This window comes from Kitasatospora hibisci (assembly GCF_043950205.1).
Taxonomy (GTDB): Bacteria; Actinomycetota; Actinomycetes; order Streptomycetales; family Streptomycetaceae; genus Kitasatospora; species Kitasatospora hibisci.
Genome location: NZ_CP171642.1, coordinates 5,412,501 through 5,470,171 on the forward strand (window position 1 = coordinate 5,412,501; position 57,671 = coordinate 5,470,171).

Consider the following 57,671-nt stretch of genomic DNA (forward strand, 5'->3'; position numbering starts at 1 on the left):
AGCCTGAGACCTGATGCCGAGCCGATTGTGGTGAAGTGGATGATCCTATGCTGTCGAGAAAAGCCTCTAGCGAGTTTCATGGCGGCCCGTACCCCAAACCGACTCAGGTGGTCAGGTAGAGAATACCGAGGCGTTCGGGTGAACTATGGTTAAGGAACTCGGCAAAATGCCCCCGTAACTTCGGGAGAAGGGGGGCCATTCCTGGTGATGACACGTGCTGTCTGAGCTGGGGGTGGCCGCAGAGACCAGCGAGAAGCGACTGTTTACTAAAAACACAGGTCCGTGCGAAGCCGTAAGGCGATGTATACGGACTGACGCCTGCCCGGTGCTGGAACGTTAAGGGGACCGGTTAGCTAGAGTTCGCTCTGGCGAAGCTGAGAACTTAAGCGCCAGTAAACGGCGGTGGTAACTATAACCATCCTAAGGTAGCGAAATTCCTTGTCGGGTAAGTTCCGACCTGCACGAATGGCGTAACGACTTCTCGACTGTCTCAACCATAGGCCCGGTGAAATTGCATTACGAGTAAAGATGCTCGTTTCGCGCAGCAGGACGGAAAGACCCCGGGACCTTTACTATAGCTTGATATTGGTGTTCGGTTCGGCTTGTGTAGGATAGGTGGGAGACTTTGAAGCGGCAACGCCAGTTGTTGTGGAGTCGTCGTTGAAATACCACTCTGGTCGTGCTGGATGTCTAACCTGGGTCCGTGATCCGGATCAGGGACAGTGTCTGGTGGGTAGTTTAACTGGGGCGGTTGCCTCCTAAAGGGTAACGGAGGCGCCCAAAGGTTCCCTCAGCCTGGTTGGCAATCAGGTGTTGAGTGTAAGTGCACAAGGGAGCTTGACTGTGAGACTGACGGGTCGAGCAGGTACGAAAGTAGGGACTAGTGATCCGGCGGTGGCTTGTGGAAGCGCCGTCGCTCAACGGATAAAAGGTACCCCGGGGATAACAGGCTGATCTTCCCCAAGAGTCCATATCGACGGGATGGTTTGGCACCTCGATGTCGGCTCGTCGCATCCTGGGGCTGGAGTAGGTCCCAAGGGTTGGGCTGTTCGCCCATTAAAGCGGTACGCGAGCTGGGTTTAGAACGTCGTGAGACAGTTCGGTCCCTATCCGCTGTGCGCGTAGGAGTGTTGAGAAGGGCTGTCCCTAGTACGAGAGGACCGGGACGGACGAACCTCTGGTGTGCCAGTTGTTCTGCCAAGGGCATGGCTGGTTGGCTACGTTCGGGAGGGATAACCGCTGAAAGCATCTAAGCGGGAAGCCTGCTTCGAGATGAGCACTCCCACCTCCTTGAGAGGGTAAGGCTCCCAGTAGACGACTGGGTTGATAGGCCGGATATGGAAGCCCTGTGAGGGGTGGAGTTGACCGGTACTAATAGGCCGAGGGCTTGTCCTCAGTTGCTCGCGTCCACTGTGTTGTTCTGAAACAACGACCCCCGCCATCGATGGGTGGGCGGTAGATAGTTTCATAGTGTTTCGGTGGTCATAGCGTGAGGGAAACGCCCGGTTACATTCCGAACCCGGAAGCTAAGCCTCACAGCGCCGATGGTACTGCAGGGGGGACCCTGTGGGAGAGTAGGACGCCGCCGAACAATTCTTCTGAAGAACCCCCGGTCCGGGAACGGATCGGGGGTTCTTCGCATTTCCGGGGCAAATACCCGGCCGCCGCGAGCCCGGAAAGCGCGGGAGGTCTGGAACCGCGCGGGGGTGGTGCTAGGTCCACCTCCGCAATGGGGTACGACGGCCAGTGCCCCGTAGACGGCGTTCGGGAACACTGATCCAGGACGATCGGGACCGGCCTCAGGAGCATCCGTGACAGCAGCGACTCGAACCAGCGGCGCGACCGTGCGCGCTCAGGCGGAGGAAGCACTCACGTCGAGCGGCCGCGGCCTGGCCCGGCTCGGCCTCCTGGTGCTGGGCATCCTCCCGGTGACGGTGATGCCGTTCGTGGCGGCCCTGATGGCGGGCGGGGCGGTCGCCTCGGTCCTGGATCCGTACAGCATGGGGGAGCTGTTCGCCGTGGTGGCGGCCGGCGTGGGGGGTGCCGCGGTGGCGGCCCTCTTCGTCCGCCGGGTCGCCCGCCGGACGCGCGACCAGCTGTCCCGCTGGTACGGCATGAGGCTGCCCGTGTCGTACACCCCCCGGCCGGCTCTGGAGAGGGACGAACGCGGTCACTGGTGGACGGGGTACTCGTACCACCGCTCGCACGGCATGGCGCGGATCGCCCAGCTGCTGCACTGGGGGCTGCGCGACCGGGCGACCCGCGCGGAGGTCCTCTGGCTGGCGGTCGGTCCGATCGTGGTTCTGGGCCTCGCCGTGCCGGTGGCCGCCCTGTTGTTCCTGGGACTCGGCTGCACCTTCGCCTTCAACGATCCGGTGCTCGTCGACGGCTACGGGGCGGGCAGCGATCGGATGCTGTCGATGCTGCTGAACGGCCTGCTCGGGCTGGGGCTGATGGCCGCCGGAGTGGCGGTGGCTCCGCTCGCGGTCCGTGCGTACGCGGAGATCGCCTGCCGCGTACTGCGCCAGGGCGACCGTGCCTCGCACGCTCAGCTGACCAAGCGGGTGGCCGAGCTGACCGAGACCCGGGCGGATGCGGTCGGGAACCAGGCGGCCGAGCTGCGGCGGATCGAGCGCGACCTGCACGACGGCGCACAGGCGCGGCTGGTCGCGATCGGGATGACGCTGGGCACGATCGAGCACCTGATGGACACCGACCCGACGGCGGCCCGCGAACTGCTCTCGGAGGCGCGGCAGTCCTCGGCCCGGGCGCTGCAGGAGCTGCGTGACCTGGTCCGCGGCATCCACCCTCCGGTGCTCGCCGAGCGCGGGCTGGGCGACGCGGTGCGGGCACTGGCCCTGGACAGCGCGCTGCCGACGGAGGTCTGCGTCAGCCTGCCGGACCGGCCGCCGGCCCCGGTGGAGGCGGCCGCCTACTTCAGCATCTGCGAGCTGTTGGCCAACGCCGCCAAGCACTCGGGTGCGGAGCAGGTCTGGGTGGACATCCTCTACCGGGCCGGGACGCTGCGGATCACGGTGACGGACGACGGTGTCGGTGTGGCGGACCCCACCCGGGGGACCGGCCTGCGCGGGATCGAGCGGCGATTGGGTACCTTCGACGGTGTCCTCGCCATCGACAGTACGTCGGGCGGTCCGACCACCATTACCTTGGAGCTGCCGTGCGAGTTGTCCTCGCCGAGGACCTCTACCTCCTCCGTGAAGGTCTGATCCGCCTGTTGGAAGCGCACGGCTTCACCATCGCCGCCGCCGTGGAGACCGGGCCGGAGCTGCTCGATGCGTTGCTGACCCACCGTCCGGACGTCGCCGTCGTGGACGTCCGGCTGCCACCGACGCTGACCGACGAGGGGCTGCAGGCGGCCCTGAAGGCCCGGCGGGAGATCCCGGGCCTGCCCGTCCTGGTTCTGTCACAGCACGTGCAGCAGCTGTACGCGCGGGAGCTGCTGGCGGACGGCACCGGCGGCGTCGGCTACCTGCTGAAGGACCGGGTGTTCAACGCCGAGCAGTTCATCGACGCGGTCCGCCGGGTGGCTGCCGGTGGCACGGCGATGGACCCGGACGTGATCGCCAAGCTGATGCAGAGCACGTCCCGCCGCTCGGGCCCGCTGCAGCGGCTGTCGCCGCGCGAGCGGGAGGTGCTGGAGCTGATGGCGGAGGGCTGCTCGAACTCGGCGATCGCGGCACGGCTGGTGGTCAGCGACGGCGCGGTGGCCAAGCACATCGCGAACATCTTCACCAAGCTGGAGCTGGCCCCGGCCGACGACGCGAACCGCCGGGTGCTGGCCGTGCTCACTTATCTCAACGGCACGGCGGAGCGGGCGCGCTGACGCTCCGACCGGTGGTCGGCGTCGGATCGAGGCAGATGGTGACACTCTGGGCTGCGGAAACGCTGAAACAGCTGTACGAGTAAACTCCGGTGGGCCGAGCCCGGAGGTAGCCCAGCCGTCCGGTGCCCCGACAAGCGGGAACCGGCAGCCCGAGCAGCGTACGGCCGCGGCCGACATCCAGGGGTTGATAGACGTTATGGCACGCCCAACGCTCACCAAGGCTCACCGGGGCCTGCTGGGGCTGGTCGCCGCCGGGGCCTGCCTGATCTCGGGCATAGGTTTCGCCGGATCGTACAACGCGGTGCGCGAGCTCGCCGCGGAGAAGGGGTTCGGCGCCTTCGCCTACGCGTTCCCGATCGGTGTGGACGCGGGCATCGTGGTGCTGCTGGCGCTGGACCTGGTGCTGACCTGGCTGCGGATCCCGTTCCCGCTGCTGCGGCAGACCGCCTGGCTGCTGACCGTCGCCACCATCGCCTTCAACGCCGCCGCCTCGTGGGGTGACCCGCTCGGCATGGGTATGCACGCGGTCATCCCGGTGCTCTTCGTGGTCGTCGTCGAGGCCTCGCGGCATGCCGTCGGGCGGATCGCCGCGATCACGGCGGACCGGCACATGGAGTCCGTCCGGCTGATGCGCTGGGTGCTCTCCCCCGTGCCGACGTTCCGGCTCTGGCGGCGGATGAAGCTCTGGGAGCTTCGCTCCTACGACGAGGTGGTCCGGCTGGAGCAGAACCGCCTGGTCTACCGGGCCCAGCTGCGCTTCCGCTACGGGCGGGGCTGGCGCCGCTCGGCCCCGATCCAGGCGCTGCTGCCGCTCAAGCTGGCCAAGTACGGGGTGCCGCTCGACCCGGCGGTGCTGGACCGGCTGGACGAGGAGGCGCGCGCGGCCCGCGAGGAGCGCGAGGCCCAGGAGCTGCGGGACGGCCGGGCCGTGGCCGCCGCCATCCCGGCGGCAGCGGCCGCAACGCCGGCCGTCGTCGCCGTACCGTCCGCCGCCGTTGCCGCGGCCCCGGGGCCCCGACTCCAGCAGCAGCCCGCCCCGGCCGGTGCTCAGGTCCAGTCCCGGCCGCAGCCGCAGGCCGAGGGGGCGCCCGCGGTGATGCCGGTTCCGGCCGAGGTGGCTGCGCCGATGCTCGCCAAGCTCGCCGCGGTGCGACTGCGTGCCGCGAACGAGCCGGAGGGCGAGCAGGAGCAGGCTCCGCCGCTGCGGGAGGAGCTGAACGTCTGGACCGAGCGCCCGGTCCGCACCACCGGTCCGCACGCCCAGGGCGGGGGCGCGACCGGTGGTGGCCGGGTGCCGGGTCAGGCCTCGCCGTGGTTCAAGCCGCCGCGGCCGACCGGGGCCGAGCCGGCTCCGGAACCGGCCTCCGCACCGGTACGGCAGTCCGCCGCCGCGGTCGCCCAGGGTGTTCCGGCCGCCACACCGCAGGCCGTCTACGCGGAGCAGGCCGTCTACGGGGAGCAGCCCGTCTACGCGGAGCAGGGCGAGTACGTCGAGGAGACCGGGTACGTCGAGCACGAGCCGACGGCCCCGCAGGGTCCGGACTTCGCCGACCGGCAGGATGACCTTCCCGCGCCCGGCCCCTCGGGCGAGCGGACCGGCCCGGCGCCGCGCCCGGGGCACCACCGGCTCGACCCCGAGCTCGCCTACGAGGCGCTGGTCAGCTACATCGACAGCCACGAGCACCAGCCGGACCCGCAGCGGCTCGCCGACTGGCTCACCACGAAGTACGGCGTGACCGGCAACCGCCCGGACGGCTCGGTGCACCCGAAGGACGTCGCCGAGCTCTACCCCGAGCTGAAGGACCGCTACCTGGCCTCCGGGAGGGAGTGACCCGGCGCCTCCCGCCGGACCGACCGCGGCGGGGAATCGCAGCAGGACCGCCGCCCGGGGCCGTCGGCCCCGGGCGGCCGCGTCCACCGCTCGGTCGGCCATTGACGCCCGATCCCGGCGGGACTACCTTCACCTCAACAAATTGTTGAAGCGCTGGCCCGCCCCGGGCCGGCGGGGCGTGGAGGAGGACGGATGTCGCAGGTCGAGGTCGACGGTACCGGACCGGCGGGCGGAGCCTCGTTCTCCGACGCGGCCCGCGCGGCCGTGGACGCGCTGCTCGCCCCGGTCGACGCCGACCTGGCCCGCCGCTACCCGGGCGACTCCGGAACCCGGCAGCCGGTCCACACCGTGTACGTCCCGGCCGACGCCTTCGCCGCCGACACCGTCTGCGAGTGGGGCCGCCAGGCCCTGGAGGCCTTCGACACGCACGCGGGCACCCCGGCCGAGCTGGCCCGAGCACTCGGCGTGGCGGACGACGCGCTGCTCGCCGACGTCCACGCCCGCGTCCGGGCCAAGCTGGAGCGGGAGCCGGTCGAGGACCTGCGGATCGACTTCGAGGACGGCTACGGCCCGCGGCCGGACGCCGAGGAGGACGCCGCCGCCGTCCGCGCCGCCGAGCTGGTCGCCGCCGCGGTGGCGGACGGCAGCGCCCCGCCGTACATCGGGATCCGGATCAAGTGCATGGAGGCGGCCGTCCGGGACCGCGGCATCCGGACCCTGGAGCTGTTCCTCGCCACTCTGCTGGCCTCCGGCGGCCTGCCCGACGGACTGGTGCTGACGCTGCCCAAGGTCACCTACGCCGAGCAGGTCACCGCACTGGTCCGGTTGCTGGAGGACTTCGAGCGCTCGGCGGGGCTGCCCGCCGGCCGCATCGGGTTCGAGATCCAGATCGAGACCACCCAGGCCATCCTCGGCCCGGACGGCCGCGCCACCGTGGCGCGGATGATCGAGGCCGCCGATGGCCGGGCGACCGGACTGCACTACGGGACCTTCGACTACAGCGCCTCCTGCGGGGTCAGCGCCGCCTACCAGAGCATGGACCACCCGGTCGCCGACCACGCCAAGGCGGTGATGCAGGTGGCCGCCGCGGGCACCGGCGTCCGGCTCTCCGACGGCTCGACCAACGTCATCCCGACCGGTCCGACCGAGCAGGTCCACGCGGCCTGGAAGCTCCACCACGACCTGGTCCGCCGCTCGCTGGCCCGCGCCTACTACCAGGGCTGGGACATGCACCCGGCCCATCTGCCCACCCGCTACGCGGCCGTCTACACCTTCTACCGCGAGGGCCTGGAGGCCGCCGCGGCCCGGCTGGCCGCGTACGTCGCCAAGGCCGGCGGCGACGTGATGGACGAGCCGGCGACCGCCCGTGCGCTCAGCGGCTACGTGCTGAGGGGGTTGGACTGCGGTGCGGTCGACCCGGCGGAGGTCACCGCGCTCACCGGCCTGGACCGTGCGCAGCTGGACGCGCTGGCCGGACGGTGATCGGCGGGCGACGGCCATGAGCCCACCACTGCCCGGGACCACTCGGGCAGGGCCTAGGCTGGCGGTACTGCCCCGGACCTCCCGACCTTCGGGTCGGCGGGTCCTCCGGGGGCGGCACCGTCGGCCTTTTCGCGGTCCGCCGCCCGGCCGTCCAGCTGTCCGCCGCCCGCCGTTTCGTTGTCCGGGAGGACCACCGCACCATGTCCGCCACCCCGGAGCCGACCCCCAGGCAGTACCTCACCATCCGGCGTGCGGTCAGCCACGAGATCGAGATCAAGAAGTCCCGCTTCATCTGCCACCTCGCCCGGGTCGCGGACGAGGGCGAGGCCCAGGCGTTCATCGTCGGCATCCGCAAGCAGTACTGGGACGCGCGGCACAACTGCACCGCCTTCGTCGTCGGCGACGAGCAGCGCCGCGAGCGCTCCAGCGACGACGGCGAGCCCGGTGGAACCGCCGGTGTGCCGATGCTGGAGGTGCTGCGCCGGCGCGGGCTGACCGACACCGTGGCCGTGGTGACCAGGTACTTCGGCGGGATCAAGCTCGGCGCCGGCGGCCTGGTCCGCGCGTACGGGAGCTCGGTGTCGGAGGCCGTGGACGCGGCCGGGCTGCTGGAGCGGAGGCCGGTGGTGCTGCTCGCGGTGACCGCGGACCACACCCGTGCCGGCCGGGTGGGGAACGACCTCCGGGCGGCCGGGTACACGGTCAGCGACCTGGTCTACGAGGCGGCGGGGGTGCGGATCGAGGTCGGGGTGCCCGAGCCCGAGGTGGCCGGGTTCCACACCTGGTTGGCCGAGGCGACCGGCGGAACCGCGGTTGCGGTGGCGGCGGGGCGGACGTACGTCGAGGTGCCGGTCTGACCCGGTGCCGCCGTGTTCGGGCGGTGCGGGGCCGCCGTTCCGGGGTGGAGCCGACCGGACGGTTTTCGGCCAGTGTTTCGGACAGTTCGGATCCGGGTGTTCGAAGGTCCGGGCCGTCTCCCTAGCCTGGCCGGAACCGATCAGGGAGCCGACCGGGGAGCCGAGCCGCGATGCCCGTTGTCCAGACCGTCACGCTGCCCCCGGGCGGCAGCACCGGATGGCACTACCACCCGGGCCGGGTCGCGGTGGTGGTGCTGTCGGGGACGCTGACCAGGACGCTGCACGACGGCCGGGTCGAGGTCAGCGACGCGGGGGACTCGCTGGTCGAGGAGGCGGGTCCGCTCCACATCCACGTCGGGCGCAACCACGGCACCGTCCCGGTGGTGCTGATCGCCGACTACGACGCACCGGAGGGCTGTCCACTGGCGGTGCCGGTGGCGGAACCGGAGTGGAGCCGCAGCGCCGAGGCAGCCGGGGACTGAGTGCTTGGCGGGCCCGCGGTGCACGTCGGGGGCCGAGCGCGAGCGCCGAGCGTCGGGTGACGGCCGTGCCTTGCCGATCGGGCCGGCGGCTTGAGCGGATTCACCCCAGATTCACTCGAACGTATTCACGTGGCCTCGATTTGGAACTTCCGCTCCGGGTCGTGGCGTTTCCTGGGCAAGGATCCGGCCGAACCGGACGAACCCCCCATCGATGGAGGACGACGGACCCCACCCCCGCCACGGAGGTATGCGCATGACCTCAGACCGCTCCACGTCGCGCGCCCGCGCCGGTCTACCCGGCCCCAGAGGCCCCGCGACGCCCTACCGGATGACCGTCACGACCGCGCTCCCGCACGCCGACGCCGTCGCCCTGGCCGACCAGCGCCTCGGCGCCTGGCTGAAACAGGAGGGCTGCGAGGAACCCCCGCCGCCGGCCCCCGTACCCGCCCGCTCGGACCGCGCCCACCCCGGCCCGACCGCACGCACCGGACCCGCAGACCCGGCCGCCCCCGCCGGACACCTCGCCGACCCCGGCGGCCGCAACGCGCCCCCCGCCCTCACCGACCCGGCCGGCCATGCGACGGTTTCCGCCGACGCCCCGGCCGAGCGCCTGCGGCTCGGCGGCCGCGTCCTGCTCGATCGCGACGGCGGCCCGCTGCGCGGTAGCGGCGGCCGCTACGACCGCCGCCGCCTGCGCACCCCCGCCCCGCACGGCACCCACCAGCTCACGCTGACCATAGCCACCGGGGCCGACGGTCCGACCTGGGTCCGGCTGGAGGCGGAGACGCACACCACCGGCAGCGGGGTGCGGACGCCCTGCCGGGTGCCGGTGCCGGAGCTGGCCTGCACCCTGCTCCCGCTCCTCGACGCGGCCGACGGCCCGGTCGCCGTCCAGTCGGTGCCGCGGGTGCTCACCGCCGGCGAGGTCGACGGCCTGATCGACGAGCTCTGCGACCCGGAGCGCCGGATGCCCACCGTGGTGGCCAGCGTCCCGGCCGACCGCGGGATCGACGAGTGGGTCGCCGAGGTGGTCCGCCCGCTCTGCGGCCAGCTGCCCGGTCTCGCCACCGCCTACGTCCTCGATCCCGGGGCCCGCACCGAGTTCAACGTCGCGCTGGAGTACCACAGCGTGTACGGCGGCGCGGTGCGCACCTACCTGCCGGAGGTCGATCCGGCCTCCCGGTACGACGGTGCCCGGCATCCGGTGCTGGCCCGCCGCCGGATCGAGGAGGACCTCCGCCGGGCGGCCGGGCTGCTGGCCCGCGAGCCGCGCCGGATCGCCGCCGAGCAGCCGCTGCCGCTGCCGCTGGCGGCCGTGCCCGTGCTGCGGGTGGTGGCCCCGGTCGTGCCGCGCACGGGCACCGGCCCCGACGCGGCCGCGGCCGAGCTCGCGGTCCTGGCCCACGAGGAGCAGCAGGACCGGGCCGAGGAGCAGGCCAGGGCCGACGAGCTGCAACGGGTCCGGCACAGCCTGCGCCGGGAGCGACGCGGCGGGGCCCAGGTCCGGGCGCTTGCCGGGCGCTTCTGCGGGGGTTCCGGCGGGGTGGCAGCGGTGGCCGGCCGCACCGGGCGCCTTCCCGGCGGCCCCGGGACCCCCGGGGTCCCCGGCATTCCGGGCACCTTCACCGAACTCATGGCCAGGATCGAGGAGTTCCCGCTGCTGACCTTCACGGGCGACCAGAAGTCCGCGCTCGCGCTGGACGAGATGCAGTGCCCCGGGGCGGGCTGGGCGCGACTCACCTGGGACGGCCTGACCGCCCTTCAGGAGTACGCCGAGGCCGCGGTGCGGGGGGAGGCGGGCGGCGACTTCAAGCAGTGGTGCGAGCACACCCCGGCCGGCTGCCACCGCTTCCCGCCCCGCAAGGCGGTGCGCGGGGAGTCCCGGACGGTGTTCAGCCACACCAAGTGGAAGCGGGAGCGGATGCTGCCCGTACCGGAGTGCGTGGACGCCTCGCGGCGCGCGTTCATGGGCGCGCACCTGCGGATCGGCGGCGGGCGGACCGCCCCGCGGCTGCACTACCTCGACGACTGCTCGGGCAGTGGCCGGATCTATGTCGGCTACATCGGCCTGCACCTGACCAACACCAGGACCAACTGAGAGGCTTGGCTGACCGGTGCGCCCGTTCGGTGGACAATGACCGACAGGGGCGGGCCGCGGGGTCGCCGGCCGGCCCGGGCAGGTGCCGGACGAGTATGGGGGAACGACCACCGATGCAGTACTCAGCTGACGGCCACTCGGACGGCGCGGTCACGGCCCCTCAACCCGGTTTTCTGGCGTCGGTCTTCCGGGACCTCGGTGTCGAGGGGCCGGGAGGTCCGGACCTGCCCGACGGGTTCGACGGGTTCGGCGGACTCGCCGAGGGGCCCGGTGCAGGAGGACCGACCACCGCGCAGGCCGGTCCGTCGTCCGACGTCCCGTCCGACGCGCCGTCCGGAGCGGGCGCCGCTGCCGACGCCGGTGGGGGTACCGGCGTCGGAACCGACGAGGCCGTCGCCGCCCACGGCCGGGCCGCGGCGCTGACCCACCATCGCACGCTCGCCGTCCAGGCCGAGCACGAGCGGCTGGCCGACCTGCTGCGCCGGGCGGCGCTGCCCGTCTCCGCGATGGACTTCGAGAGCCAGCTGCGCCACTACGAGCCGCGGCCCTTCCCGGCCGGCGGCACCGAGCCGGCCGGCACGGACGCCGAGCCGCGCTGGGAGGACTACGCCCCCGCCGAGCCGCCGGCCGCGGACCCCGACGGATCCCCCGCCCGACGGCTGCTGGACTCCGGCTACCAGCGCGAGCTGGCCCAGGCCCGGCTCACCCACCAGCGGGCCCTGCGGGAGTGGCGCACCCGGCAGGCCGAGGTCGGCAGCCCGGCCGGGGACGAGTCCCGCCGCGCCCACGAACAGGTCGAGCAGGCCCGGGCCCGCGCCGTGCGGGAGTACAACGACAGCCTGGAGGAGTGCCGCCGGGCGTACCGGCTGGCCGAGCCGGCCGCGGTGGAGTCGCTGCTGGAGCGGGCCCTGGCCGCCGCCGAGACGTCCACCCAGGACCTGCCCGCGCCCTGCCGGGCCGTCTTCCGCCCGCTGACCCGCACCGCCGTACTGGACCTCGACCTGCCGGCGCTCGACCTGGTGCCCTCGCTGAGCGGCTACCGGCTCGGTGTGGACGGCGAGACCCTGCCGGTGCCGCGGCCGCCCGCCGACCGGGCCACCGACTACCTGCGGCTGGTCGCCCGACTGGCGTTGCGCGCCCTGCAGGCGGCGGACGCCGTCGACACCGACGAGATCCTGGCGGGCGTGGTGCTCAACGGCTGGCTGCGCGAGGGCGGCGGCGGGGAACCGCTCTGTCTGCTGAGCGTGGACGCCGACCGCGACGCGCTGGCCCGGACCAGGCTGCTGCCGTCGGCCGCCCCCTCCGCGGAGCCCGACGGCGAGGGCGTCTACGCCGATGCCGAGCAGGACGAGGCACTGGTGCGGCTGCGCCAGCTCGGCGCCGCCGTCACCCCGGACCCGTACGCCCGGGCGGCGGTCGAGCCGGCCGCGGTGGCGGGGCCCGCGGTGCCGTCCGCTCCGGACCTCTCGGCCAACGAGTTCGCCCAGCTGGTCCGCGAGCTGCTCACCAGGGGCGGTCTGACGCAGTGGAGCGTACGGCTGCGCGGTCCGGCCGGGCTGGTCGCCACGGGGGAGGGACCGGCGGGCAGCGCCCTGCCGGGCCGCTGGGTGGTCTGGGCCTCCCGGGGCGCAGGGCCGGTGGGGGACGAGGAGATCAGGACGCTGGCGGAGGCGGTCCGCGAGGAGTCCGCCGAGCGCGGACTGCGGCTCACCACCGGCCGGTTCACCGACGAGGCGCTCGACCTCACCGGCGAGGACGGCCACCAGCACATCCACCTGGTCGACGGCGACGGCGTGAGCGAGCTCGCCCGCACCCACCTCGGACTCCCGCTCGCCACCGCCCACTGAGCCGCAGCCGGAGCCGCAGCAGCCGCAGCAGCCGCCGCCTCGGGGCGGCCCGTGTGGGTGGCGGCCGGAGCAGCGGCACGGCGACGGCAGCGGTGACCGAGCCGCCGTCGGTGCGGCTCACCCTGACGGCCCGTCCGGCGGGCGGGCGTGCGGGGACGGCGTGAGGCTGGTGCGCACGGGTGCCGGGGCGGCCGGTCGGGACACGGGGGAGGGGCGGTGGGCACGGTGCCCGGTACGGGGGAGGTGCGGTGACCGCGATCCTGGTGGCCGCCGGTGCGTTCCTGATGACGCTGATCGGCGGCTACGTGGCCCAGCGCACGGGCGACCGGCGTCACCTGGTGCTCGGCTTCGCCGCCGGGCTGATGCTCGGCGTGGTGGCGTTCGACCTGCTGCCGGAGGCGCTGCACCAGGCGCCCGAGGAGGTGCACGGGGTACCGCAGGCCCTGCTGATGTTCGCGGCCGGGTTCCTGACCATCCACATCATCGAGCGCGCGGTCGCGATCCACCGAGGGCACGAGGCCGAGTACGCGGAGCACACCCACGGCCAGCGGCCCGCCCACTCCCACGGTCACGCGCACGGCCACGCTCCCCCGGCCGGGGCGCAGGGCGTCGGCCTCACCGCCGCACTGGCCCTGGTGGGCCACAGCGTGATGGACGGCTTCGCGATCGGCGCGGCCTTCCAGGCCGGGACGACGGTCGGGACGGTGGTGGCCATCGCCGTGGTCGCCCACGACTTCGCCGACGGCTTCAACACGTACACGATCACCCGGCTCTACGGGAACAACCGGCGGCGGGCGCTGACCCTGCTGTCGGCGGACGCCCTGGCGCCGGTGACCGGTGCCGCGATCACCCTGCTGTTCACCATCCCCGAGCGGCTGCTCGGCCTCTACCTCGGGTTCTTCGCGGGCTTCCTGCTCTACCTGGCGACCTCCGACATCCTCCCGGAGGCGCACAGCCCGCACCCCTCGCGCACCACGCTGCTCTGCACCCTCGCCGGCGTCGGCTTCATGTGGCTGGTGATCGGCTTCGCGGGCTGAGCGCCCCTGCCTGCGACCGCGCCGGGCGCCTGCGCGGCACACGAGCAGCGCGACGCGGCCCGCGACGCCGACGCCGGTTCTCGCAGGCGCCCGCCTCAGCCGTCGAGGACGGCCCACCGCTCCCGCATCGCGGCCAGCGCCTCCGTGATCGCCGGGCGCCGGGAGGCCTGGGTGCGCCAGATCGCGAACACCCGGCGGGAGGGCTCCGGAACGACCGGGCGGGAGACCACCCCCGGGGGCAGCGCGCCCCGCCCCAGACGCGGCACCAGGCCGATCCCCAGGCCGGCCGCGATCAGCGCGATCTGGGTCTCGAACTCGCCGACCTGGTAGCGGACGTCGGGCTCCTCGCCGGCCTCGCGCAGCGTCCGGACCAGCCAGTCGTGGCAGATGTTGCCCGGCGGCACGCTGATCCAGCGCTGCCCGCAGAGCCGCCCGACCGGCACCACGGCGAGCTCCGCCAGCGAGTCGTCCGCCGGCAGCAGCAGGTCCACGGCGTCCCGGCCGAGGTCCAGCCGGGAGAGCCCCGCCTGGACCGGCAGCGGTACGGTCGGCCAGTCCTGGACCAGCGCGAGGTCCACCTCACCCCGGGCGACGAGCTCCGCCGCCAGGTACGGGTCGCTCTCCAGCAGCCGGACGTCCAGGTCGGGGCAGCGGAGGCGCAGATCGGCGAGGACCCCGGGCATCAGCCCGCGGGCGCCGGTCGCGAAGGCGGCCACCAGCAGCCGGCCCACCGCCTGGCCGCGCTGCTCCTCCAGCCGGACCTCGGCCTGCTCCACCAGCCCCAGGACCGCCTGCGCGGTGGCGGCGAGCTCGCGGGCGGCGTCCGTCAGCACCACCCCGCGGCCCTGGCGCTCCAGCAGCACCGTCCGGGTCTCGCGCTCCAGCTTGGCGATCTGCTGGGAGACCGCCGAGGGGGTGAAGCCGAGCGAGGCGGCCGCCCCGCCGACCGAACCGTGCACGGCCACCGCGTTCAGCGCCCGCAGGCGCCCCAGATCCATCATGGCGACCATCATGCAGCATCGCTAAAGCATGTGCTTCAGAATTCATCGCTGGTGCTACACGGTTCCCGCCGGTCATCCTCGATCCATGACCGCCACACCGGCCGCCCCCGGCGGCAGCATGAGCCCGCGTCACATCGGCCTGGCCGTCCTGGTCGCCGCCGTCTGGGGCCTCAACTTCGTCCTCATCCACGTCGGCCTGGAGAACTTCCCGCCGCTGCTCTTCTGCGCCCTGAGGTTCGCGGTGGTCGCCGTCCCGGCGGTGTTCTTCGTCGGCCCGCCCAAGGTGGCGTGGCGATGGGTGCTGGCGGTCGGGTTCGTGCTCGGCGTGGTCAAGTTCGGACTGCTCTTCCTCGGCATGCACGCGGGGATGCCGGCCGGGCTGTCCTCGCTGGTGCTGCAGAGTCAGGCGGTCTTCACGGCCCTGTTCGCCGCCGTGCTGCTCCGCGAGCGCCCCGGCGGCCGGCGGCTGGCCGGTCTCGCGATCGCCTTCGCCGGGATCGGACTGTGCGCCGTCGACCACGGGCTCGGCGGCCCGATCGGGGCGTTCGCCCTGGTCCTGCTGGCCGCCGTCGCCTGGGGGCTGTCCAACGTGCTGACCCGCCGGGCCGCCCCGTCGGACGCGCTGCGCTGGATGGTCTGGGTCAGCGCCGTGCCGCCGCTGCCGCTGCTCGGGCTCTCGCTGCTGGTCGAGGGCCCGTCCGAGGACCTGCGGGCGTTGCGCGAGATCACCCCGGCCGGCCTGGGCGCGATCGGGTACGTCGGGCTGGTCTCCACCCTGTTCGGCTTCGTCGCCTGGAGCTACCTGCTGCGCAGCTACGACGCCACCGCGGTGGCGCCCTACTCGCTGCTGGTGCCGGTGTTCGGGATGTCCTCGGCCTCGCTGCTGCTCGGCGAGCGGATCAGCCCGCTGGCCGGCGGTGCGGCACTGCTGGTGATCGTCGGCATCGGGATCACCGCGTCGCGCCCGGGGGCGCTGTCCGCCGCGGCGGGGCGGTGGCCGCGTACGCGGCCTCGGCGGACCGCAGCGCCCGCAGCAGCAGATCCTGTTCCGCGGGGCTGACCGGCCCGAAGTACTCCAGCGCCACCTCGTGCCGGACCTGCCCGATCCGCTCGACCGCGGCGTGGCCGGCGTCGGTCAGCACGATCCGCACGGCGCGCCGGTCGGCCGGGTCCGGGGTCCGCTCGACCATGCCCGCCTCCTCCAGCGCGTCGACCACCGTGGTGGCCGAGCGTGGGGCGATGTGCAGACGGTCCGCGAGGTCGCTCAGTCGCATCGCCCGGTCCGGCAGCTCGCAGCCGGGCACGTGCGCGAGGGTGCGCAGGGCGCGGCCCTGGCCGGGGGTGATGCCGTAGGGCTCCAGCCGTTCGCTGGTGCGGCGGCGGATCCGCTTGATCGCCCGGGTCATCGCGTCGGCCAGTTCGGCGGCGGTGTCCTGCGGCGTCGCCGGGGCGTCGACGGGGGTGCCGTGGGTGCCGTGGGTGCCGTGGGCCGGGGAGTCGGGGGAGGAGCTCGCCGCGTCGTCGGTCGGCGTGGTGGTCATGGGGGCTCTCCTCGGCAGGTGATTCGACCAAGCGTATCGGCCGGTCCGGGAGCCGTGAGGAGGCCCGGGCAGGACCCCGGGCAGGACCCCGGGAAGGACCCCGGGAAGGGCCCCGGGAAGGGCCCCGGGGCCAAGGCGGCCCGGAAAAGTGTTGAGTAAGGCTCACTATCTGGGTTAGCGTAGATTCAAGTGAGGGCACCCTAAGTTCCCTCCCCAGACCTTGGAGGGCCTGTGCCCCGCTCCGAAGCCCGCGTCGCCACCGACCGCCCGGGCCGTTACGCCAAGCAGCTCGCCGCCCACATGGGCCGCAAGATCGAGGCCGACTGGTCCGACGAGACCGGCCGCGGCACCCTCACCTTCCGCATCGGCACCGCCACCCTGGAGGCCGCCCCCGATGCCCTGCTGCTCGCCGTCGAGGGCGAGACGGAGAACCTGCCCGACCTGGAGGACGTGGTCGGCCGTCACCTGGTCCGCTTCGGGACCCGCGACGAACTGGTCGTCGAGTGGCGCCGCGACAACGGCGAGGCCGGCCACGTCCACCGCAACGACGAGCCCGCCGAGGGCTAGCCGGTCGCTCCGGTCGCTGCGGGCCGGGACCTGTCCGGCCGCTGACGGGTCGACTAACGGGTCGACGGCCGGTGTGTCGACGAGTCGGGTGCGGCCGCGGGCGGTGGGGGGCCGGCGGGCAGCCACCGGGCCAGGGCCCAGAGTGCCGGCCCGGCCAGGCACCAGCCGGCCACCACGTCCAGCAGCCAGTGGTAGTCGCTCCAGACCAGCCCGAGGCCGACCCCGACCGACAGCAGGGCGGCCGCTCCGCAGAGCCGGCGCCGGCCCGCGGCGCCGACCGTGCGGGCGACCAGCAGCGCGGCCACGCCGTACGAGAAGGTCGCCGTGGTCGTGTGCCCGGACGGGTACCAGCCCCACTGGTCCGGCGCGAGCGGCACCCCGAACGGGCCCGGCCGGCCGAACCAGGCCTTCGCCGGGACGACCAGCAGCGGGATCGACCCGGTGGTCGACACCGCCACCAGCGGCGGCAGCCACCGGCGCGGAGCCCCGGTCCGGTGGGTCCGCCAGCCGGCCAGCGCCCCGCCCGCCAGCAGCACCGGGATCGCCGGGACGGAACCGCCGAGGTCGGACAGGGCCTTGCCGAGGTGGTTGAGCAGCGTGCTGTGCAGCTCGTGCCGGCTCTCCCGGACGGCGTGCCGGGCCCAGCGGTCCAGCCCGAGCAGCGGCCCGTCGACGGCCACCTGCCAGGACACCGCCACCAGCACGACGACCAGCAGGGCCGGCAGCGCGGGAGACGCGACGAACCGGCGGAAGACGCGAAGCGGCCGCCCCGGAGCAGGGGGGAGAGCTCCGGGGCGGCTCTGATGATCGCCGTTCCGTGCGCCCCGGGGGGTGTGGGTCGGACGGTCGGTCGATCGGCCTTCGGTGTGCGCCGCCTCTTGCGGGGCGGCCTGGTTGTCCTCGCGGCCGGCGCGCGGACCCGCCTCCGGGGGCGGTGCCGCGGACGGCTCCGCCAATGACTTTGGCTCGCTGTCCATCTGTCATGACACTACGTCAACGGCCTTGCCCCGTTGAGGAGCTTCAGCGATTCCGCACAGCATCTTCACCGCCGCCGATCGGCGCCCCGCACGGCCCGCACACGCCGCCGAACGCACGGCCGGTCACGCGGCCGTGGGTGCGGCCGACCGCACCCTCCGGGCAGGGCCGAGCGGCCCGGAGAAGACCGAACGGCCCGCGGGGACTCTCGTCCTCGCGGGCCGTTCAGCGCTGTCCGGACATCCCTCCGGCGGGTCCGTGGCGCCTGCCTCCGGTCAGGCGGCGGTGACGCCCTGCAGGGCGAAGGCGCCTTCGATGATGTCCAGGCCCTCGTTGAGCAGGTGCTCCGGCATCACCAGCGGCGGCAGGAAGCGGAGCACGTTGCCGTAGGTGCCGGCGGTCAGCACGACCAGGCCCTCGGCGTGGCAGGCCTTCGCCACGGCGGCGGTGACCTCCGGGTTCGGCTCCTTGGAGCCCGGCTTCACCAGCTCGATCGCGATCATCGCGCCGCGGCCGCGGACGTCGCCGATCACGTCGAACTTCTCCTGCATCGCCGACAGGCGGCCCAGCATGACCTCGCCGATCCGCTGTGCCTTGCCGTTGAGGTCCTGCTCCTTCATGGTCTCGATGGAGCCCAGCGCGGCGGCGCAGGCCACCGGGTTGCCGCCGTAGGTGCCGCCCAGGCCACCCGCGTGCGCGGCGTCCATGATCTCGGCGCGCCCGGTCACCGCGGCCAGCGGCAGGCCGCCGGCGATGCCCTTGGCGGTGGTGATCAGGTCCGGGACGATGCCCTCGTCGTCGCACGCGAACCACTGGCCGGTGCGGCAGAAGCCGGTCTGGATCTCGTCCGCGACGAACACGATGCCGTTGGCCTTCGCGTACTCCACGATCGCCGGCAGGAAGCCCTTGGCCGGCTCGATGAAGCCGCCCTCGCCCTGGATCGGCTCGATGATGATCGCAGCGACGTTCTCGGCGCCGATCTGCTTGTTGATCATGTCGATCGCCTGGGCGGCGGCCTCGGCGGCGCAGTTCTCCGCACCGGTCAGCCAGCGGTAGGGGTAGGCCACCGGCACGCGGTAGATCTCCGGGGCGAACGGGCCGAAGCCCTGCTTGTACGGCATGTTCTTCGCCGTCAGGCCCATGGTGAGGTTGGTGCGGCCGTGGTAGCCGTGGTCGAACACCACGACGGCGGTGCGCTTGGTGTAGGCGCGCGCGATCTTCACCGCGTTCTCGACCGCCTCGGCGCCCGAGTTGAACAGCGCGGTGCGCTTCTCGTGGTCGCCCGGGGTCAGCTCGTTCAGCTGCTCGGCCACGGCCACGTAACCCTCGTACGGGGTCACCATGAAACAGGTGTGCGTGAAGGCGGCCAGCTGCTCGGACGCCTTGGCCACGACGGCCTCGGCGCTGTTGCCGACGTTGGTCACGGCGATGCCGGAGCCGAAGTCGATCAGCGAGTTGCCGTCCACGTCCTCCAGCACGCCGCCGTTGGCGCGGGACACGTACACCGGCAGGGTGGTGCCGACGCCGGCCGCCACCGCACCCAGCTTGCGGGCCTGCAGCTCCTGCGACTTCGGACCGGGGATCGCGGTGACCAGGCGGCGCTCCTGCGGGAGCGGCGTTGCGGCGCTCATCAGTTTTTCTCCAGACTTCTCGGCTCGGTGCTTGGCAGGCTACGGCCGCCCTCCCCGGCCGGGCATGCGCCACTCGGTAGCACTGAGCCGTCCGACTTGTCCGAGGCGGCCAGGCGGGTGGTACGGCTACCGGGAGACTCCGCTCCACTACATTGAGCGCGGGCGTGTCGCCGGTGCGGTGGCATGGGTATGGCGGGACCGACGACGGTCGGGCCGGGCGGGCGAGGGAGCGGGGCCGGACATGGGACTGGACGGGGCACAGGGCCACGGCGAGCGGACCACCACCACACCCACCCCACCGGTGCCCCACCAACGCCCCCGCCCCCCGGTCTTCGACCTCCCCGCCTGGGTCGCCGCCCCCCGCCCCCCGGCCCCCCCGGGCATCTACCGCCAGGGCTACGCCCAGATCGACCCCGACCGCGCCGAAGACGCCAAGGTCCCGACCTGGCCGCTGCTCCTCCGCGCCGGCCTGAACGCGGTGGTGGGGTGGTTCGCCTACCTCTACGGCACGCAGCTGATGACCTACATCCTTGTCTGGTTCGGCACCCAGACCGGGATCGGCCCACTGGCGGAACCATCGCAATCCGAAGCGATGTTCACGCTGCTGGTCGTCAATGTCATCGTGCTCGCCCTCGTGATCAAAGTCTTCGGCAGGATGGGGCGTTGGACGGAGGTGTGGCGGCGGTATGCGGCGCCGCTGCTGTCGCGGGCCGTGACTGAGGCTGAACCCGTCGAGAGCGAGGGCGCGGCGGCGGAGCGGCCGGCCGACCCCTGGGCGGAGCTCAGACACGGCGGTGCGGCCGCGGCGGCGGGGCGGCTGGCCGGGGAGACGGTCGGCGACGTCGACTTCGTGCGGATCCACCAGGCCTGGGAGTCGGCGCAGGCGGATCCGGTGTTCGTCCCGGCCTTCGTCGAGCAGGTGACGGCCCGTGGCGCGGCGGCGTTCGCGCACCCCTCGGAGTCGCGCGAGCTGCCGGGACGGGCCGAAGGCCACGACCTGCTGCTGCGTCAGGTGCGGCTGGGTACTGTGCAGGACGTGCCCAAGAATCCGCTGACGCACCGGGCGGCGGGTTTCGCGCTGGACCCGGCGGTGTTGGGCACCTCGCTGCTGGCGGTCGGCCCGGCGGGGACGGGGAAGACGGCGCGGCTGGCCCGGCCGGTCGCCGAGGCGCTCTGCGTGCAGGCGCTCGCGGGGACCGCCTGCGCGGTGGTGATCGGCGCGGCGGACGCGGACCTGGGACCTGACGCCTGGTACGACGTGGTGATCGCCCCCGGCGACCAGGGCTCGGCCTACGGGCTGGACCTCTACGGCGCGGCGCAGGACCCGGACGAGGCGGCCGCCCGGCTGGCCGAGGCGCTGCTCCCGGACGAGCTGACCGCCCGTGCGGAGACGGCCCGGACGACGGTGCAGCAGGTGGTCGGCCCGTTCCACGCTGCCAACGGCCGCTACCCGGGGGTGCGCGAGCTGCGGTCGCTGCTCGGTGGTGAGCCGGAGGCGATGGAGGAGCTGGTGAAGGCGCTCCGCGTCGCGGGGCGGCTTGAGGCGTACGAGCGGGACCTGGAGCATCGCGAGCGGCAGCGCGGCCGGGCGGACGATCCGGGGTCTCTGCTGGCGGACCGGCTGGCGCTGCTGGACCGGCCGGCCTTCCGGGGGGCTTTCGCGACCGACGGCACCGGGCGCCCGCCGTTCGCGATGCGGGTGCTGGACCATCCGTTGCGGGTCCGGGTGAAGCTTCCGGAGCTCAGCCACCCGGAGGCGGCGCGGATGCTGTCGCGACTGGTGGTGGGTCAGTTCGTGCAGGCCGCGGCGGCGCGCGAGGACCGCTCGCTGTTCGCGGGCCTGGTGGTGGACGACGCCACGGCGGCGCTGGACGCGAACACGGTCAGGGGGCTGCAGCGGCTGCGCGCGACGAACTCGGGCGCCGTACTGATGCTGCGGACCCTGGTCGATCTGCCCGAGGCGCTGCGGGCGCCGCTCTTCGGAGCTGTCGGCTGCCGTATGGCGTTCCCCGGGATCGCGCCGTGGGACGGGAAGCTGTTCTCCGAGGCCTGGGGTACGCACCTGGTCCGGGAGACGGCGGTGACGCACACTCCGGACACCTCCGGCGGCGTGATCCGTCGGGCGGGGCGGTTGGGGCGGAAGGCGTTGTCGGGGACGACGGCGCAGACAGAGTCGGTGACCACACGGGACGTCGAGCGGCTGCGGTGGTCGCCCTCCGACCTGGCGCACGCGCTGCCGGCGGGGCATGCGGTGGTGTCGCTGACGGCGGTCTCGGGCGAGCAGGTGCCGCCGCTGCTGGTGGATCTGCGGAGCTGATCCGGCGGCGTGCGGGTGGCGTGGGGCCGGGCGAAGCCTGCCTTCGAGGTGGATTCGGCAGTGCCGGTTGTCCGGAGCGTCCATAATGTGAGGAGAGACCCCTCCCGACCCCGGCCGTACGGCCACTCAGCCCCCCACCGCCTCTCCTCGCCCGGCCGCAACGGCGCGGTCAGGTCGTTCCCCCGAAGGTGCCATGCCTCCCACACTCGCCTCCGTCGTCCGCAACACCTCGCTCCATCTGACGGTCCTCGCCGGTGCGGACCACCTGGAGCGGCCGGTCCGCTGGGTGCACACCAGCGAGCTGGACGACCCGACGCCGTTCCTGGAGGGTGGTGAGCTGCTGCTCACCACCGGCATCAAGCTGGGCCGGACCGCCGCCCAGCTGCAGGCGTACGTGCACCGGTTGGCCGACGCGGGCGTGGTGGGGCTGGGGCTCGGCGTGGGGCTGTCGCACACCGAGGTGCCGCAGCCGCTGGTGGAGGCGGCGGCGCAGCGCGGGCTTCCGCTGCTGCGGGTGCCGGAGCCGACGCCGTTCATCGCGATCAGCAAGGTGGTCTCGGCGGCGCTGGCGGCCGAGCAGTACGAGGCGGTGACCACCAGCTTCGAGGCGCAGGAGGAGCTGACCCGGGCGGCGCTGGGCAAGGACGGCACCACTGCGGTGGTGCGCCGGTTGGCGGCGCGGCTGGGGGGCTGGGCGGCGCTGTACGACGGGTCGGGGGCGCTGTCGGTGGTGGCGCCGGACTGGGCGGCGCGGCGGGCGGGGCGGCTGGCGGCCGAGGTGGACCGGCTGCGGCGGCGCCCGGCGCCGTCGAGTGCCGCGCTGCAGGGGCGGTCGCCGGGCATAGACACGGCGGACGAGGACTACGTGGTGGTCCAGTCGCTGGGGGCGGACCGGCGGGCGCGGGGCTTCCTGGCGGTGGGGACCGAGGACCGGATCACCCCGACCGAGCGGTACGTGCTGAATGCGGCGGTGGCGCTGCTGACCCTCACCCTGGAGCGTTCGCGCGAGCTGCGGCAGGCCGAGGAGCGGATGGGCGCGGCGTTGCTGCGGATGGTGCTGGCGGGCGAGGTGGCCACCGCGCGGCAGGTGGCCGCGGGGTTGTTCGGCGGGCTGCCGGAGGGAACGGTCCGGGTCCTGGTGGCGGGTGCCGGCCAGGGTGTGGACGCCTCGGAGTCGCTCGGCGAGCTGGGTGACCGGGCCGAGCAGGCGGGCTCCCGGGTCGGGGAGAAGCTGCTGGTGGCGCGTGAGGACGGGACGCACGGCGCGCGGCTGATGGTGCTGGCGCTGGACAACGGCGCGGTGCACCGGGCCTGCCTCGGGGTGGTGGAGGAGCACGAGGGACTGTCGCTGGGGGTCTCGGCGCCGGCCGCGTTGGAGGAGGCCGGGACGGCGCACGCCCAGGCCGAGCGGGCGCTGGCGGTGGCGCTGCGCGGCGGCCGGCGTTCGGTGGACCACGAGGAGGTCGGCGCGGGGTCGCTGCTGCCGCTGCTCGGCGAGGACGCGGTGACGGCGTTCGCGGAGGGGCTGCTGCGCCCGCTGCGCGAGCACGACCGGACGGCGCGCGGTGACCTGGTCGCCTCGTTGCGGGCGTGGCTGTCCAGACACGGGCAGTGGGACGCGGCCGCGGCGGACCTCGGTGTGCACCGGCACACGCTGCGCTACCGGATGCGGCGGGTCGAGGAGCTGCTCGGCCGCTCGCTGGACGACACCGACGTCCGGATGGAGCTGTGGCTGGCCCTCCGCTCCGGCGAGGAGTAGGCCCTCCGCTCCGGCGGGGGCGGACGGTTCCTACGAGGAGCAGGCGGTGGGAGCGGACCGGAGCGGGCCGGGGCACGCGGACCGGTTCCCCGCCGGGGCCCGGTACCTCATTCGGCGACCGAACGTCTGGACGTGTTGGAGTGACGTCCGTGGCGAACGCTACTTCCCGGCCAATCCGGTCGGCGCGTCGACGCCCCTACCCTCGATCCTGGTCCCACGTCCGTGGGGCCGTGAGGACGACGAGGAGAGGGCCGGTACCACGGTGACCACCACGTACGAATTCTGGCTGGCCGGCCGCCGGGCGAGCGGCGACGCCGACTTCGAGGTGCACAACAGCTGGGACGGCCGTCTGGTCGGCAGGGTCAGCGTCCCGACCGAGGCGCAGGTCGAGGAGGCGCTGGACGCCGCCGTGGCCGCGCTGCCGGTGTTCGCGGCGACCCCCGCGCACGTGCGGGCCAGCGCGCTGGACCACGTGGCGAGGCGCCTGGCCGAGCGCACCGAGGAGATCGCCCAGCTCATCACCGCCGAGAACGGCAAGCCGATCAAGTGGGCCCGCGGCGAGGTCGGTCGTGCCGTCTCCGTGTTCCGCTGGGCGGCCGAGGAGGCCCGCCGCACCAACGGCGAGACCATGCGACTGGACACCGACCCGGGCGGCGTGGGCCGCTTCGCGGTGGTGCGCCGGTTCCCGCGCGGAGTGGTGCTGGGCATCGCCCCGTTCAACTTCCCGCTGAACCTGGTCGCCCACAAGGTCGCCCCGGCGATCGCGGTCGGCGCGCCGATCATCCTCAAGCCGGCTCCGGCGACCCCGCTCTCCGCGATGGTGCTGGGCGAGATCCTGGCCGAGACCGACCTGCCGGCCGGCTCCTGGAGCGTCCTGCCGGTGCCGAACGACCGGATGCCGGCGCTGGTGCAGGACAAGCGCCTGCCGGTGATCTCGTTCACCGGTTCGGACAAGGTCGGCTACCAGATCATGGACTCGGTGCCGCGCAAGCACTGCACCCTGGAGCTCGGCGGCAACGCCGCGGCCGTCGTGCTCGCCGACTGGTCCTCCGAGGCGGACCTGGACTGGGCCGCCACCCGGATCGCGATGTTCGCGAACTACCAGGGCGGCCAGTCCTGCATCTCGGTGCAGCGGGTGATCGCCGACGTGTCCGTCTACGACCGCCTGGTCGAGAAGGTCGTGGCCAGGGTCCAGGCCCAGGTCACCGGCGACCCGAACGACGAAGCCACCGACGTCGGCCCGCTGGTCGACGAGAACGCCGCCAAGCGGGTGGAGTCCTGGGTGGACGACGCCGTCGCCAAGGGCGCGAAGGTACTCACCGGTGGGGCCCGCGATGGCGCGACCTACGCCCCGACCGTACTGGCGGACCTGCCGGCCGACGCGATCCTGGCCAAGGCCGAGGTGTTCGGCCCGGTCCTGTCGCTGCACAAGGTCGACGGCACCGACGAGGCCTTCGCGGCCGTCAACGACTCCGACTTCGGACTGCAGGCCGGCGTCTTCACCCACGACCTGCAGACCGCCTTCCGCGCCCAGCGGGAGCTGGAGGTCGGCGGCGTGATCATCGGCGACGCGCCGTCCTACCGCGCCGACCAGATGCCGTACGGCGGTGTCAAGGACTCCGGCGTCGGCCGCGAGGGCGTCAAGTACGCGATGGACGACTACACCGTCGAGAAGGTCATGGTCCTCACCGGCCTCGACCTCTGATCGACCTCCGATCGGCCGCTCGACCGATCGGTGTGATCCCGTGTGCGGGGCCCGGTTCGGGGAACCGGGCCCCGCACACGTCCTTCGCCCGTCGACGACCCCGGTCAGCCGTTGTGCCCGGCCGCGGCGGCGACGGCCTCCTCGACCGCCGCGTTGCCGGCGACCAGCTCCAGCGTCTGCCCGGCGGTGCCCGGCTCGTGCAGCAGCGCGGCCAGCACGGCGGCCACGTCGGCCCGGTCCACCGCGCCGCGCGCGACCGACGGGGCGAGCCGGACCAGGCCGGTGCCGGGGCCGTCGGTGAGCCGGCCGGGCCGCAGCACCGTCCAGTCCAGTGCGGTGCGGGCCCGGACAGCGTCGTCGGCGGCGCCCTTGGCCCGAAGGTAGGTCTCGAAGACCGGGTCCGCGGCGTGCTCCGCCCCGGCGTCGGCCCCCATCGAGGAGATGATCAGGTAGCGCCGCACCCGGGCGAGCTCGGCGGCGTCGGCGAGCAGGACGGCCGCGTCGCGGTCGACGGTGTTCTTGCGGGCGGCGCCGCTGCCCGGCCCGGCGCCGGCGGCGAAGACCACCGCGTCGGCCCCCTCCAGCAGCGCGGCGAGTTCGGGGGCGGTCGCGGACTCCAGGTCGAGCAGCAGGGCTTCGGCCCCGGCGGCGGCCAGGTCGGCGGCCTGTTCGGGTCTGCGGATGATCCCGGCGGGCCGGTCGCCGCGCTCGGCGAGGAGCCGCTCCAGCCTGAGCGCGATCTGTCCGTGGCCTCCGGCGATGACGGTACGCATGGCTCCGACGGTAGCCGCGCGCCGTCCCGGCGTCCTGGGGAGTGCGTCGGGCAGGACACAATGGGCGCATGACTTCGCTCGCCCACCCGCAGCTGCGCTTCACCCCCGTGGTGAAGGACCCCTCCGCCCCCCGGGAGCTGGTGATCCTCGGCTCCACCGGTTCGATCGGCACCCAGGCCATCGACGTGGTGCGCCGCAACCCGGACCGGTTCCGGGTGGTCGCCCTGTCGGCGGCCGGCGGGCGGGTGGAACTGCTCGCCGAGCAGGCCCTGGAGCTCGGGGTGCACACCGTGGCGGTGGCCGACCCGGCGGCCGAGCCGGCGCTGCGCGAGGCGCTGGCGGCGAAGGCGGCGGGCCGTCCGCTGCCGGCTGTGCTGGCGGGCCCGGACGCGGCGACCGAGCTGGCTGCGACGGAGTGCCACTCGGTGCTGAACGGCATCACCGGCTCGATCGGCCTGCGGCCGACGCTGGCCGCGCTGTCGGCCGGCCGGGTGCTGGTGCTGGCCAACAAGGAGTCGCTGATCGTCGGCGGCCCGCTGGTGAAGGCGGTGGCGCGGCCGGGGCAGATCGTGCCGGTGGACTCGGAGCACGCGGCGCTGTTCCAGGCGCTGGCCGGCGGCACCCGGGCCGAGGTCCGCAAGCTGGTGGTCACCGCCAGCGGCGGCCCGTTCCGCAACCGCAGCCGGGAGCAACTGGCGGGCGTCACCCCGCAGGACGCGCTGGCGCACCCGACCTGGGCGATGGGGCCGGTCGTGACGATCAACTCGGCCACCCTGGTGAACAAGGGCCTGGAGGTGATCGAGGCGCACCTGCTCTACGACGTGCCGTTCGAGCGGATCGAGGTCGTCGTCCATCCGCAGTCGGTCGTGCACTCGATGGTGGAGTTCACCGACGGTTCGACGCTGGCGCAGGCCAGCCCGCCGGACATGCGGATGCCGATCGCGCTCGGCATGGGGTGGCCGGACCGGGTTCCGGACGCGGCGCCCGCCTGCGACTGGACCGAGGCTGCCACCTGGGAGTTCTTCCCGCTGGACAACGAGGCCTTCCCGGCGGTGGACCTGGCCCGGGAGGCGGGCTCGCTCGGGGGCACCGTTCCGGCGGTCTTCAACGCGGCGAACGAGGAGTGCGTGGAGGCCTTCCTGAAGGGCCGCCTCGCCTTCACCGGGATCGTGGACACTGTTGCCAAGGTCGTGGCGGAGCACGGGGCCCCCGCGGGGGGAACTTCCCTCACGGTCGAGGACGTCCTGCACGCGGAGGACTGGGCCAGGGCCCGGGCGCGCGAACTGGCGGCCGGCTGACGGTTCCGGTGGCGACCGAAACTGCGGTAAGACAAGACGACGAGCGGAGCGGCATGACGGAGGATCAGCGGTGGCAACGGTGATGACGGTGGTCGGCATCCTGGTCTTCGCGGTCGGGCTGCTGGTCTCGATCGCTTGGCACGAGCTCGGCCACCTCTCCACGGCCAAGCTGTTCGGCATCCGGGTGCCGCAGTACATGGTCGGCTTCGGCCCGACGGTCTGGTCCCGCAAGAAGGGCGAGACCGAGTACGGCATCAAGGCGATCCCGCTGGGCGGGTACATCCGCATGATCGGGATGTTCCCGCCCGGCGCGGACGGGCGGATCACCAAGCGGAGCAGCTCGCCCTGGCGCACCATGATCGAGGACGCCCGGCAGGCCTCCTACGAGGAACTCCAGGACGGCGACGAGGACCGGCTCTTCTACACGCGCAGGCCCTGGAAGCGCGTCATCGTCATGTTCGCCGGCCCGTTCATGAACCTCGTCCTCGCGTTCGGGCTCTTCCTGACCGTGATGATGGGCTTCGGCGTCTCGATGACCGTGCCCACCATCGGCACCGTCTCCCAGTGCATCGTCAAGGCCGGCCAACCCACCGACACCTGCCCCGAGGGCGCGCCGCCGACCCCGGCCGCGCAGGTCCAGCTGAAGCCGGGCGACAAGGTCGTCTCCTTCGACGGCGACCGGATCCGCGACTACGAGCAGCTCCAGGCGGACATCCGCAGGTCGGCCGGGAAGACGGTGCCGATCGTCGTCGAGCGGGGCGGGCAGCAGGTCACGCTGGTGCCGACGATCGCCGTCAACGACGTGCAGAAGTACGACGGCAACGGCGTCCCGATCAAGGGCGAGACGGTGCAGGCCGGCTTCCTCGGCTTCACGCCGACCACCGGCATCGTCCGGCTGGGCTTCGGGCAGTCGCTCGACCGGATGTACGACATGTCGGAGAACGGCGTGAGGTCGCTGGTCGCCCTGCCGGGCAAGATCCCGGGCCTGTGGCACTCGGTGGTGGACGGCACCCCCCGCGAGGTGGACTCGCCGATCGGCATGGTCGGCGCGGCCAGGGTCAGCGGCGAGGTGTTCGCCCTGGACATCCCGGGGACCCAGCGGATCGCCTACTTCGTCAACCTGCTGGCCGGCATCAACCTGTCGCTCTTCCTGTTCAACATGCTGCCGCTGCTCCCGCTGGACGGCGGCCACATCGCCGGCGCGGTCTGGGAGTCGGTGCGCCGCCGGTTCGCCCGGCTGTTCAAGCGGCCCGATCCCGGGCCCTTCGACGTGGCCCGCCTGATGCCGCTCGCCTACGTGGTGGCCAGCGTCTTCGTCGGCTTCACCGTGCTGGTGCTGGTCGCCGACCTGGTGAACCCGGTCAAGATCAGCTGACCGTACGGGTACGGCGGGTGTGCTCCGGCCCGTCGGCGTGCCGTACCGTTGGAGGCCGGGTGCGCGTCGACCGTCGCGCCCGGCCCCGGCCTTCCCGAACGGCCGGACCGACCACACCTCAACCCCGGGGAACCCTGCGCACATGACCGCGATCTCGCTCGGTATTCCGTCTCTGCCGCTCAAGCCGCTCGCCAAGCGCCGTTACTCCCGGCAGATCATGGTCGGCAACGTGCCGGTCGGCGGCGACGCGCCCGTCTCGGTGCAGTCGATGACCACCACGGTGACCGCGGACGTCAACGCCACGCTGCAGCAGATCGCGGAGCTGACCGCGTCCGGCTGCCAGATCGTCCGGGTGGCCTGCCCGTCGCAGGACGACGCCGACGCGCTGCCGATCATCGCGAAGAAGTCGAAGATCCCGGTGATCGCGGACATCCACTTCCAGCCGAAGTACGTCTTCGCGGCCATCGACGCCGGGTGCGCGGCGGTCCGCGTCAACCCGGGCAACATCAAGGCCTTCGACGACAAGGTCGGCGAGATCGCCAAGGCGGCCAAGGACGCCGGCATCCCGATCCGGATCGGCGTCAACGCCGGCTCGCTGGACAAGCGCCTGCTGGAGAAGTACGGCCGCGCCACCCCGGAGGCCCTGGTCGAGTCCGCGCTCTGGGAGTGCTCGCTGTTCGAGGAGCACGACTTCCGCGACATCAAGATCTCGGTCAAGCACAACGACCCGGTCGTGATGATCAACGCCTACCGCCAGCTCGCCGCCGCCTGCGACTACCCGCTGCACCTCGGTGTGACCGAGGCGGGCCCGGCGTTCCAGGGCACCATCAAGTCCGCGGTCGCCTTCGGCGCGCTGCTCGCCGAGGGCATCGGCGACACCATCCGGGTCTCGCTCTCCGCCCCGCCGGCCGAGGAGATCAAGGTCGGCAACCAGATCCTGGAGTCGCTCGGCCTGCGCGAGCGCGGCCTGGAGATCGTCTCCTGCCCGTCCTGCGGCCGCGCCCAGGTCGACGTCTACAAGCTCGCCGAGGAGGTCACCGCCGGCCTGGAGGGCATGGAGGTGCCGCTGCGCGTCGCGGTCATGGGCTGCGTCGTCAACGGCCCGGGCGAGGCCCGCGAGGCCGACCTCGGCGTCGCCTCCGGCAACGGCAAGGGGCAGATCTTCGTCAAGGGCGAGGTCATCAAGACCGTCCCCGAGTCCAAGATCGTCGAGACCCTGATCGAGGAGGCCCTCAAGCTGGCCGAGCAGATGCAGGCCGAGGGCGTCGAGTCGGGTGCGCCGACCGTCACCGCCGCGGAGTGACAGGCGGACTGCAAGATTCCGGAAGCGGGGCCGTCCGTGTGCGGACGGCCCCGCCGCCGTGGCCGGGTGGGGCCAGGAGTAGGGTGCGGCCAGAGTCGTCTCAGTGAGGTGCTGTCTCGATGCTCGATCGAGGTGTGATGCTCCCCAGCTCGTTCCAGGCCGCGCGCGCCCTGGCGACCACGCGTGTGCTGGAGGCCCCCGACCTGGCGGACACCCTGGAGGTGCTGCACCGCGACCCGGTCGCCAACGCCTTCGTCGCCACCCGGGTGGAGGCCGTCGGACTCGACCCCTGGCGCCTCGGCGGCGAGATGTGGGGCTGGTACGACGAGGACGGCGGGCTCGACGCGCTCTGCTACGCCGGCGCCAACCTGGTCCTGGTCAACGCCGGGCCGTCGGCCGTCCAGGCCTTCGCCGAACGGGCCCGCCGCCAGGGGCGCCGCTGCTCCTCGATCGTCGGCCCGGCCGAGGCCACCGCCGCCCTCTGGGCGCTGCTGGAGCGCAGCTGGGGCCCGGCCCGCGAGGTCCGCGCCCACCAGCCGCTGCTCGCCACCACCGTGCCGTCCCCAGAGATCGCGCCCGACCCCCTGGTGCGGCGGGTGCGGCGGGACGAGGTCGAGACGCTGATGCCGGCCTGTGTGGCGATGTTCACCGAGGAGGTCGGGGTCTCCCCGATGGCCGGCGACGGCGGCCTGCTCTACCAGGCCCGGGTCGCCGAACTGGTCTCGGCCGGGCGCTCGTTCGCCCGGTTCGCCGAGGACGGCCAGGTGGTGTTCAAGGCCGAGATCGGTGCCGTCACCGAGGGTGCCTGCCAGGTCCAGGGCGTCTGGGTCGACCCGGCCCACCGCGGCCGGGGTCTCTCCGAGACCGGCATGGCCGCCGTCCTGGACATCGCGCTGCGCGAGGTGGCCCCGGTGGTCTCGCTCTACGTCAACGACTACAACCTGCGCGCCCGTGCCGCGTACCGGCGAGTGGGCTTCCGCGAGGTCGGCGCGTTCATGAGCGTGCTGTTCTGAACGGCCCCGCTCCGCACCCCCGCGCCCTGCGGCGTTCCGTTCTGCAGCGGCTGTTCTCCGGCCCTGCGCTGCCCCGTGCCCCGTTCCGCGGGCAGGTTGTCGGCTCGGGGCCGCACCGGGCGGGCGCCGGTAGTAACGTCCGGGGCATGGATCAGCTGACCGGGGTGACGATCGAGGCCATCGACCTTGCGGCATGGGCTCCGCAGGCGCTCGATGTCCAGGCGGAGGCGTTCGGGCTGTCTCCGGAGGAGGTCGTGGTCCGGCTGCACATCGTGGCCCGGCACGCGCAGCAGCCCGGGGTGATCGCGCTCGGCGCGTTCGACGGCGGACGGCTGGTCGGCTTCGGCTACGGCATGCCCAACCGGCGCGAGCACTGGTGGAGCACCGTGATCCAGCCCTACCTGGAGGCCGGCGGCCACGGCGACTGGCTCGACGACGTCTTCGCGATCACCGAGCTGCACGTGCTGCCCGGATTCCAGGGCCAGGGGATCGGCTCCACCCTGATCCGGACACTCTGCGAGCGGTCCGGTCTCCACCGCAGCATCCTGTCCGCGATCGACGCCGAGACGCCCGCGCGCCGCCTCTACCGCTCGCTCGGCTACCGGGACCTCGCCCGCGCGGTGCACTTCCCGAACACCGAGCGCCTCTACGCCGTCATGGGCGCCCCGCTGCCGCTGCCGGCCAGGCGGGCCGGTCAGAGCGCCCCGGCGAACTCCAGGTAGAGCTCGGCGTCCTCCCCGCGGCCGGCCGCGAGCGCCCGCAGGCCGAGGTCGGTGGCGCGGACCAGCGTCCAGCCGCGCAGCCGCTCCCGGTCCACCTCCAGCGCGTCGGAGAGCTGGTGCAGCCGGCGTCGGACGGCGGCCGGGACGCCGGGGGAGCCGACCAGGGTGTCGGCCCGGTCCAGGGCCAGCCGGGCCAGGTCGAAGGCGCGCTCGCCGACGAGCGGCCGTGGATCGATCGCCAGCCAGGGCGCGCGGTCGGCGGCGAGCACGTTGCCGTGGTGGAAGTCGCCGTGCAGCAGGAACGCCTCGGTCGCGGAGTCGACCAGCCCGTCGGCGGCCTCCAGCGCCTCGGTCACCAGGGCGTCGGCCTCGACGGCGCCGGGCAGGCCGCGGTGCCGGCGCAGGCCGTCGGCGAGGTACCCGGCCCGGTCGGCCAGCGAGGGGAACGGGTGGCCCTCGCCCGGCTCCACCCAGAGCCGGTGCAGCAGGCTGGTGGCCTCCAGCATCGCCTTCGCCTCGGCGAGCGAGCGCAACGGGATGTCGCCGTGCAGCCGCTCCAGCAGCAGCACCCCCTGGGCGGGGTCCGCGTCCAGCAGCAGCACGGCCCCGCGGCCGGCCCAGTGGGCGAGCGCGGTGTGCTCCGCGGCCGTCTCGGGGGTGGTCCGCCCGGACTTGAGGACGGCGGGGCTGAGGTCGTCCCGGCGGACGTAGCCGACCAGGCTCAGGCTGCCGCCCGGATCGAGGACCCGTTCCAGGGTGAGGTCCCAGCGGGCCAGGTGTGCGGCGACCCGGGCCGGCAGCTCCGCCAGCCAGCGCCGCCCCTCCTCGTCGGTGCCGACGCTGCGCGCCAGCCACTCGGGGACGGTGATCTGTGCTGGTGCTCCCGACATGCCGGCCTTCCGGTAGCTGCTTCCCCGTGCTGTTACCCGTCCATTGTCGGCCATGGCCCTGAAACCGCAGGTCAGTGACGCGAGAGGGGAGCCGGCGGGAGGGTTCCCGCGGGCCCGGTCACGGGCCAGCAGGTCAGGGGGTCGGGGCGGCCGTCGGGGTCGGGGTGGCGGTGTCGGGCAGGCCCGGGAACGGCGTGGGGACGGCACCCCAGCGGTGGGCGCGCAGGGCGCACTCGCGCAGCGCGTCGGCCGCGGCGGCGCGCTGGGGGCCGGGCACGGCGGCGACCAGGTCGGCGTAGACCGCGGTGAGCCGGGTTTCGAGGTGGGCCGCGAGCCGGACGGCGCCGGCCGCATCGGTGACGGCGAAGGGGAGCTGGTAGCCGGCCGCGGCCGCGCTCGGCGTGGCGCCGACCGTGCCCAGCAGCCGCTGCCAGGAGTCCCGGCGGGCCTGGTGGGCGGCGAGGGCGGTGCGTGCGTCGGTCCGCTGGTGGTCGTCCGGGAGCCGGGCGCCCACCACGCCGTAGCCGTAGACCGCGGCGTGCTCGGCGCCCAGTGCGCCCTGGAGCGCGGTGACGGCCTCCGGGTCCACGGCCGGGGCGCTGCCGGTCCCGGCCGGCGAGGCCGTGGCCGGCGCCGTACCCGCGGGCGGGCCGGACGGCGGCGCGGAGGCGTCGGACGCAGCGGTGGCCGGCGGCTCGCTCGGCGAGGCGGCCGGGACTGTGGCCGGGGCGGACGCCGGGACCGGGTCGCCGAGGGCGACGGCGTGCAGTACGCCGGCCGCGGACACCGAGGCGAGCAGCCGGGCCAGCTGCGGGGAGGCCGCGCCGAGGTCGGCGAGCCGGGACTGCGCGGTCTGCCGCTCCAAGGAGGCGAGCCCGGCCGGGGTCGTGACCGCGGAGCCGGTCGACGGCGCGGACGCGGAGGACGACGGCGGGGCCGGGGTCGAGGAGGCGGACGAGGGCGAGGAGGCGGACGAGGCGGAGCCCGGGTCACCACCGGGACCTCCGGCCAGCGCGGCCCGGTGCCGGACCACCTCGGCCCGCAGTGGCTGGAGCAGCGCCGCCTGCCCGGCGCCCGGTCCGGCCAGCAGCGCGTCGTACCCGGCGAGCAGCGTGTCGGTGGCGGCGACGGCCCGCAGCCGGACCGGCTCGTCCGGGTCGGGCCGGCGCGGCTCACCCCGGCCGCCGTCGTCGTGGGAGCCGGTGCACGCGGACAGCGCGCCGCCGCCTGCGAGGAGCAGCCCTAGGGCCAGGAAGGTCCGTCTACGGGGCGGCTGCATCGGTGTCACTCCGGGGCGTTTACGGGAGGACGGCGTGCCTGCCCGCCCTCGTTGGCGTGAATGATTACAGAATCCTCACGTCCCCGGGCGCGGATGCCAACGGGCAAAGGCCTCCTGGGCAGGTGTGACCTTGCTCGCAGTGGGTGGCGGCCCGCCCGGGTGCGCAGGCCGGAATCGGTGGTTGGCGGCTTCACCGGATAGGCTTTGGGCCGAGCTGCCGCGACCCGGCCGGCGCCGAACCGGCGCCCGGGGGCGCGGCACACCCTTCTGACAACAGCAGACGCGGCCGAGGAGTCCACCCGGATGAGCACCACCCACACCGACCGGCTGCGCGCGTTGCTGGAGCCGCTGGCCGCCCAGGCGGGCCTGGACCTGGAGGACGTGAAGGTCACCCAGGCCGGCAGCCGCCGCCAGGTGCAGATCGACGTGGACGCCGACGGCGGCGTGGACCTCGACACCATCGCCGAGTTCAGCCGCGTGGTCGGCGAGGCCCTGGACGGGTCCGACGTGATGGGCACCGGTGCCTACGTGCTGGAGGTCGGCTCGCCGGGCGCGGAGCGTCCGCTGGCCGAGCCCCGCCACTGGCGTCGCGCCGAGGGCCGGCTTGCCAAGATCCACCTGGTCGACGGCGGGGAGATCGTCGCCCGGGTGCTGGAGGCGGACGAGGACGGTGCGCTGGTCGAGGTGCAGCCGGTGAAGGGCCGCGGGCGGCCCAAGGAGCGCCGTCTGGAGTACACCGAGGTGGACCGGGCGCGCGTCCAGGTGGAGTTCAACCGCAAGGACGAGAAGCTCCTCGACGAGGCCGCGGACTTCGCGGACGACGACGCCTCGGACTTCGCGGACGACGCCTCGGCGGACGACGGCGCCGAGGAGGGGGACGACGGTGCGCAGTGACGAACTGCGGACCGACCGCACCATGACGAACGTGACGAAAGACGAGGAGGCGTAGCCGTGGACATCGACATGAGTGCCCTGCGCACGCTGGTCAACGAGAAGAACATCCCCTTCGACCTGCTGGTCGAGTCCATCGAGTCGGCCCTCCTCACCGCGTACCACCGCACCGAGGGCTCGCGCCGCCGCGCCCGCGTCGAACTGGACCGCAAGTCCGGCCACGTCACGGTCTGGGCCACCGAGGACCCGTCCGAGCTGGACGAGGGCGTCGAGCCGAAGGAGTTCGACGACACGCCGAGCGGCTTCGGCCGGATCGCGTCGAGCATCGGCATCCAGGTGATGATGCAGCGCCTGCGCGACGCCGCCGACGACCAGACCTTCGGCGAGTACGCGGGCAAGGAGGGCGACATCGTCACCGGCGTCGTCCAGCAGGGCAACGACCCGAAGAACGTGCTCGTCGACATCGGCAAGCTGGAGGCCATCCTCCCGCCGCAGGAGCAGGTCCCGGGCGAGGACTACCGGCACGGCACCCGCCTCAAGTGCTACGTCGTGGCGGTCCGCCGGGGCGTCCGCGGTGCCTCGGTGACGCTCTCGCGCACCCACCCCAACCTGGTGAAGAAGCTCTTCGCGCTGGAGGTGCCGGAGATCGCGGACGGCAGCGTGGAGATCGCCGCGATCGCCCGTGAGGCCGGTCACCGCACGAAGATCGCGGTCTGGTCGCGCCGGGCCGGCCTGAACGCCAAGGGCGCCTGCATCGGCCCGATGGGCAGCCGGGTGCGCGCGGTGATGGGCGAGCTGCACGGCGAGAAGATCGACATCGTGGACTGGTCGGAGGACCCCCGCGAGATGGTCGCCGCCGCACTGTCCCCCGCGCGGGTGACCAGCGTGGAGATCGTCGACGCCGTCCAGCGCTCCGCACGGGTGATCGTGCCGGACTACCAGCTGTCGCTGGCGATCGGCAAGGAGGGCCAGAACGCCCGCCTCGCCGCCCGCCTCACCGGCTGGCGGATCGACATCCGGCCCGACACCGAGGGCCAGTCCGAGGACGCCGGTCGCCCCGCGGGCGACTGACCGTCGCGGGAATTCCGGCCGAGCAATCGGCGTTGTCACGGGCTCCCCGCCGTTCCACCCCGGTTCGGCGGGGCGGCGCCATGTCCCTTCGGAGGGGTAGACTTGCCTTCGTCTGGCCGGACGCATGTCCGAGCACGCCCGGAACGCACCTGCGTGGGCTGCCGCAAGCGCGCGGCCAAGCACCAGCTGTTGCGTGTCACGGCGGTCGAGGGCGTCTGCGTCCCCGATCCCCGTGGCGCACTGCCGGGCCGGGGTGCTCACCTGCATCCCGATCCGGCCTGCCTCGACCTCGCGGTCCGCCGACGGGCGTTCCCCCGGGCCTTCCGGCTCCAGGGCGCGCTCGACACGGAGCGGCTCCGCGGGTTCATCGAGGAGCGGGAAGGCGACACCCCGGAGCCCTGAGTCCCTCAGGCCCGTCCGGTGGGGCGCCTCCCGCGACGGCCGCCGCTAGCCGCGGCGGAGAACCACCGCAACAAGCACGGCGGGCGGGCAGCCGCGCGCCGTGCCACCAGTCAGGTACCTCGCGATGTGGAAGTAGGTCGAGATTGCGATGAGCACTCGATGAGTACGCGATGAGTACGCGATGGGTACGCCCATGAAGTAGCGACAGTCCGGCGGACGAGACACCCCGGACTCATAGACAGGAGTGAAGTGGCTAAGGTCCGGGTTTACGAACTCGCCAAGGAGCTTGGCTTGGAGAGCAAGGCCGTCATGGCCAAGCTCACCGAGCTCGGTGAGTTCGTCCGTTCGGCGTCCTCGACGATCGAGGCGCCGGTCGTGCGCAAGTTGACTGACGCTCTGGGAGTCGCCCCCACCGGTGGCGCTGCCAAGCCTGGCCCGCGGAAGCCCGCGGCGCCCCAGCCCTCCGGCGGTTCCGCCGGTGCGGCCACACCCAAGCCGGGTGCCCCGACCCCGGGTCCGCGCCCCAGCGCGACCCCCGGTCCCCGTCCTACGCCCGCCGCGGCCCCCGCCGCGTCGGCCCCCGCCGCTCCCGCGGCGCCCGCCGCCCCGCGTCCGGGTGCGCCGACTCCGGGCCCGCGCCCGGCGGCCCGCCCCGCCGCCCCGGCGGCTCCGGCCGCTCCGGCGGCCGAGTTCTCCTCGCCGGCCCCGGCCGGTGAGAACCAGGCCTCGCGTCCGGCCGCCCCGCGTCCGGCCGCTGCCGGCCCCGCCGCCGGCGGTGCCCGTCCGGGTCCGCGTCCGGCCGGTCCGCGTCCGGGCAACAACCCGTTCACCTCGGGCAGCGCCACCGGCATGGCCCGCCCCGGCGACCGCCGTCCGGCCGCGCCGGGTGCGCGTCCGGCCGGAGCGGGCGGCCAGGGTGCGGGTGCCCCCCGTCCGGGTGGCGACCGTCCGCGTCCGGGTGCCGGTGCGCCCGGTGCCGGTGCCCCCCGTCCGGGTGGCGACCGTCCGCGTCCGGGTGCCGGTGCGCCCGGTGCCGGTGCTCCTCGCCCCGGTGGCGACCGTCCGCGTCCGGGTGCGCCCGGCGCCCCGGGTGCGGGTGCCCCCCGTCCGGGTGGTGCCCCGCGTCCCGACGGCATGCCGCGTCCGGCCGGTCCGCGTCCCGGCGGCCCGACCCCGTCCGGCATGCCGCGTCCGAACCCCGGCATGATGCCGCAGCGTCCGGCTCCGGGCCCGCGTCCGGGCCCCGGCGGCCGTGGCCCGGGTGGCCCCGGCGGCCGTCCCGGTGCTCCGGGCGGCGCGCGTCCCGGCTTCCAGGGCCGTCCGGCCGGTCCGGGCTCGCGTCCGGCGGGCGGCGGCTTCGGCGGTCCCCGTCCGGGTGGCGGCGCCCCCGGTGGCGGCGGCGGCTTCGGTCCGCGTCCCGGCGGCTTCGGCGGTCGTCCCGGCGGCCCGGCCGGCCGTGGTGGCACGCAGGGCGCCTTCGGCCGTGGCCCCGGTGGCCGTCCGGCCCGTGGTCGCAAGTCGAAGCGGGCGAAGCGCCAGGAGTACGAGGCCATGCAGGCCCCGTCCGTCGGCGGTGTGATGCTGCCCCGCGGCAACGGCCAGACGGTCCGCCTGTCGCGTGGTGCCTCCCTGACGGACTTCGCCGAGAAGATCAACGCCAACCCGGCTGCGCTCGTCTCGGTCATGTTCAACCTCGGTGAGATGGTCACCGCGACCCAGTCGGTCTCCGACGCGACCCTTGAGCTGCTGGCCGGCGAGATGGGCTTCGTCCTGGAGATCGTCAGCCGGGACGACGAGGACCGCGAGCTGCTGGAGTCGTTCGACATCGACTTCGGCGCCGACGAGGGCGACGAGGACCAGCTGGCCCCGCGCCCGCCGGTCGTCACCGTCATGGGTCACGTCGACCACGGTAAGACCCGCCTGCTGGACGCGATCCGCAAGTCCAACGTGGTGGCCGGCGAGGCCGGTGGCATCACCCAGCACATCGGTGCCTACCAGGTCGTCACCGAGGTGAACGGCGAGCAGCGTCCGATCACCTTCCTCGACACCCCGGGTCACGAGGCGTTCTCCGCCATGCGTGCCCGTGGTGCCAAGTCCACCGACATCGCGATCCTGGTGGTCGCGGCCAACGACGGTGTCATGCCGCAGACGGTCGAGGCGCTGAACCACGCCAAGGCCGCGGGTGTGCCGATCGTGGTCGCCGTCAACAAGATCGACGTCGAGGGCGCCGACCCGACCAAGGTCCGCGGTCAGCTGACCGAGTTCGGCCTGGTGGCCGAGGAGTACGGCGGCGACACCATGTTCGTCGACATCTCCGCGCGCCAGGGTCTGCACATCGAACAGCTGCTGGAGGCCGTGGTCCTCACCGCGGACGCCTCGCTCGACCTGCGGGCCAACCCCGACCAGGACGCGCAGGGTATCGCCATCGAGGCCCACCTCGACAAGGGCCGCGGCGCCATGGCGACCGTGCTCGTGCAGCGCGGTACCCTCCGCGTCGGCGACTCGATCGTGGTCGGCGACGCCTACGGCCGCGTCCGCGCGATGCTGGACGAGAACGGCAACAGCCTCACCGAGGCCGGCCCGTCCCGCCCGGTGCTGCTGCTCGGTCTGACCTCGGTGCCCCGCGCCGGCGACAGCTTCATCGTCGTCGACGAGGACCGCACCGCCCGCCAGATCGCCGAGAAGCGCTCGGCCCGCGACCGCAACGCCGCCTTCGCGCAGCGTCGGGTCCGGGTGTCCCTGGAGGACCTGGACAAGGCCATCGCCGCCGGCTCCATCGAGCAGCTCAACCTCATCATCAAGGGTGACGTCTCCGGTTCGGTCGAGGCCCTTGAGGACGCCCTCGTCAAGCTGGACGTGGGCGAGGAGGTCGAGCTCCGGGTCCTGCACCGCGGTGTGGGTGCCATCACCGAGTCCGACGTGGACCTGGCGATGGGCTCGGACGCCATCATCATCGGCTTCAACGTGCGCGCCGAGGGCCGTGCGCGCGCCGCGGCCGAGAAGGAAGGCGTGGACGTCCGGTACTACTCGGTCATCTACCAGGCGATCGAGGAGATCGAGAACGCCCTCAAGGGCATGCTCAAGCCGGAGTACGAGGAGGTGCGCCTCGGCGCCGCGGAGATCCGCGAGGTCTTCCGCTCCTCCAAGTTCGGCAACATCGCCGGTGTCCTGGTCCGCGACGGCATCATCCGCCGCAACGCCAAGGCCCGCCTGCTGCGCGACGGCAAGGTCGTGGCGGAGAACCTCTCGATCGAGGGTCTGCGCCGCTTCAAGGACGACGCGACCGAGGTCCGCGAGGGCTTCGAGGCCGGTGTGACCCTCGGGTCGTTCAACGACATCAAGGTCGACGACGTCATCGAGACCTACGAGATGCGCGAGAAGCCGCGCGCGTAAGCGGGTGGTGTCCGGGGCCGGTCGACGGGTGGAATTCCCGTCGACCGGCCCCGGTCTCGCTGTGTAGGGTCCTCGGGTAGCCGGATGACGCGGCACCAGCCCGGTTCCGGGCTGTCCCCGAGGCCTCCAGGTCGGCGAGACCTGTCATACATGTTCGTGGGAACACTCACCTTCGACCTGCTGCTGGGCGACGTCCACTCGCTCAAGGAGAAGCGTTCGATCGTGCGGCCCATCGTGGCCGAACTGCAGCGCAAGTACAGCGTGTGCGCTGCCGAGACCGGGAACCAGGATCTGCACCGCCGGGCCGAGATCGGCCTCGCGGTGGTGTCCGGCGAAGCCGGGTACGTGACCGAGATCCTGGACAGCTGTGAGCGGTTGGTCGCCGGCCGCCCCGAGGTACAGCTGCTCTCCGCCAGGAGGCGCTACCACAACGACGACGATGAATGAGGTCTGCGGGACGGACCGGCGCGAGTCGCCGTTCTCACACAGATCAGGACCGAGAGCGCCCGCAAGGCCGGGCGCGGGCCGGTACTTTGGGGCGTGGGCCCCGACGGGCAGGCAGCACGCCCGGGTTACCGGCCCACTGCACGAGGAGGCAACGTGACCGACACCGCAAGGGCGCGCAAGCTCGCCGACCGCATCCAGGTGGTCGTCGCCCAGACCCTGGAACGGCGGATCAAGGACCCCCGGCTGGGGTTCGTGACCATCACCGACACCCGGGTGACCGGCGACCTGCGCGAGGCCACCGTCTTCTACACCGTCTTCGGTGACGAGACCGAGCGCGAGGCCACGGCCGCCGCGCTGGAGAGCGCCAAGGGCGTGCTCCGCTCCGAGGTCGGCAAGCAGACCGGGGTGCGCTTCACCCCGTCGCTGACCTTCGTCGCGGACGCCCTGCCGGAGAACGCCCGGAACATCGACGACCTGCTCGACCGGGCCCGGGCGATCGACGCCGCCGTGCGCACCACGGCCGCGGGCGCGACCTACGCAGGCGACGCGGACCCGTACAAGGTCCCGGCGTCCGAGCGTGACGACGAGGACGAGTAGTCATGGCGGGTGAGCCGGCGCCGGCCGGTTCGACGGCCGGAGCAACCGCGGGGGCGTCCTCCACCAGCACGGTGGAGGGTGCCCTCGCGGTGCTTCCGGGGCCGCGCGCCGAGGAGAGCGGCTTCGAGCTGGTCTGGCAGCAGGTGGTCGCGGAGATCGGGCGGGCCCGCTCGATCGACCTGATCTGCCACATCTGCCCGGACGGCGACGCGCTGGGCTCGGCGCTGGCGGCCGGGCTGGCGCTGCGCGGGCTCGGGTACGAGGTTCGGGTCTCCTTCGGGGACGACCCGCAGATCGTCCCCGAGTCGCTGTCCTTCCTGCCCGGCCAGGAGCTGATCGTGCCGGCCTCCCAGGTGCCCGACAGCCCGGAACTGGTGCTCTGCTTCGACGTCGCCGCGGAGAGCCGGCTCGGGCTGCTGCACGACAAGGCCTTCGCCGCGCCCGTGCTGGCGGTCTTCGACCACCACGCCTCCAACCCCGGCTTCGGCACCCACCAGCTGATCGACCCGAGCGCGCCGGCCACCGCCGTCCTGGTGGACGAACTGCTGCGCCGGCTCGGCGTCGAGCTGGACCAGGACCTGGCCACCTGCCTCTACACCGGGGTCGCCACCGACACCGGCTCCTTCAAGTACCGGGCCACCACACCCGGGACCCACGAACTCGCCGGGCGGCTGCTGGCCACCGGCATCCGGCACGACCTGATCTCCCGTCAGCTGTGGGACACCTCGTCCTTCGGCTACCTCAAGGTGCTCGCGGCCGCGCTCGACCGGGCCGTCTACGAGCCGGACGCGGCCGACGGTCTGGGCCTGGTGTGGACCTGGGTGCCGTACCAGGACCTGGCGCTGTTCAGCGTCACCGTCGAGGAGATCGAGGGCCTGATCGACATCGTCCGCCGCCCGGCCGAGGCCGAGGTCGCGCTGGTGCTCAAGCAGGACCCGGACGGCACGCTGCGCGGTTCCTCGCGCTCCAAGGGCACGGTCGACGTCGCGGCCGCCTGCGCGGAGCTCGGCGGCGGCGGGCACACCTACGCGGCCGGGTTCTCCGCCCGCGACGGCGTGGAGGCCGTGGTGGCGCGGTTCCGGGCCGCGCTGCGGCCGATCGGCTGACCGGCCGGCCGGCGAACCGGGCCCCGGACCCGACCGTTGAACCCGACGGTCGGAGCCGGCCGATCGCCCCCAGAAGACCACTCCCACAGAAGAGAACAGATGAAGCGCAAAGGAACCGGTCCGGACGGCCTGGTCATCGTCGACAAGCCGGAGGGCATCACCTCGCACGGGGTGGTGGCCAAGCTGCGCTGGCTGGCCGGGACGCGGAAGGTCGGCCACGCCGGCACGCTCGATCCGATGGCCACCGGCGTGCTGGTGATCGGCGTCGAGCGGGCCACCCGGCTGCTCGGCCACCTGATGCTCACCGCCAAGACGTACGAGGCGACCGTCCGGCTGGGACAGACCACCGTCACCGACGACCGGGAGGGTGAGGTCACCTCCTCGACGGCGGCGGACGGCGTCACCAGGGAGGCCGTCGAGGCCGGGATCGCCCTGCTCACCGGCGAGATCATGCAGGTGCCGTCCAAGGTCAGCGCGATCAAGATCGACGGCAAGCGCTCCTACGCGCGGGTCCGCGAGGGCGAGGACTTCGAGCTCGCTGCGCGGCCGACCACCGTGCACTCCTTCACCGTGCACGAGTACCGCACCGCCGTCGCCGAGGACGGCACGCCGGTGCTCGACCTCGACGTGACGGTGGAGTGCTCCTCCGGCACCTACATCCGGGCGCTCGCCCGCGACCTCGGCGCCGGCCTCGGCGTCGGCGGCCACCTCACCGCGCTGCGGCGCACCAAGGTCGGCCCGTACGGCGTGGAGTCGGCGCGGACGCTGGAGCAGCTGGAGGAGTCGGTGCACGGCGAGGCCGCGACCGGCCTGGACGTGCTGCCGATCGGCGCGGCCGCGGCGGCGGCCTTCCCCCGCTGGGACCTCGACGCCGAGCAGGCCAAGCTGCTCTCGCACGGCGCCCGGCTGAAGGCGCCGGGGCTGGGCGTGGACGGGCCGATCGCGGTGTTCGGGCCGGACGACCGGTTCCTCGCACTGGTGGAGGAGAAGGGCGGCCAGGCGAAGCCGGTCGCGGTCTTCGTCGGCTGACCGGGCGCTCGGAGCGCGCACCGGGCGGCCGCCCGGTGCGCTCCCGGCGGCGGCCCGGCGGCTCCTCGGAAGGCTGACGCCCCCGTGGGGGTGATGCCCCCGTACGGATGAGGCGCCGGGGCGTCCCGGAGACCGCGGCGGACCGGTGATCCGGGAACGGACGAGCCCCTGCGGCCCGATGGGCGGCAGGGGCTCCGTGCTGCCCGCCGGCTCTGCCAGCCCTTCACCCGGACGGTGGAGCGCGCGAGGTGAACGCCGGTGGTGAGCGGCGCGGGTGCGGTGGGGCCCCGCCGGCCGCGGGCACGCTCCCGGTCGGCGAGCAGGTCGCCGCGACGGGTCCGCTCCCGGGCCGGCCGGCCCTGCGGGGAGGGCTGCGCGAATGCCGGGATTCCTGGACGGCGACGAGGTGGCGGGCGATCCGGGGCGGTACCTGCTGCGGATCCGCGCCCTGGACGGACGGCTGCGCGGACTGGGGTTCGTCGCCGACCGGCAGGGCACGGTCCTGACCGCGCACGAGTGCGTGGCGGGGCTCGATCGGATCGTCCTGCACACCCCCGGAGGGCAGACCCGCGTCCTGGGCCCGGACAGCGTGCTGCCGCTGCCCGCGCACGGGCTCGCCCTGCTGCGCACCGACGCCGTCGGCGGGCTGCCCGTGCCGCCGCTGCCGATCGGGCCCGAGGGGGCGACGGGCCCGGGCCGGGAGGTGGTGCTGCCGGTGCCGGCCGGGGATGACGGGCGGCTGGTCGTCGTGCGCTGCGGCGTCCTGGGCACCACCGGGGCGGTCTACACGCCCGGCCCGCCGCCCGCCGACGGGCGGCCGGGGTCCGGGCCGTTCCACCTGCTGGGCGGCGTGCTGCTGCTCGGCGTCCCGGCCGGCGCGGGCGGCGCGGCCGCGGTGCCGCCCGGAGCACCGGTGCTGGACGCGCGCGGCGGCGCGGTGGTCGGGGTCGCCGCGCCGGCGCTGCGGGCCCCGGAGCAGGCGGGTGCGCTCACCGTCGCGCCCGCGGCCGGCGGGGGACCGGTGCAGGACGGTCCCGAGCTGGCGGCGGCGCTGGCCCGGAACGCGGCCGACGTCCCCGGCTACGGTGCGGCGCTCAACCTGGCGGGCGTGCTCCGGCTGACGGCCGCCCGGTCGGCCGCGGCGAGTGCGGGACCGGGGCGGGTGGCGGTGCTGGCCGCGGACCGGATCGACCGCCCCGACGGGCTGGTCGGCGACGAACCGTCGGCGGTGGTCACCGTGCTGGTCGGCGCACCGGGCTCGGGCCGGAGCACCGAACTGGCCGCGCTCGCCGCCCGCCGGGCCGGCGGCGACCGGCCGCTGCCCACGCTCTGGCTGCGCGGCGCGGACCTGGACGCCGGGGACGTCTCGCTCGCCGGCGCGGTGCGGCGTGCGCTGGAGTCGGCCGCAGCGGACCTGGCCACCCAGCCGCCGCCCGGGCCGGAGGCCGTGGCCGCCCTCTGCACGGGGGCGGGCCGGCCGCTGCTGGTCCTGCTCGACGGGCCCGAGGAGGCGCCCGTTCCGCTGGACGCGGCCTGGCTGAGGGCGGCGGGGGAGTGGCTGGCGGCCGCCGGCGGGCGGTTGGTCACGGCCTGCGGGGAGGAGGCCTGGGAGGCCCTGGCACCGGACGGGGACGACGTGGCTCCGCGGGCCGCCGTCCACCGCGGCGGCGGCCGCCGGGAGGCCCCCGCCGCCGCCACCGGTGCGCCCGACGCCGCGGCCCCCGCCCGCCGTCCGGCGCTCGCCGTGCACCGCCTCGGTCCGCTGCCCGCCGACGCGGCGGACCGGGTCCGCCGCCGGTACGGGCTGCCGCCCGGGTGGCCGGCGGCGCCGGACGCCCGGCACCCGCTCGCCGTCCGGCTGGCCGGTGAGCTGTGGGCGGAGGGGCTGCACGGTGAGCCGCCGTGCCGGAGCGAGCTGTTCGCCGCCCACCTGGACCTGCGCTGCCTGCGGGTGGCCCAGCGCCTCGCCGCCGACGGCCGGCCTCGGCGGGGCGCCCACCGCCGGGGCGTGGGCCGCCCCGCCGGCCCGGCCCACGGTCGGGTGCGGCGGCTGGCCGCGGCGGTGGCCGGCCGGGTGCACGAGGCGGCCCGGCGGATGCTCGGGGCGGAGGAGGGCCAGCTGGGCCGGGCGGCGTTCGAGGAGCTGTTCCCGGTGGCCGGGGGCTGGGCCGCCGCCGTGCTGGCGGAGGGCCTCTTCGCCCCGGCCGGGCCCGGCTACCGGCTGGCGCACGGCGAGTTCGCGGACTGGCTGCAGGGCCTCCACCTGGACCTCGACGGCGCACTGCGGCTGCTGCTCGGCGAGGCCGAGGACACCCGTCCGGCCGGGGCGGACCGCGCGGGGGAGGCCGGTCCGGGCGGGGGCCGGGGGCGGCGGGCCCGCGCCGTCCCGCGGCACCGGGTCGGCCCGGTGGCCGCCGCCCTGGGGCAGCTGGCCGGGGCCTGGGGCGCCGCCGCGCTGGACCCGTGGCTGCACCGGATCTGGCGCGCCCTGGACCTGCGCCCGCCGGGCAGCGAACCCGCCTGGTGGGCGGGCCGGTTGCTGGCCGCCGGACTGGACGTCACCCCGGACCTCGCAGAACACCACGCGTTGCTGGACCAGTTGGCCGCACGGATCGCCGAAGTCGCCCCGGCGGCGGGCGGGTTCGAGCGGCTTCCGGTGGACGGCCTCGGCCGGTTCGACGCCGCCTTCTGGACCGGCCTCGGGCTGCCCGCCGCGCGCGAACTGGAGCTGCTGCGCCGCCTGGTGACCGCCGACGGGCCGGGTCGACCCTTCCTCGCCGCCGTCGCCGAGCGGCTGCGGGCCGACCCGGCCGGCGCCGTCCCGCTGCTCTGCGGCTGGTTCGACGACCCGCGCGGCCTGCCCGGCCACCCCGGTACCACCGTCGCCGACCTCACCCACGACCTGCTCTACGCCCACCGGACCCTGGCCCTGGACGAGTTGACCGAGGCGCTGGCCGACGCCGCGCACCCCCGGGCGGACGCCCTGCTCACCGTCCTCGCCGCCGAGGAGCCGTCCGCGCTCTGCCGGGCGGTCGACCGCTGGAGCCACGACCGGCGCCCCGAGCGCCACGTCGCCGCCGCCGTGCACGCGCTGCGCACCGCCCCGTACGCCCGCGGCGCGGCGGCGGAGCTGCTGCGCCACACGGCGCTCACCCTGCTCGCCCGGGACGAGGAGCCGGGCCTGCACGGCGCCGCGCTGGCGATGCTCGTCGCCGACCGGGAGACCAGGGCCGCCCACCTGCCGGCGGCGCTGGCCGCGTACCGGCGGGGCGGGGACGTCTTCCTCACCGCGCGGACGCTGGCCCCGGCGCTGGAGACCGACCCGGAGCCGGTGCTGGCGGCCCTGGAGGACCGGCTGGTGCGGCCGGGGGCGCCGGTCGCCGAGACCCTGCGGGTGCTGGCCGACGTCCGCTCGCCGCTGGGCGGCCGGTGCGGCGCCGAGCTGGCGGCCCGGCTGCTGCGGGAGCAGCCGGCCGCGGCCGGCCCGGTCGCCGTCGACTACCTGGGCCGCCGTCTGGCCGGCGGGGCCGCCCGGGGGCCGGCGGCCCGGCTGGAGCTGCGGCTGCTGCTCGGCAGCGCGCTGGCGGCCCGCGCGGCGGCCGTCCGCCGGATCTTCGCCGAGGCGCTGGCGGTGCCGGTGGCCGACGCCGACGGCAACGCCCTGCGTGGCGAGCTGCTGGACACCGTGCTCGCCACCGAGGGCGACCCGGAGGTGCTGGCCGCGCTGGTGGAGCGGTCGGCCGAGCACTGCGCCGCCGAGCGGCCGGCCCGGGCCCGGACGGTGCTGGCCCGGGCGGCGGCCGGGCTACCGGACGCGGACCGGTTGCTGGTGCGCTGCGCGGCCCGCTCGGCGGTGTTCGCGCTGCTGCTGGCCGACTGGCCGGACGGCCGGCCGGTCCGTCCCGGCGGACCGCGGCTGGACCGGATGCGGGAGCTGGTGGCGGCCGGCTGGGATCCCCGGGACGCGGCCGCGGAGGCGGGGCACGCGGCCGGTGCGGAGCGGGGTGCCGGGGCCGGGCGCGAGGACGCCGTGGAGGTCCTCGGCCCACCCGCGTCCGGGGCCCGGCACCCGGCCGTGCGCCCAACCCGCCTTCCGGTGCCGAACCAGGGGCAGGCGCATGGCACGCTATAGGGGTTCGGGTTTTGAGCGTTTGAGCGTACAGAAGGTACGCACCGTACGGAACAAGGAGCGGTCAGGGTGCAGCGCTGGCGTGGCCTGGAGGAGATCCCCGGTGACTGGGGACGCAGCGTCGTCACCATCGGTTCGTTCGACGGTGTACACCGCGGACACCAGCTGATCATCAACCGGGTGGTCGATCGTGCCCGGGAACTCGGTGTCCGCTCGGTCGTCGTGACCTTCGACCCGCACCCGAGCGAGGTCGTCCGCCCGGGCAGCCACCCGGCGCTGCTCGCCCCGCAGCCGCGCCGCGCCGAGCTGATCGCGGAGCTCGGGGTGGACGCCGTGCTGGTGCTGCCGTTCACCGCGGAGTTCTCGCAGGAGTCCCCGGAGACCTTCTTCCGGCAGGTCCTGGTGGACGCGCTGCACGCCTGTCTGGTCATCGAGGGCCCGAACTTCCGCTTCGGGCACCGGGCCGCCGGCGACGTCGCGCTGCTCACCGAGCTGGGCCGGGCCGCCGACTGCGGCGTCGAGGTGGTCGACCTGCAGGTCCGCGGGGCGGCCGGAGACGGTGAGCCGTTCTCGTCCACGCTGACCCGTCGCCTGGTCGCGGCCGGCGACATGGCCGGGGCCGGAGAGGTGCTCGGCCGCCCGCACCGGGTGGAGGGCATCGTGGTGCGCGGCGCGCAGCGCGGCCGCGAACTCGGCTACCCGACCGCCAACGTGGAGACCGTGCCGCACAGCGCCGTCCCGGCCGACGGCGTCTACGCGGGCTGGCTCACCGCGAACGGGGAGCGCATGCCGGCGGCCATCTCGGTCGGCACCAACCCGACCTTCGACGGCACAGCCCGTACCGTCGAGGCCTACGCCGTCGACCGGGTCGGCCTGGACCTCTACGGGCTGCACGTCGCCGTCGACTTCCTGGCCTACCTGCGCGGGATGGAGAAGTTCGACTCCATCGAGGCGCTGCTGGACCGGATGGCCGACGACGTCAAGCAGGCCCGTGAGCTGACCGACGCCGCCTGACGCGCGCATCACGAGGGCCCGCCGGCCGTTCTCGGGACCGAGACGGCCGGCGGGCCCTCGTGCGTGCCGGGCCCGGTGTCCGGGCCCGGCGCCGTTCCTACTGCTGGGGCTGCTGCGGCTGTTGGGGCTGCTGGGGCGGGTGCGGGTACCCGTACCCGGCCGGCGGCTGCGCGCCGGGCTGCGGCTGCGCCGGCTGCGGGTAGCCGTACCCGGGTGGGGCCGGGGGCTGCTGCCAGTCCGGCTGTCCGGGCTGGCTGCCCGGCTGCGGGTAGCCGTACCCGGGCGGGGGCGGCGGGGCCTGCCCCGGCTGCGGGGCCCACGGCGCGCCGGGCGCAGGCTGGCCGGCCGGGTAGCCGCCCTGGCCCGGCTGCGGGTACGGCTGCGGCTGCCCCGGCTGCTGCGGCTGCTGCGGGTCGGCGTACGGCTGCGGCTGGCCCGGGACGGCCTGCTGCTGCCCGGCGTACGGGTACGGCGCGGCCGCCTGCGGGGGCAGCTGCGCCTGCTGCTGCCAGCCGGCCTGCTGGGCGGCCTGCTGGGCGCGGGCGATGTCCTCGCCGACCAGCGTGGCGAGGTCGAAGTACGCCTCGCGGACCTTGGGCCGCATCATGTCGAGGTTGACCTCGGCGCCGGCGGCCAGGGACTCGTCGAACGGCACCACGACGACGCCGCGGCAGCGGGTCTGGAAGTGCGCGACGATGTCCTCGACCTTGATCATCTTGCTGGTCTCGCGGACCCCCGAGACCACCGTGATGCTGCGCTGCACCAGGTCCGCGTAGCCGTGCGCGGAGAGCCAGTCCAGCGTGGTGGAGGCGGAGGACGCGCCGTCCACGCTCGGGGTGGAGACGATGATCAGCTGGTCGGCGAGGTCGAGCACCCCGCGCATCGCGCTGTACAGCAGGCCGGTGCCGGAGTCGGTCAGGATGATCGGGTACTGGCGCCCCAGCACGTCGATGACCTGGCGGTAGTCCGAGTCGTTGAAGGTGGTCGAGACGGCCGGGTCGACGTCGTTCGCCAGGATCTCCAGGCCCGAGTGCAGGTCCTGCGAGGTGAACTGACGGATGTCCATGTAGCTTCGCAGGTGCGGGATGGCCGTCACCAGGTCGCGGATGGTCGCGCCGGTCTGGCGCTTGACCCGGCGGCCCAGGGTGCCCGCGTCCGGGTTGGCGTCGATCGCGATCACCTTGTCCTGGCGCTCGCTGGCCAGGGTCGCGCCGAGCGCGGTGGTGGTCGTGGTCTTGCCGACGCCGCCCTTGAGGCTGATCACCGCGATCCGGTAGCAGCTCATCACCGGGGTGCGGATGATCTCCAGCTTGCGGGACTTCTCCGCTGCGGCGGCCTTGCCGCCGAACTGGAAGCGGGGCTGCTGGCGCTGCTGCTTCGGCTGGCTGCGCAGCAGGCGGTCCGAGGACAGCTCGACGGCCGCCGTGTAGCCGAGCGGCGCGCCGTGAGCGGTCGGCTGCGGGGAGGCGGCCTGCTGGAAGGCCGCGGGGGCCTGCGGCACGCCGGACTGCTGCGGCCACGCCTGCGGAGCCTGCTGGGCCGGCTGCTGCTGGTGGGCGGCGGGCTGCGGCCAGCCGGCCTGGCGCGGGTCGACCGGCGAGGCCGGCTGCGGGGCGGGGACCGGCTGCGGGGCGGGGACCGGCTGCCCCGGCGCCGGCTGGGCGGCGGGCCACCCGGCGGCCGCCTGCGGGTCCTGCGGCTGCACCGGCTGCCCGGGCGGGACCGGCTGTCCGGGCGGGACCGGCTGGGCGTACGGGTGGGGCTCGGCGTACGGCTGCGGCTGGGCCGGAACGGCCTGCTGCGGGTCCGCGTACGGGTGCGGCTGCGCCGTCTGCGGGACGGGCTGCTGCTGCGCCGGGTCGGCCGCAGGCCAGGGCTGGGCGACGGCGGCCTGCTGGTCCATCACGGGCGCCGGGGCGGGGGCGACCACGTCGGCGGGCGGCGGGGCGAGCGGGTTGGCCTGCGCCTCGACGGGGGCGGCCGGAACCGGGACGGCCGGAACCGGGACGGCCGCCGCGGGGGCCGGTCCGGCCTCCGCGGGCACACCGCTCGGCACCGGCTCGGGCGCCACCGGGGCGGCCGCGGCGAAGGCCTGGTCGGGCGTCGGGACGGGGGGTTGGGCCGGTCCGCCGGTCGGCGCCGGAACCGGCACCGGGGCGGGCTCCGGCTGGGGGCCAGGCGGCACGGGCGGCCCGGCCGTGACGGTCGGCGCGGGCCCGGGTACCTGTGCGGGTGCGGCCCCGGCCGCCTGAACGGGCGCGGGTGCAGCCACGGGCACCGGAGCGGGCGCCGGAACGGCGGCAGGCGCCCCCGCGCCCGGAGCGCCCGGCGCCCCCGCGCCCGGAGCCGCGGGCGCCGTCGCCGGGCCGCCCGCAGGCTCCGACTGCACGTACCAGGACGGGGGAGTGTAGTCGGGCGCGTCGGACCAGTCGTCGTCGTCCTCCGCCGCGTTGTCGCCGACGTAGACGCCGTCCCGATCGCTGCTCACTGGGGCTCCCTCGTGTTCGCCGCCGCTTGGTAGCGGTGCCGTTGCCGCATCAAAGACTAGGCCGTGCGGCACCCCTCGATGAAGGCGGAGTCGCATCTCACCCGCGGAGCGGCCGGGGAGCGCCGGGGGCGCACGGGGTCAGTCCATCCGGCGCGGACCGCCCAGGACCTGCTGCTCGGCCTGTCCGGGAATGGTCCGCACGTACTGGCGGCGCATCCGGGTGGTCCACAGCGTCATGTCGTCGCCGAGGGTGGGCAGCGCGGCCACGTCCTGCGGGCCGAGCGAGAGCACCCGACCGACCAGTTCGGCCTCCTGCGGCGAGATGCGCTGCAGCCCGACCAGGTCGGCGGCGTTCAGCACCCGGGACGCGTTCGGGCCCAGGTAGGGCAGCAGGGTCAGGGTGGTCTGCCAGGGCGCGGCCGAGAGCCGGCTGCGCGGCGGGCGCGCGCCGAGGTCGCGGACCACCAGCACCGGGGAGTTCACCGAGGCGCCCTGCGGGCCGAGCCGGCCGACCTGGTGGACGGTGACGCACGGCTGCCCGCCGCCCGCCGCCTGCGCCATCGGGCCCCAGAGCTGGCCGCGGGCGGTCTCGACCGCGATCCGGGCTCCGGTGGCGGCCGCCCGCAGCGCGATCACCTGCGCCGTCCAGACCCCGCCGACCAGCACCAGGTCGTAGGCGCTGGGCCGGAACAGGCCGAGGACGGCCGGCTGCTGCTGCACGTCCTCGCCGATCAGCACGCCGTCGTCGCCGACCGGGAGGGCGAGCGCGCCGAGCTCCTCGACGGTCAGCACGTGCTTCTCCCGCCGGGGGCCGCGCAGCCCGAAGCCGGGCAGGACGCGGGGCCGGACGCGGGACTGCTCGGCGGGGCCGGACTGCGGACCGGGCGTCGGATAGGTCTGGTACGCCATCAGGAAGCACCTCCCAGGGGCAGGGTGGCGAGCATGCCGGGGGCCTGCTCCAGGTCGAGCCGGGCGAGTCCGATGCCGGCGCTCTGCGCCCGGGCCTCCACGAGCCGGCCGATCTGGACGACCTCGCTCTCGCTGCGCCCGGTCACCCGGACGTGGCCGCTGATCGCGACCGAACCGCCGGTGCCGTGACCGGCGGTCAGGCTGAAGGTGCTGGCGAGCGCGGGCGAGCCGGTGACCAGGTTGACCAGGTCGGGCGCGGAGATCCGGCCGGGGGAGCCGCCGGGGCGGCCGAGCTGCGGCCACCGGGAGACCCAGTAGGTGCTGTGCCAGCGGTCGTCGATCCGCCAGAACCGGTTGCTCTCCTGGGTGCGCCGGCCGCTGCCGCCGCCGCTGCCGGTGCCCTGGCGGCCGGCCACGGCGAGCGGGTTGGCACAGGTGGAGATGGCGAGCGCGGCGATCAGCTCGCGCTCGTCCAGCACGGTGGCGCTGAAGCCGGCGCTGTTGAGCCGCCCGGCGAGCTGGTCGGTCACCCGCTGCAGGGCCTTGCGGGCGCCCTCCTCGCCGCCGCCGCGGGCGCGGACGGCGGTGGCGGCCCGCTCCGGGTCGAGCTTGAGCGCCACCCAGGTGAGCCGCAGTCCGGGCGTCGCGGTGCCGTCCGGCAGCTCCTGGTAGGCGCGGGAGGCCAGCGACTGCTCGGGCAGGTGCGGGGCCGGGGCCGGCTGGGTGTGCTGGACCACCTGGACCGACTCCAGGGTGACGTCGTCCACCCGCAGCGCCGAGCAGACCAGGTCCAGCGGAAGCGGCAGCGCGGTGCGCACCGGGCGCAGCGGCTGGTCCTTGGCCTGGACGAGCAGCACCGAGGTGAGGAAGGTGCCGTCGCCGACCATGCCCGTCTCGCGGCGGATCGGACGGCCGCCGAAGTCGGTCTCGGTGGCGTGGGTGCAGGTGCGCAGGGCCGGCTCCAGCTCCAGCGCGGGAGCGATCGCCGGGTCGGTGCCGACCGGCGGGACGTTGGCCCGGGCCTGCTTCCGGCGGGCCTTCAGGGCACCGCGCACCCGCAGCAGCTCCGGGATGGTGCGGCCGCGCAGCGGGATCACCGCGAGGACGACGAGGGCCAGTGCGACCGCGCCGAAGGCCCCGGCCACCGGCTTGCTGATGGTCCAGCCGACGGCCACCAGCGCGACCGCGACCTCGACCAGCACGAGCTGCTGGAGCCTCAGCCGGCCGCCGAGTAGCCCCGGGCGGGGGTGGACGCGGACCTGAACGGGGGCGTCGGGCCCGCCGGAAGACGCCGGCCGGGTCGCGGCGGCGGCCGGGTCGGGCTGCGCCCGTCGGCCGGAGCGGCGCGATCCCCTGCCCTGTGCCGTGCTGCGGCGCCCTGGAGCGGTCTGGCTTGGCATCCCCCGAGTGGCCCTTCCTGATCAGTTGTCGCGGCCCGGTTGGCCGGTCCGCGAACCGTACCCGTACCGTACTCACCGTCTGCTGCCGCATCGTAGAGGGTTCGAGCTTGCGCTCGCCGGGCGGGTGCGGACCACGGGGAGTGTCGGTCAGACAGGGGAGACGACAAGCATGGCATCGCGCCGCGACGAGCTGAACGCCTACACCTTCGCCCGCAAGCGCACGGTCGGGGCCTTCCTGCTGCCTGGTGGCGGCGGAAGCGACGAGGACGCGCCGCGACCGCTCAAGGCGGTCCTGCCGAGCGTCATCGTCGGGGCTCTGGTGGTCACCGGGTTCGGGGTCTGGGGGGTGTTCAAGCCGAGCGCCCCGGTGGGCTGGGACAGCGGCAAGAACATCATCCAGGGCAAGCAGAGCACGACCCGGTACGTGGTGCTGCCGGATCCGGACGGCAAGACCAAGCGGCTGCACCAGGTGCTCAACATGGCCTCGGCGCGGCTGGTGCTGCCGGCGGACGCCAAGGTGGTGGTGGTCGCCGACGACGTGCTCGACCGCTACCCCAACCACGGTCCGACCATCGGCATCCCGTACGCGCCGGACAAGCTGCCGACCAAGGAGAACGTCAGCAAGCCGATGAAGTGGTCGGTCTGCGACCGCCCGGGCTCGGACGACCGCCAGGAGACCGTCAACCAGGCCGTGTTCGTGGCCGGCGGCGCCGACGCGAAGGCACTGGAGGCCAAGGACCGGGTGCTCGACGTCGACCAGGCGCTGCTGGTGCAGCAGGTGGACGAGCAGCAGGTGTCCGTGCAGCCGGGCGCGGGCCAGGCGCCGCCCCCGCAGGCCAAGTTGAAGCTCTTCCTGATCGACGCCAAGGGCCGCAAGCACGCCATCGGCGGCGAGAGCGACCCGGACGGCACCCGGACCCAGCTGATGGGCGCGATCTTCGGCTCGATGGCCGCCCCCCAGCGGGTGAAGAAGGACTGGCTGGACACCCTGGTGCCCGGCAGCGACATCGTCTTCCCGAAGATCGACGGGCTGGGCTCCAACTCCTCGGTGACGCTGCAGAAGCCGGAGGACCGCAAGGTCGGCCGGCTGGTCCGGTTCGGCGAGCGCTACTACGTGGTGGGCAAGGACAGGCTGTTCCAGATCACCCCCTTCCAGGCCGAGCTGATCCGGCAGAACCCGCTGCTGCAGCCGCTCTACAACCAGGACGCGGACAAGACCCCGCGGGTGAACGAGATGACGCCGGCCGACCACGCCGCCTTCAAGAGCGACGCCCTGCTGATGGGCGAGGGCGCCGGCGACTGGCCGACCAGGACCGGTGCACCGGCCAACAACTGGCAGGCCCCGAAGGACGCCAGGACGGTGGTCTGCAGCACCTTCGACGGCGTCGCGGAGGACGGCCGGACGCCGCGCCGCAGCGTCTGGGCCGGGCCGGACTACCCGGTGAAGTACAGCAGCGGCGCCGTCTCCGCCCACGTGACGCCGGGTCACGGGCTCTACTACCGTGCGCTGGACAACGGCGCCGACGGCTCCGGCAGCGACTACCTGATCACCGAGACCGGCCTGCGCTACGCCGTCCCGGCCAACAGCACCGGCGGCAAGGGCGGCGCCCCGACCACCGCGCCGGGCCGGCCGAGCCCGAGCGCGGTGGCGAAGACCCCGTCGGTCCAGCCCACCGACCCGGCCGCGCCGCAGCAGCCGGAGGAGGTCGGCGGCAACCAGGCCAGGCTCGGCTACCAGGGCCTGCAGCCGGCGCCGGTGCCGGTGCAGTGGTCGAACCTGGTCCCGGCCGGTCCGGCGCTGAACTCGAAGAGTGCGACGCAGCAGCAGAACGCCTGACGGGCTGGCCTCGTAAAGGAATTGGCCGCTGTGTCATGGTCTGGTAACTAGCCGTCTCCCGGTGTTGGGCGAGCTGCGTGTGCCGACTACAGTGCTGCAGGACATCACGCCGTGATGCGACGGGGTGGCCGGAAACGGCGCTCCGGACACAATGTCTGTCTCATGGGGGACGGTAGAGCATGGGTCAGTTCAAGACGACCGCTCAGGAAATGATGGCCTTCGCCAAGCACATGGACGAGGTCATCAACAAGATCGACGGTGAGATCAAGGGCCTGAACAGCCTGGTCGACTCGGTCAAGGGCGGCTGGCAGGGCCAGGCTGCCCAGGCCTACACCAACCTGCAGCGCGAGTTCAACGAGGACGCGGTCAAGCTGAACCAGTCGCTGAAGGCGATCAAGGACGCGATCGAGATCACGACCAAGCAGTACTCGGCCACCGACGCGGACCAGCAGGCCGCGTTCAAGGCCTGATCCGCCTCTGCCAGGTAGCCATCGACGTCCCTCTGAGGGACGGCGTCGTCATCCAGACCAGGAGACATAGTGACCGACAGCATCCTCGTCAATTTCGAGCACGTCCGTAGCGCCGGCACTCAGGTCCGCAACACCGCGAACCAGATCAAGCAGCAGCTTGAGGAGCTGAAGTCGGGCGTCAACAAGATCGCCCAGAGCTGGGAGGGTGTCGCGCAGGAGGGCTACCGCGCCCACCAGGCCCAGTGGGACCAGCGCGCCGCCCACCTCCAGGAGACCCTGGCGAAGATCGCCACCGCCCTGGACAGCGCGGCCGACAGCTACAACAACACCGAGAACAACAACAAGAAGCTCTGGAGCTGACAGAGCGCTGCCCCGTCAGGGGCGTGTAGGACTCCGCTGAGGGGCGGGTGCCCGAGCCACGGGCGCCCGCCCCTGGCGCGCAGCACGGCTGGACGACATGAGGGGTGGCAGGGTGTCCGTGGTCAGGTACCGGAAGACGGCCGCGGCGGTGGCCGCGCTGGCGGTGCTCGGCGGTCCGCTGGCCGCCCCGGCGTACGCGGACGGGCCCGGCATCGCCGCGGCCGGCGACTGCTCCAAGAGCGCCCAGAACGTGCAGGCCGTGCCGTGGTCGCTGCAGCGCATGGTGCTCGACGAGCTCTGGCAGGGCGGCCGGACCACCGGCGCGGGCGTCGTGGTCGCGGTCATCGACACCGGCGTGGACGACCAGAACCCGCAGCTGGCCAAGAAGGTCGTCGACGGGGGCTCGCTGCTGAAGGAGAAGGACGGCCGCAAGCCCGAGGGCGGCGGCAACGTCGACCCGGTCGGCCACGGCACCAAGGTGGCCGGCATCGTCGCCGCCGCGCGCAGCGACCAGACCGGCTTCGTCGGAATCGCCCCGGATGCCACCATCCTGTCGCTGCGTCAGAACGACGCGGAGGGCAGCGGCGACGTCCACACCCTGGTGGACGCGATCAACCAGGCGGTCCAGAAGGGCGCCAAGGTCATCAACATCTCCCAGGACGTGCGCGGCGCGGGCGACACCAGGTTCGCCGGCTACGCGGAGCTGAAGGCCGCCGTCGACGCCGCCGAGGCCAACAACGTCGTGGTGGTCGCCTCCACCGGCAACGACGGGAAGAAGGGCGACACCTACCCGGCGGCCTTCCCCACCGTGCTCGCCGTCGGCGCCTCCGACCGCAACAACGAGCGCGCCCCGTTCTCCCAGTACGGCGACTTCGTGGACGTCGCCGCCCCCGGTGTCGACATGCTCTCCACCGTCCCGCACGGCGGCCAGTGCGTGGACAACGGCACCAGCTTCGCGGCACCCTACGTCGCCGGGCTGGCCGCGCTGCTGGTCGGCGCGCACCCCGGTTGGAAGCCGCGGCAGGTCCGGGCCTGGATCGAGCAGACCGCGCAGCGCACCGACCACAAGGCCAACGAGTACGTCGGATGGGGCGTCGTGGACCCGGTGAAGGCCGTCACCAAGGCCCCCGACGTGGCCCCGGACACCGCCACCGAGGACAAGCCGGTCGAGCTGGCCGCCGCCCCGATCCTGCCGCAGCCGGTCGGCCTCGGCGAGACCCAGGCCGACCGCGACCGCCGCACCGCGACCTACGTGCTGGGCATCGGCGCCCTGCTCGTCGCCCTGCTCGTCGGCGGCGGCGTCGTCCTGCGCGACCGCCGCCGCGCCACCCCCGCGGACTGATCCGGAAGATTCTTCCTTCCCGGCTGTCACATTCCGCCGCTCCCGCCGCATCCCACTGGTGCCGACGACGGCGAGCAGGGGACGGCGGGGGATGGGGCGGATCGGTGCCACGCGCGAGGCCAGGGGGCGCGGAGCTCGTGGAACCCGTGGAACTCGTGGCGAGCCGCACCGGCCCGCTCCACCGCTCGGCCTGCCTGCTCACCAGCGGCGGCGTCCACCGGGCCGAGGACCTCGTCCGTCGGCCCGGAGCGGCTGTTCGGGACGTAGCGCGCACGGACGACGGAAGTGCCCCGGGCGAGGGGGAGCCCGGGGCACTTCCGTGTGGGGGTGGGGTGGTGGTCGGCGGGCCTCAGGCCTGCTGCTGGTCCTCGGGGAGGGTGATCACCCAGTGGGAGGCCTGCCGGGGGCGCAGGTAGAAGATCCAGTAGAGGGTCGCGGCGGCGGTGACGCCGCCGGTCCACAGCAGCGGCACGGTGTCCAGCTGGGTGATGATGTAGACGAGCACCACGATCAGCAGCACGGGGACGGCCGGCCAGAGCGGCATCCGCCAGGCGGCGGCGTGCTTGTGGTGGTTGCGGCGCGAGAGCAGCGCGGCGACGGCGACCAGCAGGTACATCCCGGTGACGGCGACGCCGGTGATCTCGCTGAGCAGATCGCCCTCGACGAAGCAGAGCGCGGCGCCCGGCAGGCCGACGGCCAGGGTGGCGACCCAGGGGGAGCCGAACCGGCCGAGGGTGGCGAAGGCCTTGTTGACCGGCTCGGGCCAGGCCTTGTCGCGGGCCGAGGCGAACAGCACCCGGGAGTTCTGGATGACCATGACGATGCCGGCGTTGATGATGGCCAGCGCGACGCAGAGGCTGATGAAGGTGCCGACGGCGGAGTTGCTCCAGGCGGTGACCAGGCCGGAGATGTCGCCGGAGCTCAGGGTCGCCAGGTCCGGGGCGCCCATGGTGATGGCGGCGACCGGGACGAGGATGACGGCGGCGGAGATGGCCAGCGTCCAGAGCACGGTGCGCGAGACGTTGCGGCGGGGGTTCTCCAGCTCCTCGGAGAGGTAGACCGCGGTGGAGAAGCCCTGGGTGATGAAGAGGGCGATGCCGAGCGCGCCGACGATGGCGCCGATGCTCACCGTGGTGACGGTGCCGTCCTCACCGGAGAC

General features: G+C 74.1%; 44 protein-coding genes and 2 rRNA genes (2 of these 46 cut by a window edge). 35 read left to right on the forward strand and 11 right to left on the reverse strand.

Features of this window, described 5'->3' with window-relative positions; translation table 11 throughout:
- The 11 genes from ACF9IK_RS23720 to ACF9IK_RS23770 all read left to right on the forward strand — a co-directional run.
- A 23S ribosomal RNA gene (locus ACF9IK_RS23720) occupies positions 1–1,395 on the forward strand (it extends 1,723 nt beyond the left edge of the window).
- Between the two features lie 79 nt (positions 1,396–1,474).
- Positions 1,475–1,591 (forward strand): 5S ribosomal RNA (rrf, locus tag ACF9IK_RS23725).
- Positions 1,592–1,811: 220 nt separating this feature from the next.
- Positions 1,812–3,227 carry a sensor histidine kinase gene (locus tag ACF9IK_RS23730; RefSeq protein ID WP_395296129.1) on the forward strand — a complete coding sequence of 472 codons (1,416 nt, stop codon included), beginning with the start codon at positions 1,812–1,814 and terminating at the stop codon, positions 3,225–3,227.
- Positions 3,179–3,844, forward strand: a complete 666-nt coding sequence (locus ACF9IK_RS23735) for a response regulator transcription factor (RefSeq protein ID WP_395296130.1) — start codon at positions 3,179–3,181, stop codon at positions 3,842–3,844. The genes ACF9IK_RS23730 and ACF9IK_RS23735 overlap by 49 nt, the downstream gene beginning before the upstream one ends.
- A 196-nt stretch (positions 3,845–4,040) precedes the next feature.
- Complete coding sequence (locus tag ACF9IK_RS23740; protein ID WP_395296131.1) at positions 4,041–5,675, forward strand: DUF2637 domain-containing protein; 1,635 nt, start codon at positions 4,041–4,043, stop codon at positions 5,673–5,675.
- Positions 5,676–5,867: 192 nt separating this feature from the next.
- Positions 5,868–7,157, forward strand: a complete 1,290-nt coding sequence (locus ACF9IK_RS23745) for a DUF6986 family protein (protein ID WP_395296132.1) — start codon at positions 5,868–5,870, stop codon at positions 7,155–7,157.
- 200 nt (positions 7,158–7,357) lie between these two features.
- Positions 7,358–8,014 carry a YigZ family protein gene (locus tag ACF9IK_RS23750; RefSeq protein ID WP_395296133.1) on the forward strand — a complete coding sequence of 219 codons (657 nt, stop codon included), beginning with the start codon at positions 7,358–7,360 and terminating at the stop codon, positions 8,012–8,014.
- A gap of 170 nt (positions 8,015–8,184) precedes the next feature.
- On the forward strand, positions 8,185–8,496 hold the full coding sequence (locus ACF9IK_RS23755) for a cupin domain-containing protein (RefSeq protein WP_395296134.1): 312 nt from the start codon (positions 8,185–8,187) through the stop codon (positions 8,494–8,496).
- Positions 8,497–8,824: 328 nt separating this feature from the next.
- Entirely contained in the window at positions 8,825–10,594 is a 1,770-nt protein-coding gene (locus tag ACF9IK_RS23760) for a hypothetical protein (protein WP_395296135.1), read from the forward strand.
- 113 nt (positions 10,595–10,707) lie between these two features.
- Positions 10,708–12,441, forward strand: a complete 1,734-nt coding sequence (locus tag ACF9IK_RS23765; protein ID WP_395296136.1) for a restriction endonuclease — start codon at positions 10,708–10,710, stop codon at positions 12,439–12,441.
- A 284-nt stretch (positions 12,442–12,725) separates the two neighbouring features.
- The gene (locus ACF9IK_RS23770) at positions 12,726–13,478 is read left to right on the forward strand and encodes a ZIP family metal transporter (protein ID WP_395298665.1); all 753 of its coding nucleotides are present in this window, start codon (positions 12,726–12,728) and stop codon (positions 13,476–13,478) included.
- 95 nt (positions 13,479–13,573) lie between these two features.
- On the opposite strand, the gene ACF9IK_RS23775 is transcribed toward ACF9IK_RS23770, so the two are convergent.
- Entirely contained in the window at positions 13,574–14,479 is a 906-nt protein-coding gene (locus ACF9IK_RS23775; RefSeq protein WP_395296137.1) for a LysR family transcriptional regulator, read from the reverse strand.
- 118 nt (positions 14,480–14,597) lie between these two features.
- On the opposite strand from ACF9IK_RS23775, the gene ACF9IK_RS23780 reads away from it, so the two are divergent.
- On the forward strand, positions 14,598–15,539 hold the full coding sequence (locus ACF9IK_RS23780) for an EamA family transporter (protein ID WP_395298666.1): 942 nt from the start codon (positions 14,598–14,600) through the stop codon (positions 15,537–15,539).
- On the opposite strand, the gene ACF9IK_RS23785 is transcribed toward ACF9IK_RS23780, so the two are convergent.
- Positions 15,430–16,020, reverse strand: coding sequence for a MarR family winged helix-turn-helix transcriptional regulator (locus tag ACF9IK_RS23785; protein ID WP_395296138.1), 591 nt, complete (start codon positions 16,018–16,020; stop codon positions 15,430–15,432). The two genes, ACF9IK_RS23780 and ACF9IK_RS23785, sit on opposite strands and share 110 nt — an antisense overlap.
- Before the next feature lie 231 nt (positions 16,021–16,251).
- On the opposite strand from ACF9IK_RS23785, the gene ACF9IK_RS23790 reads away from it, so the two are divergent.
- Positions 16,252–16,587, forward strand: coding sequence for a DUF2218 domain-containing protein (locus ACF9IK_RS23790; protein ID WP_395296139.1), 336 nt, complete (start codon positions 16,252–16,254; stop codon positions 16,585–16,587).
- A 53-nt stretch (positions 16,588–16,640) separates the two neighbouring features.
- On the opposite strand, the gene ACF9IK_RS23795 is transcribed toward ACF9IK_RS23790, so the two are convergent.
- Both ACF9IK_RS23795 and gabT read right to left on the reverse strand, forming a co-directional pair.
- On the reverse strand, positions 16,641–17,564 hold the full coding sequence (locus ACF9IK_RS23795) for a phosphatase PAP2 family protein (protein ID WP_395296140.1): 924 nt from the start codon (positions 17,562–17,564) through the stop codon (positions 16,641–16,643).
- 273 nt (positions 17,565–17,837) lie between these two features.
- Positions 17,838–19,193, reverse strand: coding sequence for a 4-aminobutyrate--2-oxoglutarate transaminase (gabT, locus tag ACF9IK_RS23800; RefSeq protein WP_395296141.1), 1,356 nt, complete (start codon positions 19,191–19,193; stop codon positions 17,838–17,840).
- Between the two features lie 241 nt (positions 19,194–19,434).
- Between gabT and ACF9IK_RS23805 the strand changes: the two genes are divergently transcribed.
- From ACF9IK_RS23805 to ACF9IK_RS23815, 3 genes are all read left to right on the forward strand, one after another.
- Positions 19,435–21,510 carry an ATP-binding protein gene (locus ACF9IK_RS23805; protein WP_395296142.1) on the forward strand — a complete coding sequence of 692 codons (2,076 nt, stop codon included), beginning with the start codon at positions 19,435–19,437 and terminating at the stop codon, positions 21,508–21,510.
- Between the two features lie 193 nt (positions 21,511–21,703).
- Positions 21,704–23,269 carry a PucR family transcriptional regulator gene (locus tag ACF9IK_RS23810; protein ID WP_395296143.1) on the forward strand — a complete coding sequence of 522 codons (1,566 nt, stop codon included), beginning with the start codon at positions 21,704–21,706 and terminating at the stop codon, positions 23,267–23,269.
- A gap of 262 nt (positions 23,270–23,531) precedes the next feature.
- Complete coding sequence (locus tag ACF9IK_RS23815) at positions 23,532–24,974, forward strand: aldehyde dehydrogenase family protein (RefSeq protein ID WP_395296144.1); 1,443 nt, start codon at positions 23,532–23,534, stop codon at positions 24,972–24,974.
- A gap of 104 nt (positions 24,975–25,078) precedes the next feature.
- On the opposite strand, the gene ACF9IK_RS23820 is transcribed toward ACF9IK_RS23815, so the two are convergent.
- Entirely contained in the window at positions 25,079–25,747 is a 669-nt protein-coding gene (locus ACF9IK_RS23820; protein WP_395296145.1) for an NAD(P)-binding oxidoreductase, read from the reverse strand.
- Between the two features lie 68 nt (positions 25,748–25,815).
- On the opposite strand from ACF9IK_RS23820, the gene dxr reads away from it, so the two are divergent.
- The 5 genes from dxr (at position 25,816) to ACF9IK_RS23845 (ending at position 31,458) form a co-directional block, all read left to right on the forward strand.
- Positions 25,816–27,045, forward strand: a complete 1,230-nt coding sequence (dxr, locus tag ACF9IK_RS23825; RefSeq protein WP_395296146.1) for a 1-deoxy-D-xylulose-5-phosphate reductoisomerase — start codon at positions 25,816–25,818, stop codon at positions 27,043–27,045.
- A gap of 70 nt (positions 27,046–27,115) precedes the next feature.
- Entirely contained in the window at positions 27,116–28,420 is a 1,305-nt protein-coding gene (locus ACF9IK_RS23830) for a M50 family metallopeptidase (RefSeq protein ID WP_395296147.1), read from the forward strand.
- Positions 28,421–28,562: 142 nt separating this feature from the next.
- Positions 28,563–29,723 (forward strand): flavodoxin-dependent (E)-4-hydroxy-3-methylbut-2-enyl-diphosphate synthase, encoded by a 1,161-nt coding sequence (ispG, locus tag ACF9IK_RS23835; protein WP_238741338.1) that lies wholly within the window; start codon positions 28,563–28,565, stop codon positions 29,721–29,723.
- A 137-nt stretch (positions 29,724–29,860) separates the two neighbouring features.
- Positions 29,861–30,736 (forward strand): GNAT family N-acetyltransferase, encoded by an 876-nt coding sequence (locus tag ACF9IK_RS23840; protein WP_395298667.1) that lies wholly within the window; start codon positions 29,861–29,863, stop codon positions 30,734–30,736.
- Between the two features lie 146 nt (positions 30,737–30,882).
- On the forward strand, positions 30,883–31,458 hold the full coding sequence (locus ACF9IK_RS23845; RefSeq protein WP_395296148.1) for a GNAT family N-acetyltransferase: 576 nt from the start codon (positions 30,883–30,885) through the stop codon (positions 31,456–31,458).
- On the opposite strand, the gene ACF9IK_RS23850 is transcribed toward ACF9IK_RS23845, so the two are convergent.
- Together ACF9IK_RS23850 and ACF9IK_RS23855 are read right to left on the reverse strand one after the other, a co-directional pair.
- Positions 31,431–32,348, reverse strand: coding sequence for an aminoglycoside phosphotransferase family protein (locus tag ACF9IK_RS23850; protein WP_395296149.1), 918 nt, complete (start codon positions 32,346–32,348; stop codon positions 31,431–31,433). The genes ACF9IK_RS23845 and ACF9IK_RS23850 overlap by 28 nt on opposite strands.
- 133 nt (positions 32,349–32,481) lie before the next feature.
- The gene (locus ACF9IK_RS23855; RefSeq protein ID WP_395298668.1) at positions 32,482–33,627 is read right to left on the reverse strand and encodes a ferritin-like domain-containing protein; all 1,146 of its coding nucleotides are present in this window, start codon (positions 33,625–33,627) and stop codon (positions 32,482–32,484) included.
- Between the two features lie 303 nt (positions 33,628–33,930).
- On the opposite strand from ACF9IK_RS23855, the gene rimP reads away from it, so the two are divergent.
- From rimP to ACF9IK_RS23905, 10 genes are all read left to right on the forward strand, one after another.
- Positions 33,931–34,521, forward strand: coding sequence for a ribosome maturation factor RimP (rimP, locus tag ACF9IK_RS23860; RefSeq protein ID WP_395296150.1), 591 nt, complete (start codon positions 33,931–33,933; stop codon positions 34,519–34,521).
- Between the two features lie 57 nt (positions 34,522–34,578).
- Entirely contained in the window at positions 34,579–35,589 is a 1,011-nt protein-coding gene (nusA, locus tag ACF9IK_RS23865) for a transcription termination factor NusA (RefSeq protein WP_238741330.1), read from the forward strand.
- A 153-nt stretch (positions 35,590–35,742) separates the two neighbouring features.
- Entirely contained in the window at positions 35,743–35,991 is a 249-nt protein-coding gene (locus ACF9IK_RS23870) for a YlxR family protein (protein ID WP_395296151.1), read from the forward strand.
- Positions 35,992–36,240: 249 nt separating this feature from the next.
- Positions 36,241–39,384, forward strand: a complete 3,144-nt coding sequence (gene infB / locus ACF9IK_RS23875) for a translation initiation factor IF-2 (protein ID WP_395296152.1) — start codon at positions 36,241–36,243, stop codon at positions 39,382–39,384.
- Between the two features lie 150 nt (positions 39,385–39,534).
- Positions 39,535–39,831, forward strand: a complete 297-nt coding sequence (locus ACF9IK_RS23880; RefSeq protein ID WP_030397729.1) for a DUF503 domain-containing protein — start codon at positions 39,535–39,537, stop codon at positions 39,829–39,831.
- Between the two features lie 153 nt (positions 39,832–39,984).
- Positions 39,985–40,428: a 30S ribosome-binding factor RbfA gene (gene rbfA, locus ACF9IK_RS23885; RefSeq protein WP_238741323.1), complete on the forward strand. Its 444-nt coding sequence runs from the start codon at positions 39,985–39,987 to the stop codon at positions 40,426–40,428.
- 2 nt (positions 40,429–40,430) lie between these two features.
- Positions 40,431–41,534 carry a DHH family phosphoesterase gene (locus tag ACF9IK_RS23890; protein ID WP_395296153.1) on the forward strand — a complete coding sequence of 368 codons (1,104 nt, stop codon included), beginning with the start codon at positions 40,431–40,433 and terminating at the stop codon, positions 41,532–41,534.
- A gap of 99 nt (positions 41,535–41,633) precedes the next feature.
- Complete coding sequence (gene truB / locus ACF9IK_RS23895) at positions 41,634–42,563, forward strand: tRNA pseudouridine(55) synthase TruB (RefSeq protein WP_313763819.1); 930 nt, start codon at positions 41,634–41,636, stop codon at positions 42,561–42,563.
- Between the two features lie 379 nt (positions 42,564–42,942).
- The gene (locus ACF9IK_RS23900) at positions 42,943–46,695 is read left to right on the forward strand and encodes a serine protease (RefSeq protein ID WP_395296154.1); all 3,753 of its coding nucleotides are present in this window, start codon (positions 42,943–42,945) and stop codon (positions 46,693–46,695) included.
- 66 nt (positions 46,696–46,761) lie between these two features.
- On the forward strand, positions 46,762–47,706 hold the full coding sequence (locus ACF9IK_RS23905; protein ID WP_395296155.1) for a bifunctional riboflavin kinase/FAD synthetase: 945 nt from the start codon (positions 46,762–46,764) through the stop codon (positions 47,704–47,706).
- 97 nt (positions 47,707–47,803) lie between these two features.
- Here the strand turns inward: ACF9IK_RS23905 and ACF9IK_RS23910 are convergent, their stop codons facing one another.
- The 3 genes from ACF9IK_RS23910 to eccE all read right to left on the reverse strand — a co-directional run bounded on the left by ACF9IK_RS23910 (position 47,804) and on the right by eccE (position 52,503).
- On the reverse strand, positions 47,804–50,194 hold the full coding sequence (locus tag ACF9IK_RS23910) for a MinD/ParA family ATP-binding protein (protein WP_395296156.1): 2,391 nt from the start codon (positions 50,192–50,194) through the stop codon (positions 47,804–47,806).
- Between the two features lie 138 nt (positions 50,195–50,332).
- Positions 50,333–51,103 carry a hypothetical protein gene (locus ACF9IK_RS23915; protein ID WP_395296157.1) on the reverse strand — a complete coding sequence of 257 codons (771 nt, stop codon included), beginning with the start codon at positions 51,101–51,103 and terminating at the stop codon, positions 50,333–50,335.
- Positions 51,103–52,503, reverse strand: a complete 1,401-nt coding sequence (eccE, locus tag ACF9IK_RS23920) for a type VII secretion protein EccE (protein WP_395296158.1) — start codon at positions 52,501–52,503, stop codon at positions 51,103–51,105. Before eccE ends, ACF9IK_RS23915 begins: the two co-directional genes overlap by 1 nt.
- Positions 52,504–52,672: 169 nt before the next feature.
- Between eccE and eccB the strand changes: the two genes are divergently transcribed.
- From eccB to mycP, 4 genes are all read left to right on the forward strand, one after another.
- The gene (gene eccB, locus ACF9IK_RS23925; protein WP_395296159.1) at positions 52,673–54,340 is read left to right on the forward strand and encodes a type VII secretion protein EccB; all 1,668 of its coding nucleotides are present in this window, start codon (positions 52,673–52,675) and stop codon (positions 54,338–54,340) included.
- A 179-nt stretch (positions 54,341–54,519) separates the two neighbouring features.
- On the forward strand, positions 54,520–54,810 hold the full coding sequence (locus ACF9IK_RS23930; RefSeq protein WP_395296160.1) for a WXG100 family type VII secretion target: 291 nt from the start codon (positions 54,520–54,522) through the stop codon (positions 54,808–54,810).
- Positions 54,811–54,879: 69 nt separating this feature from the next.
- On the forward strand, positions 54,880–55,170 hold the full coding sequence (locus tag ACF9IK_RS23935; RefSeq protein ID WP_395296161.1) for a WXG100 family type VII secretion target: 291 nt from the start codon (positions 54,880–54,882) through the stop codon (positions 55,168–55,170).
- A gap of 112 nt (positions 55,171–55,282) precedes the next feature.
- Complete coding sequence (gene mycP / locus ACF9IK_RS23940) at positions 55,283–56,512, forward strand: type VII secretion-associated serine protease mycosin (protein WP_395296162.1); 1,230 nt, start codon at positions 55,283–55,285, stop codon at positions 56,510–56,512.
- 349 nt (positions 56,513–56,861) lie between these two features.
- Here mycP and ACF9IK_RS23945 read toward each other — a convergent pair whose 3' ends face one another.
- Positions 56,862–57,671: the 3' portion of an APC family permease gene (locus ACF9IK_RS23945; protein ID WP_395296163.1), read on the reverse strand. It continues 606 nt past the right edge of the window; the window shows 810 of its 1,416 coding nt (coding positions 607–1,416); its start codon lies beyond the right edge, outside the window; it ends in the stop codon at positions 56,862–56,864.

Coding starts and splice junctions, on each gene's coding strand:
- ACF9IK_RS23740 (WP_395296131.1), top strand. CDS start 4,041: ATGGCACGCCCAACGCTCACCAAGGCTCACCGGGGCCTGCTGGGGCTG.
- ACF9IK_RS23745 (WP_395296132.1), top strand. CDS start 5,868: ATGTCGCAGGTCGAGGTCGACGGTACCGGACCGGCGGGCGGAGCCTCG.
- ACF9IK_RS23750 (WP_395296133.1), top strand. CDS start 7,358: ATGTCCGCCACCCCGGAGCCGACCCCCAGGCAGTACCTCACCATCCGG.
- ACF9IK_RS23755 (WP_395296134.1), top strand. CDS start 8,185: ATGCCCGTTGTCCAGACCGTCACGCTGCCCCCGGGCGGCAGCACCGGA.
- ACF9IK_RS23760 (WP_395296135.1), top strand. CDS start 8,825: ATGACCGTCACGACCGCGCTCCCGCACGCCGACGCCGTCGCCCTGGCC.
- ACF9IK_RS23765 (WP_395296136.1), top strand. CDS start 10,708: ATGCAGTACTCAGCTGACGGCCACTCGGACGGCGCGGTCACGGCCCCT.
- ACF9IK_RS23770 (WP_395298665.1), top strand. CDS start 12,726: ATGACGCTGATCGGCGGCTACGTGGCCCAGCGCACGGGCGACCGGCGT.
- ACF9IK_RS23775 (WP_395296137.1), bottom strand. CDS start 14,479: ATGATGGATCTGGGGCGCCTGCGGGCGCTGAACGCGGTGGCCGTGCAC.
- ACF9IK_RS23780 (WP_395298666.1), top strand. CDS start 14,598: ATGAGCCCGCGTCACATCGGCCTGGCCGTCCTGGTCGCCGCCGTCTGG.
- ACF9IK_RS23785 (WP_395296138.1), bottom strand. CDS start 16,020: ATGACCACCACGCCGACCGACGACGCGGCGAGCTCCTCCCCCGACTCC.
- ACF9IK_RS23795 (WP_395296140.1), bottom strand. CDS start 17,564: ATGGACAGCGAGCCAAAGTCATTGGCGGAGCCGTCCGCGGCACCGCCC.
- gabT (WP_395296141.1), bottom strand. CDS start 19,193: ATGAGCGCCGCAACGCCGCTCCCGCAGGAGCGCCGCCTGGTCACCGCG.
- ACF9IK_RS23805 (WP_395296142.1), top strand. CDS start 19,435: ATGGGACTGGACGGGGCACAGGGCCACGGCGAGCGGACCACCACCACA.
- ACF9IK_RS23810 (WP_395296143.1), top strand. CDS start 21,704: ATGCCTCCCACACTCGCCTCCGTCGTCCGCAACACCTCGCTCCATCTG.
- ACF9IK_RS23820 (WP_395296145.1), bottom strand. CDS start 25,747: ATGCGTACCGTCATCGCCGGAGGCCACGGACAGATCGCGCTCAGGCTG.
- dxr (WP_395296146.1), top strand. CDS start 25,816: ATGACTTCGCTCGCCCACCCGCAGCTGCGCTTCACCCCCGTGGTGAAG.
- ispG (WP_238741338.1), top strand. CDS start 28,563: ATGACCGCGATCTCGCTCGGTATTCCGTCTCTGCCGCTCAAGCCGCTC.
- ACF9IK_RS23840 (WP_395298667.1), top strand. CDS start 29,861: ATGCTCCCCAGCTCGTTCCAGGCCGCGCGCGCCCTGGCGACCACGCGT.
- ACF9IK_RS23845 (WP_395296148.1), top strand. CDS start 30,883: ATGGATCAGCTGACCGGGGTGACGATCGAGGCCATCGACCTTGCGGCA.
- ACF9IK_RS23850 (WP_395296149.1), bottom strand. CDS start 32,348: ATGTCGGGAGCACCAGCACAGATCACCGTCCCCGAGTGGCTGGCGCGC.
- ACF9IK_RS23855 (WP_395298668.1), bottom strand. CDS start 33,627: ATGCAGCCGCCCCGTAGACGGACCTTCCTGGCCCTAGGGCTGCTCCTC.
- rimP (WP_395296150.1), top strand. CDS start 33,931: ATGAGCACCACCCACACCGACCGGCTGCGCGCGTTGCTGGAGCCGCTG.
- ACF9IK_RS23880 (WP_030397729.1), top strand. CDS start 39,535: ATGTTCGTGGGAACACTCACCTTCGACCTGCTGCTGGGCGACGTCCAC.
- ACF9IK_RS23890 (WP_395296153.1), top strand. CDS start 40,431: ATGGCGGGTGAGCCGGCGCCGGCCGGTTCGACGGCCGGAGCAACCGCG.
- truB (WP_313763819.1), top strand. CDS start 41,634: ATGAAGCGCAAAGGAACCGGTCCGGACGGCCTGGTCATCGTCGACAAG.
- ACF9IK_RS23900 (WP_395296154.1), top strand. CDS start 42,943: ATGCCGGGATTCCTGGACGGCGACGAGGTGGCGGGCGATCCGGGGCGG.
- ACF9IK_RS23915 (WP_395296157.1), bottom strand. CDS start 51,103: ATGGCGTACCAGACCTATCCGACGCCCGGTCCGCAGTCCGGCCCCGCC.
- eccE (WP_395296158.1), bottom strand. CDS start 52,503: ATGCCAAGCCAGACCGCTCCAGGGCGCCGCAGCACGGCACAGGGCAGG.
- eccB (WP_395296159.1), top strand. CDS start 52,673: ATGGCATCGCGCCGCGACGAGCTGAACGCCTACACCTTCGCCCGCAAG.
- ACF9IK_RS23930 (WP_395296160.1), top strand. CDS start 54,520: ATGGGTCAGTTCAAGACGACCGCTCAGGAAATGATGGCCTTCGCCAAG.